At 63.3% G+C, this 54,884-nt stretch carries 55 protein-coding genes (1 of these 55 running past the window's edge); 26 read left to right on the top strand and 29 right to left on the bottom strand.

All coding sequences use genetic code 11. The features are described from left to right. From iolD to BLU15_RS32245, 4 genes are all read right to left on the bottom strand, one after another. Nucleotides 1-386, bottom strand: partial view of a 3D-(3,5/4)-trihydroxycyclohexane-1,2-dione acylhydrolase (decyclizing) gene (gene iolD, locus BLU15_RS32260; RefSeq protein WP_090300987.1) — the 5' portion only. It extends 1,468 nt beyond the left edge of the window; the window shows 386 of its 1,854 coding nt (coding positions 1-386); its start codon is at nucleotides 384-386; the stop codon falls past the left edge of the window. Between the two features lie 73 nt (nucleotides 387-459). Further along, a complete protein-coding gene (gene iolC, locus BLU15_RS32255; RefSeq protein ID WP_090300985.1) occupies nucleotides 460-2,397 on the bottom strand; it encodes a bifunctional 5-dehydro-2-deoxygluconokinase/5-dehydro-2-deoxyphosphogluconate aldolase in 1,938 nt (645 codons plus the stop codon). A gap of 124 nt (nucleotides 2,398-2,521) precedes the next feature. Continuing rightward, on the bottom strand, nucleotides 2,522-3,376 hold the full coding sequence (locus tag BLU15_RS32250; protein WP_060519708.1) for a MurR/RpiR family transcriptional regulator: 855 nt from the start codon (nucleotides 3,374-3,376) through the stop codon (nucleotides 2,522-2,524). A 305-nt stretch (nucleotides 3,377-3,681) separates the two neighbouring features. Then, nucleotides 3,682-4,809, bottom strand: coding sequence for a Gfo/Idh/MocA family protein (locus tag BLU15_RS32245; protein ID WP_090300982.1), 1,128 nt, complete (start codon nucleotides 4,807-4,809; stop codon nucleotides 3,682-3,684). A 271-nt stretch (nucleotides 4,810-5,080) separates the two neighbouring features. Between BLU15_RS32245 and BLU15_RS32240 the strand changes: the two genes are divergently transcribed. Further along, complete coding sequence (locus tag BLU15_RS32240; RefSeq protein WP_034797533.1) at nucleotides 5,081-5,887, top strand: class II glutamine amidotransferase; 807 nt, start codon at nucleotides 5,081-5,083, stop codon at nucleotides 5,885-5,887. 270 nt (nucleotides 5,888-6,157) lie between these two features. Here BLU15_RS32240 and coaBC read toward each other — a convergent pair whose 3' ends face one another. Continuing rightward, nucleotides 6,158-7,366: a bifunctional phosphopantothenoylcysteine decarboxylase/phosphopantothenate--cysteine ligase CoaBC gene (coaBC, locus tag BLU15_RS32235; RefSeq protein WP_090300980.1), complete on the bottom strand. Its 1,209-nt coding sequence runs from the start codon at nucleotides 7,364-7,366 to the stop codon at nucleotides 6,158-6,160. Between the two features lie 268 nt (nucleotides 7,367-7,634). Between coaBC and BLU15_RS32230 the strand changes: the two genes are divergently transcribed. Beyond that, complete coding sequence (locus tag BLU15_RS32230) at nucleotides 7,635-9,446, top strand: diguanylate cyclase (protein ID WP_090300977.1); 1,812 nt, start codon at nucleotides 7,635-7,637, stop codon at nucleotides 9,444-9,446. 161 nt (nucleotides 9,447-9,607) lie between these two features. Continuing rightward, the gene (locus BLU15_RS32225) at nucleotides 9,608-11,188 is read left to right on the top strand and encodes an ABC-F family ATP-binding cassette domain-containing protein (protein ID WP_090300975.1); all 1,581 of its coding nucleotides are present in this window, start codon (nucleotides 9,608-9,610) and stop codon (nucleotides 11,186-11,188) included. Between the two features lie 5 nt (nucleotides 11,189-11,193). Here the strand turns inward: BLU15_RS32225 and BLU15_RS32220 are convergent, their stop codons facing one another. After that, nucleotides 11,194-12,096: a cation diffusion facilitator family transporter gene (locus tag BLU15_RS32220; protein WP_034797525.1), complete on the bottom strand. Its 903-nt coding sequence runs from the start codon at nucleotides 12,094-12,096 to the stop codon at nucleotides 11,194-11,196. A gap of 212 nt (nucleotides 12,097-12,308) precedes the next feature. On the opposite strand from BLU15_RS32220, the gene BLU15_RS32215 reads away from it, so the two are divergent. Beyond that, nucleotides 12,309-13,085: a bestrophin-like domain gene (locus BLU15_RS32215; protein ID WP_060519720.1), complete on the top strand. Its 777-nt coding sequence runs from the start codon at nucleotides 12,309-12,311 to the stop codon at nucleotides 13,083-13,085. Nucleotides 13,086-13,091: 6 nt separating this feature from the next. Here the strand turns inward: BLU15_RS32215 and BLU15_RS32210 are convergent, their stop codons facing one another. The 3 genes from BLU15_RS32210 to BLU15_RS32200 form a co-directional block, all read right to left on the bottom strand. Next, nucleotides 13,092-14,360, bottom strand: coding sequence for an MFS transporter (locus BLU15_RS32210; protein WP_060608338.1), 1,269 nt, complete (start codon nucleotides 14,358-14,360; stop codon nucleotides 13,092-13,094). Nucleotides 14,361-14,571: 211 nt separating this feature from the next. Continuing rightward, a complete protein-coding gene (locus BLU15_RS32205; protein ID WP_090300974.1) occupies nucleotides 14,572-15,042 on the bottom strand; it encodes a nucleoside deaminase in 471 nt (156 codons plus the stop codon). Between the two features lie 11 nt (nucleotides 15,043-15,053). Beyond that, nucleotides 15,054-15,647: an ankyrin repeat domain-containing protein gene (locus BLU15_RS32200; RefSeq protein ID WP_060608558.1), complete on the bottom strand. Its 594-nt coding sequence runs from the start codon at nucleotides 15,645-15,647 to the stop codon at nucleotides 15,054-15,056. Between the two features lie 358 nt (nucleotides 15,648-16,005). Here BLU15_RS32200 and BLU15_RS32195 point away from each other — a divergent pair, with 358 nt between their 5' ends. Further along, on the top strand, nucleotides 16,006-16,878 hold the full coding sequence (locus tag BLU15_RS32195) for a LysR family transcriptional regulator (protein WP_090300973.1): 873 nt from the start codon (nucleotides 16,006-16,008) through the stop codon (nucleotides 16,876-16,878). Between the two features lie 52 nt (nucleotides 16,879-16,930). Here BLU15_RS32195 and BLU15_RS32190 read toward each other — a convergent pair whose 3' ends face one another. From BLU15_RS32190 to ubiE, 5 genes are all read right to left on the bottom strand, one after another. After that, nucleotides 16,931-17,710 carry an SDR family oxidoreductase gene (locus BLU15_RS32190; RefSeq protein ID WP_090300971.1) on the bottom strand — a complete coding sequence of 260 codons (780 nt, stop codon included), beginning with the start codon at nucleotides 17,708-17,710 and terminating at the stop codon, nucleotides 16,931-16,933. Nucleotides 17,711-17,868: 158 nt separating this feature from the next. After that, nucleotides 17,869-18,129 carry a hypothetical protein gene (locus BLU15_RS32185; RefSeq protein WP_034797516.1) on the bottom strand — a complete coding sequence of 87 codons (261 nt, stop codon included), beginning with the start codon at nucleotides 18,127-18,129 and terminating at the stop codon, nucleotides 17,869-17,871. Nucleotides 18,130-18,298: 169 nt separating this feature from the next. Then, nucleotides 18,299-18,829, bottom strand: coding sequence for a GNAT family N-acetyltransferase (locus BLU15_RS32180; RefSeq protein ID WP_090300969.1), 531 nt, complete (start codon nucleotides 18,827-18,829; stop codon nucleotides 18,299-18,301). Between the two features lie 222 nt (nucleotides 18,830-19,051). After that, nucleotides 19,052-20,626 (bottom strand): 2-polyprenylphenol 6-hydroxylase, encoded by a 1,575-nt coding sequence (gene ubiB / locus BLU15_RS32175; RefSeq protein WP_090300967.1) that lies wholly within the window; start codon nucleotides 20,624-20,626, stop codon nucleotides 19,052-19,054. Nucleotides 20,627-20,631: 5 nt separating this feature from the next. Then, nucleotides 20,632-21,408: a bifunctional demethylmenaquinone methyltransferase/2-methoxy-6-polyprenyl-1,4-benzoquinol methylase UbiE gene (gene ubiE, locus BLU15_RS32170; protein ID WP_090300964.1), complete on the bottom strand. Its 777-nt coding sequence runs from the start codon at nucleotides 21,406-21,408 to the stop codon at nucleotides 20,632-20,634. A gap of 172 nt (nucleotides 21,409-21,580) precedes the next feature. On the opposite strand from ubiE, the gene mutM reads away from it, so the two are divergent. The 4 genes from mutM to dnaA all read left to right on the top strand — a co-directional run bounded on the left by mutM (nucleotide 21,581) and on the right by dnaA (nucleotide 26,338). Next, nucleotides 21,581-22,471 (top strand): bifunctional DNA-formamidopyrimidine glycosylase/DNA-(apurinic or apyrimidinic site) lyase, encoded by an 891-nt coding sequence (gene mutM, locus BLU15_RS32165; RefSeq protein WP_034797500.1) that lies wholly within the window; start codon nucleotides 21,581-21,583, stop codon nucleotides 22,469-22,471. Nucleotides 22,472-22,517: 46 nt separating this feature from the next. After that, nucleotides 22,518-23,291 carry an enoyl-CoA hydratase gene (locus BLU15_RS32160; RefSeq protein WP_060519737.1) on the top strand — a complete coding sequence of 258 codons (774 nt, stop codon included), beginning with the start codon at nucleotides 22,518-22,520 and terminating at the stop codon, nucleotides 23,289-23,291. 191 nt (nucleotides 23,292-23,482) lie between these two features. Beyond that, nucleotides 23,483-23,749: a 30S ribosomal protein S20 gene (rpsT, locus tag BLU15_RS32155; RefSeq protein ID WP_034797494.1), complete on the top strand. Its 267-nt coding sequence runs from the start codon at nucleotides 23,483-23,485 to the stop codon at nucleotides 23,747-23,749. Nucleotides 23,750-24,892: 1,143 nt separating this feature from the next. Next, nucleotides 24,893-26,338 (top strand): chromosomal replication initiator protein DnaA, encoded by a 1,446-nt coding sequence (gene dnaA, locus BLU15_RS32150; protein WP_060519887.1) that lies wholly within the window; start codon nucleotides 24,893-24,895, stop codon nucleotides 26,336-26,338. Nucleotides 26,339-26,389: 51 nt separating this feature from the next. On the opposite strand, the gene gcvA is transcribed toward dnaA, so the two are convergent. Beyond that, on the bottom strand, nucleotides 26,390-27,334 hold the full coding sequence (gene gcvA, locus BLU15_RS32145) for a transcriptional regulator GcvA (RefSeq protein WP_090300962.1): 945 nt from the start codon (nucleotides 27,332-27,334) through the stop codon (nucleotides 26,390-26,392). A 134-nt stretch (nucleotides 27,335-27,468) separates the two neighbouring features. Between gcvA and BLU15_RS32140 the strand changes: the two genes are divergently transcribed. From BLU15_RS32140 to BLU15_RS32115, 6 genes are all read left to right on the top strand, one after another. Further along, complete coding sequence (locus BLU15_RS32140; RefSeq protein ID WP_244546881.1) at nucleotides 27,469-28,428, top strand: DMT family transporter; 960 nt, start codon at nucleotides 27,469-27,471, stop codon at nucleotides 28,426-28,428. Between the two features lie 122 nt (nucleotides 28,429-28,550). Further along, the gene (locus tag BLU15_RS32135; protein WP_034797485.1) at nucleotides 28,551-28,925 is read left to right on the top strand and encodes a YciI family protein; all 375 of its coding nucleotides are present in this window, start codon (nucleotides 28,551-28,553) and stop codon (nucleotides 28,923-28,925) included. After that, nucleotides 28,922-30,193: an RNA polymerase sigma factor gene (locus BLU15_RS32130; RefSeq protein ID WP_060608319.1), complete on the top strand. Its 1,272-nt coding sequence runs from the start codon at nucleotides 28,922-28,924 to the stop codon at nucleotides 30,191-30,193. The genes BLU15_RS32135 and BLU15_RS32130 overlap by 4 nt, the downstream gene beginning before the upstream one ends. Nucleotides 30,194-30,280: 87 nt before the next feature. Next, on the top strand, nucleotides 30,281-30,676 hold the full coding sequence (locus BLU15_RS32125) for a DoxX family protein (RefSeq protein ID WP_176960422.1): 396 nt from the start codon (nucleotides 30,281-30,283) through the stop codon (nucleotides 30,674-30,676). Between the two features lie 27 nt (nucleotides 30,677-30,703). After that, complete coding sequence (locus BLU15_RS32120; protein ID WP_090300960.1) at nucleotides 30,704-31,075, top strand: DUF1801 domain-containing protein; 372 nt, start codon at nucleotides 30,704-30,706, stop codon at nucleotides 31,073-31,075. Nucleotides 31,076-31,182: 107 nt separating this feature from the next. Then, nucleotides 31,183-31,797 (top strand): glutathione S-transferase family protein, encoded by a 615-nt coding sequence (locus BLU15_RS32115; protein WP_060580653.1) that lies wholly within the window; start codon nucleotides 31,183-31,185, stop codon nucleotides 31,795-31,797. A gap of 28 nt (nucleotides 31,798-31,825) precedes the next feature. Here BLU15_RS32115 and hemW read toward each other — a convergent pair whose 3' ends face one another. From hemW to rph, 4 genes are all read right to left on the bottom strand, one after another. Continuing rightward, on the bottom strand, nucleotides 31,826-33,010 hold the full coding sequence (gene hemW, locus BLU15_RS32110; RefSeq protein ID WP_060580654.1) for a radical SAM family heme chaperone HemW: 1,185 nt from the start codon (nucleotides 33,008-33,010) through the stop codon (nucleotides 31,826-31,828). Between the two features lie 81 nt (nucleotides 33,011-33,091). After that, nucleotides 33,092-33,736, bottom strand: a complete 645-nt coding sequence (rdgB, locus tag BLU15_RS32105; RefSeq protein ID WP_090300958.1) for an RdgB/HAM1 family non-canonical purine NTP pyrophosphatase — start codon at nucleotides 33,734-33,736, stop codon at nucleotides 33,092-33,094. Between the two features lie 17 nt (nucleotides 33,737-33,753). After that, the gene (locus tag BLU15_RS32100) at nucleotides 33,754-34,149 is read right to left on the bottom strand and encodes a VOC family protein (RefSeq protein WP_090300956.1); all 396 of its coding nucleotides are present in this window, start codon (nucleotides 34,147-34,149) and stop codon (nucleotides 33,754-33,756) included. 15 nt (nucleotides 34,150-34,164) lie between these two features. Next, entirely contained in the window at nucleotides 34,165-34,884 is a 720-nt protein-coding gene (rph, locus tag BLU15_RS32095; protein ID WP_034797469.1) for a ribonuclease PH, read from the bottom strand. Between the two features lie 262 nt (nucleotides 34,885-35,146). Here rph and hrcA point away from each other — a divergent pair, with 262 nt between their 5' ends. Together hrcA and grpE are read left to right on the top strand one after the other, a co-directional pair. Then, on the top strand, nucleotides 35,147-36,226 hold the full coding sequence (hrcA, locus tag BLU15_RS32090; RefSeq protein WP_034797467.1) for a heat-inducible transcriptional repressor HrcA: 1,080 nt from the start codon (nucleotides 35,147-35,149) through the stop codon (nucleotides 36,224-36,226). A gap of 262 nt (nucleotides 36,227-36,488) precedes the next feature. Next, a complete protein-coding gene (grpE, locus tag BLU15_RS32085) occupies nucleotides 36,489-37,097 on the top strand; it encodes a nucleotide exchange factor GrpE (protein ID WP_034797465.1) in 609 nt (202 codons plus the stop codon). Nucleotides 37,098-37,191: 94 nt separating this feature from the next. On the opposite strand, the gene BLU15_RS32080 is transcribed toward grpE, so the two are convergent. Then, complete coding sequence (locus BLU15_RS32080; RefSeq protein WP_090300954.1) at nucleotides 37,192-38,427, bottom strand: D-arabinono-1,4-lactone oxidase; 1,236 nt, start codon at nucleotides 38,425-38,427, stop codon at nucleotides 37,192-37,194. Nucleotides 38,428-38,438: 11 nt separating this feature from the next. Further along, on the bottom strand, nucleotides 38,439-39,206 hold the full coding sequence (locus BLU15_RS32075) for an SDR family NAD(P)-dependent oxidoreductase (RefSeq protein WP_090300952.1): 768 nt from the start codon (nucleotides 39,204-39,206) through the stop codon (nucleotides 38,439-38,441). Nucleotides 39,207-39,356: 150 nt separating this feature from the next. On the opposite strand from BLU15_RS32075, the gene BLU15_RS32070 reads away from it, so the two are divergent. Further along, nucleotides 39,357-40,169, top strand: a complete 813-nt coding sequence (locus tag BLU15_RS32070) for a helix-turn-helix transcriptional regulator (RefSeq protein ID WP_060644091.1) — start codon at nucleotides 39,357-39,359, stop codon at nucleotides 40,167-40,169. Nucleotides 40,170-40,224: 55 nt separating this feature from the next. Here BLU15_RS32070 and ptsN read toward each other — a convergent pair whose 3' ends face one another. The 6 genes from ptsN to lptC form a co-directional block, all read right to left on the bottom strand. Then, a complete protein-coding gene (gene ptsN, locus BLU15_RS32065; RefSeq protein ID WP_034797457.1) occupies nucleotides 40,225-40,689 on the bottom strand; it encodes a PTS IIA-like nitrogen regulatory protein PtsN in 465 nt (154 codons plus the stop codon). Between the two features lie 172 nt (nucleotides 40,690-40,861). Next, nucleotides 40,862-41,434, bottom strand: coding sequence for a ribosome hibernation-promoting factor, HPF/YfiA family (gene hpf / locus BLU15_RS32060; RefSeq protein ID WP_034797455.1), 573 nt, complete (start codon nucleotides 41,432-41,434; stop codon nucleotides 40,862-40,864). Between the two features lie 223 nt (nucleotides 41,435-41,657). Next, nucleotides 41,658-43,193: an RNA polymerase factor sigma-54 gene (rpoN, locus tag BLU15_RS32055; RefSeq protein ID WP_090300950.1), complete on the bottom strand. Its 1,536-nt coding sequence runs from the start codon at nucleotides 43,191-43,193 to the stop codon at nucleotides 41,658-41,660. A gap of 146 nt (nucleotides 43,194-43,339) precedes the next feature. Further along, nucleotides 43,340-44,158 carry an LPS export ABC transporter ATP-binding protein gene (gene lptB, locus BLU15_RS32050; protein ID WP_034797451.1) on the bottom strand — a complete coding sequence of 273 codons (819 nt, stop codon included), beginning with the start codon at nucleotides 44,156-44,158 and terminating at the stop codon, nucleotides 43,340-43,342. Between the two features lie 12 nt (nucleotides 44,159-44,170). After that, nucleotides 44,171-44,731, bottom strand: coding sequence for an LptA/OstA family protein (locus BLU15_RS32045; RefSeq protein WP_034797449.1), 561 nt, complete (start codon nucleotides 44,729-44,731; stop codon nucleotides 44,171-44,173). A gap of 15 nt (nucleotides 44,732-44,746) precedes the next feature. Continuing rightward, complete coding sequence (lptC, locus tag BLU15_RS32040; RefSeq protein WP_090300949.1) at nucleotides 44,747-45,415, bottom strand: LPS export ABC transporter periplasmic protein LptC; 669 nt, start codon at nucleotides 45,413-45,415, stop codon at nucleotides 44,747-44,749. A 263-nt stretch (nucleotides 45,416-45,678) separates the two neighbouring features. On the opposite strand from lptC, the gene sppA reads away from it, so the two are divergent. The 3 genes from sppA to BLU15_RS32025 all read left to right on the top strand — a co-directional run bounded on the left by sppA (nucleotide 45,679) and on the right by BLU15_RS32025 (nucleotide 47,522). Further along, nucleotides 45,679-46,638: a signal peptide peptidase SppA gene (gene sppA / locus BLU15_RS32035; protein ID WP_090300947.1), complete on the top strand. Its 960-nt coding sequence runs from the start codon at nucleotides 45,679-45,681 to the stop codon at nucleotides 46,636-46,638. A gap of 36 nt (nucleotides 46,639-46,674) precedes the next feature. Further along, a complete protein-coding gene (locus BLU15_RS32030; RefSeq protein ID WP_370689537.1) occupies nucleotides 46,675-47,070 on the top strand; it encodes an integration host factor subunit beta in 396 nt (131 codons plus the stop codon). 107 nt (nucleotides 47,071-47,177) lie between these two features. Beyond that, nucleotides 47,178-47,522 (top strand): lipopolysaccharide assembly protein LapA domain-containing protein, encoded by a 345-nt coding sequence (locus BLU15_RS32025; RefSeq protein WP_034797442.1) that lies wholly within the window; start codon nucleotides 47,178-47,180, stop codon nucleotides 47,520-47,522. Nucleotides 47,523-47,583: 61 nt separating this feature from the next. Here the strand turns inward: BLU15_RS32025 and BLU15_RS32020 are convergent, their stop codons facing one another. Next, nucleotides 47,584-48,042, bottom strand: a complete 459-nt coding sequence (locus tag BLU15_RS32020; protein WP_060580658.1) for an SRPBCC family protein — start codon at nucleotides 48,040-48,042, stop codon at nucleotides 47,584-47,586. Between the two features lie 310 nt (nucleotides 48,043-48,352). Between BLU15_RS32020 and BLU15_RS32015 the strand changes: the two genes are divergently transcribed. From BLU15_RS32015 to BLU15_RS31995, 5 genes are all read left to right on the top strand, one after another. After that, nucleotides 48,353-49,507, top strand: a complete 1,155-nt coding sequence (locus BLU15_RS32015) for a class I SAM-dependent rRNA methyltransferase (RefSeq protein WP_034797624.1) — start codon at nucleotides 48,353-48,355, stop codon at nucleotides 49,505-49,507. Then, entirely contained in the window at nucleotides 49,504-50,364 is an 861-nt protein-coding gene (locus BLU15_RS32010; RefSeq protein ID WP_043615629.1) for a TrmH family RNA methyltransferase, read from the top strand. Before BLU15_RS32015 ends, BLU15_RS32010 begins: the two co-directional genes overlap by 4 nt. Continuing rightward, nucleotides 50,361-50,852, top strand: a complete 492-nt coding sequence (gene lspA / locus BLU15_RS32005) for a signal peptidase II (RefSeq protein WP_090300945.1) — start codon at nucleotides 50,361-50,363, stop codon at nucleotides 50,850-50,852. Before BLU15_RS32010 ends, lspA begins: the two co-directional genes overlap by 4 nt. Nucleotides 50,853-50,907: 55 nt before the next feature. After that, nucleotides 50,908-53,184, top strand: coding sequence for a hybrid sensor histidine kinase/response regulator (locus BLU15_RS32000; protein ID WP_090300943.1), 2,277 nt, complete (start codon nucleotides 50,908-50,910; stop codon nucleotides 53,182-53,184). 121 nt (nucleotides 53,185-53,305) lie between these two features. Then, a complete protein-coding gene (locus BLU15_RS31995) occupies nucleotides 53,306-54,196 on the top strand; it encodes a l-ornithine N(alpha)-acyltransferase (protein WP_034797430.1) in 891 nt (296 codons plus the stop codon). Nucleotides 54,197-54,545: 349 nt separating this feature from the next. Here BLU15_RS31995 and BLU15_RS31990 read toward each other — a convergent pair. Continuing rightward, the coding region (locus BLU15_RS31990; protein ID WP_256386715.1) for a phosphate acyltransferase at nucleotides 54,546-54,884 on the bottom strand (339 nt) is incomplete at its 5' end.

Genomic DNA, 54,884 nt, shown 5'->3' with positions numbered 1-54,884 from the left:
GGATCGGGGCGGCGGTTGGCGAACACATCGCCGGGCAGGAAGAGGACCGGCAGGCGGTTGACATGGGCGAGTGCTGCCGAGGTCACCATGTTGAGCGCGCCGGGGCCGATCGAGGTGGTGCAGGCCATGAAGCGGCGGCGGAAGCTCGCCTTGGCAAAGGCGATCGCCGCATTCGCCATGCCCTGTTCGTTCTGGGCGCGATAGGTCGGTAGAGTGTCCTTGATCGCGTGCAGCGCTTCGCCGACGCCGGCGACGTTGCCATGGCCGAAGATGGCGAAGACGCCGCCGAAGATCGGCACCTTCTTGCCTTCGATGACGGTCATCTGGCGGGTCAGGAACCGCGCCACGGCCTGGGCCACGGTCAGGCGCACGGTCTTCTGGCTCATAATCTGTTTCCTCCTCGTGGCGGAATCGTCCCGTTCCGCCCTGTCCGGCATTATCGACTGATATCTGTCGATCCTATGCCGCCTTAGTTTCACCCAGTTGCAGCCAGAGATCGACCAGGGCCTTGAATTTTCCGGCCATGTCGGCGATCGCCTGGTCGTCGCTCATCGTGCCGCCGAGCCAGGCCCGGCCGGCATCGGCGAAAATCGTTCGGCCGACGGCAAAGCCCCGGACCGTCTTCGAAGTGCGGGCGGCTGCAAAGCCGTCCTTGAGCTGCTCATAGGGCGCTTCGAGGCCCAAGAGCACCACGCCGCGGCAGAGCGGGTCGCGTGCCTCGATGACGGCATCGATCGCTGCCCAGGCGCCGCGGCTCGCCTGCGGCTCGAGCTTCCACCAGTCCGGCTTGAGCCCGGCATCGTAGAGTTCGGTCAGTGCCCGCGGAATGGTCTGGTCGTCGAGCTTGCCGTGCTTGCCGGCAATGATCTCGATCAGGATCTCACGGCCAACCTTGCGCGCCGCTTCGAAGGCGGAGCGGAGCTTTGCCACCTGCTGGGCTTTCAACTCCGCCGGATCGTCCGGGTGGTAGAAGGAGAGCACCTTGATGCAGTGGTCGACCGGCCAGTCGATCAGGCGACTGCCGAGATCCTGGCTGAATTCGAATTGCAGCGGCCGCGAGCCCGGAAGCTCGATCGGTTTGCCGATCCAGAAATCGCGATGGGCGCCGGCGGCGTAAAGCGCGTCGCGGCCGTACTTGTCGTCGATCAGCATGCCGAAGCCGGAGCGGCCGGCCGCGACCTGTGCGGCGGCCTTCACCGCCAGCACCTTGAAGGCGGGAATGCGGTCAAGCAGAGCCTGGTCGCCGGCGGCCATGTCTTCGAGCTGGCTGCGATGATCGATCGCCAGCGCCATCAGAAGCGGGATATCGCGTCGGCGTGTGGTTGCCCAATGAACGTGGTTGATCGCCTCGTCCTTGCGCAGGGCCCGTTCTTTGCTGCCCTTTTCCAGGAAGAACTGCAGTTCCGTCCAGGTCGGGATTTCAGGCGCGCAGAGCAGGCGCGAGACGGCGAAGGCGCCGCAGGCATTGGCCCAGGTGGCAGACGTCGCGTGCGGCTCGTTTTTGAGCCAGCCGCGCAGGAAGCCGGACATGAAGGCGTCGCCGGCGCCGAGCACGTTATAGACCTCGATCGGGAAGCCCTTGCCGACGATGCCGTCTTCGAGGTCGTCGGTGATCGGACCGTCATAGACGATGCAGCCCATCGGTCCGCGCTTGAGCACAATCGTCGCCTTGGAGAGCGAGCGGATCGTCTTCAGCGCCTGGAGCAGGTCACTTTCGCCCGAGGCGATCAGCACTTCCTCTTCCGTGCCGACGATCAGGTCGCAATCGGCAAGAACCGTTTTCAGATGCGCCGAAACGCGATCCGACGCGATATAGCGGCTCTCGCCGGCGTCATGGCCGGCAAGGCCCCAGAGGTTCGGGCGGTAGTCGATGTCGAAGACGACCTTCGCGCCGTTTTCCTTGGCGATGCGGATCGCCTTGCGCTGGGCGGCGTCCGTGTTCGGCTTGGAGAAATGCGTTCCCGAGACGAGCACGGCGCGGGCGGAACGGATGAACTCCTCGGAAACGTCATCTTCGCAAAGCGCGTTGTCGGCGCAGTTGTCGCGATAGAAGAGCAGCGGGAAGGTCTTGTCGTTTTCGACGGCGAGGATCGCGAGCGCCGTCAGCCGCTCCGGATCCGTGACGATGCCGCGCGTTTCGACGCCTTCGCGGATGAGCTGCTCGCGGATGAAGCGGCCCATCTGTTCGTCGCCGACGCGGGTGAGAAGCGCTGACTTCAGGCCCAGGCGGGCGGTGCCGACAGAGATGTTGCAGGGGCAGCCGCCCACTGACTTCGCAAAGCTCGAAACATCTTCAAGCCGCGTGCCGATCTGCTGGCCATAGAGATCGACCGAGGCCCGGCCGATGGTGATCAGGTCGAGCGGCTTTGCTCCCTGTGCCGAAACGTTCTGGCTCACTGCTTCCTCCCCGCGGACACCTTGGCGGGCCCGACCATTTCCGTACTGTGGGTGATGGCCGTATGAAACATAAATTCCGACGTTTCGTCAATATGGAATTTTCATTCTATCTGTTCCGTTTTGCCTAGCCGCCCTCGGCGAGGCGCTGGCGCTTCTCGGCGATGGCGACCGTCAGCGCCATGGCAAACGCCATGCTGGCGGAAAGAGAACGGAAGCCGGCATGGTCGGCCTCGACCAGTTCGAACCAGACCTTCGAGGATTCTGCCAAGGGCGAGAAGGCCGAGTCCGTCAGCGACACGACGGGCACCTTGCGTTCGGCGAGAAGCCGCGCCTGGGCCGCACTTTCGGAGGCGTAGGGCGAGAAGCTGACGGCAAAGGCGGCATCGTTTTTCGTTGCCATCGCCAGCATGTCCTCGTCGATGCCGGCGGCCGTGCCGACGAGCTGGTATTTCACCTTCAGCTTGCCGAAGGCATAGGCCATGTAGCTGGAGATCGGATAGGAGCGGCGCTTGGCGATCAGGTAGACGGTGTCGGCCTTGGCGAGGATATCGACGGCGCGTTCGAAGGCTTCAGGATCCACCGAGGAGGCGATGTTGTCGAGCGAGCGGTGGGCGGCAGCGACGAAGCCGTTGAAGATCGAACCGCTTTCGAGCTTGCTGTGGTCGTTGGCGCTGAGCGCCTTCAGCCGGTCCTCATAGCCGGGCGTGCGCTCACGCAGCCGGGCGCGAAAGATCTGCTGCAGGCTGGAAAAGCCCTCGAAGCCGAAATGCTGGGCGAAGCGCACCAGCGTCGACGGCTGCACTTCGGCGGAAGTCGCGATGCTCGCTGCCGTGCCGAAGGCGATTTCGTCGGGATTGTCGAGCGAATAGGCGGCAACCTGGCGCAGCCGTTTCGGCAGCTCCGCCTTGCGTTCCAGAATGGCGGCTTTCAGCGCCTCGAAATCCTGCGGCACCTCTGTCGTCGTTTCCGGCATGGCCATGTCTCGCTCGTCTCCCTCGATGTCAGTCTGGCTTTCGGCCTCACCCTAATCGATTAGTCGGGAACGGGATAGAACAGGCATTCTATTTTTCTCGGAGCATGTCCAGGAAAAGTGCGAAGCGGATTTCCGTCCGGAATGCGCACCAAAACAGAGAGCATGTCCAGGAAAAGTGCGAAGCTGTTTTGCGTCCGGAAATGCGCAGCAAGACGGGCGGCATTTCCAGGAAAAGTGCGTAGCGGTTTAGCGTCCCGACGTGCGAGCAAAAATAGATGGTTTTCCTACGACACGCCGGCCGTCGAAGCCGCCTAGATCCGCACCCATTCGTTTGTCTTGGCCGATTGATAGGTCGCCGAAAGCACCTTCTGCACCTCGTAGCCTTCGCGGAAATCGGTCGAGGGAGACTTGCCGCCGGCGATGGCGTCGAGGAACTCCTTCACCTCGATGGCCTTCAGGTCGTTGAAGCCGATCTGGTGGCCCGGCGCTACGCAGAACGCGCCATAGGGCGGATGTTCCGGTCCGGCCCAGATGGTGCGGAAGCCGCGGGTGCGGATATCATCGCCCGTCTTGTAGAGGCGGATTTCGTTCAGCCGCTCCTGGGTGAAGACGATGCTGCCCTTCGAACCGTAGATCTCGAAATCGTGCTGCATCTTGCGACCGGTCGCGATCCAGCTTGCCTCGAAGCTGCCGGTGGCGCCGTTTTCGAAGCGCACGAAGGCGCGGGTGATGTCGTCGACCTCGACGGCGCGGGTTTCGCTGGAGCCAGCGGAAACCGGGCGTTCCGGGATCTGGATGATGGTTTCGGCAAGCACCTGTTTGATCGGGCCGACGAGGTGGCGCATGGAGGCGATAATGTGGCTGCCGATGTCGGCAAGCGCACCGCCGCCGCTGGCCGGGTTCAGGCGCCAGCCCCACGGAACCTGCGCGTCGGCCATGAAGTCTTCCGCATGGATGCCGCGCATCGAGCGGATCTCGCCGATCTCGCCGCTTTCGATGATGTCCTTGGCAAGGAAGATCAGTGGGTTCTTCAGATAGTTGAAGCCGACCTGGGTCACGACGCCCGCCTTCTCGGCCGCCTCAACCATCTCGCGGCATTCCGCAACGGTCGGCGCCAGCGGCTTTTCACAATAGACGTGCTTGCCATGGGCGATCGCCGCAAGCGCCATCTCCTTGTGCAAAAGGTTCGGCGTGGTGATGTCGATGATGTCGATATCCGGATCGGTCAAGAGCTCGCGCCAGTCGGCGGTCGCCTTGCGGAAGCCCAGTTGACCGCGGGCGCGTTCGGCACTCTCGACGGTCACGTCGGCGACCGAAACCAGATCGAGCTCGAAGGGCAGGTCGAAGACCCGCGCGGCAATGGTGAAGCCGAGCGCATGGGCCTTGCCCATGAAGCCCGTGCCGATCAGGCCGATGCCGAGTTTGCGCTTTCTGCCCATGCTGAATTCCTCCCTGGCGGCGCTGTCGTGTTGGTCTGAAATGAAATGAATTTTGCAAGTTTTGTCAATATGGAATGTTTGTTCGAAATACTACGGCGATACCGACGTTGTGCCGTTTGAAACAGCCAAAACTGTGCGTTCCGGTTAGCTTCACCTTGACGAAGGGGGAATGTGTTAACGCATTTTTACCATGTTCCGTTGGAACATCGCGTTTCGTCATGGTTAACGAATCGCTCCGCAGTGAACGGAGCGGAGCTGGAGTGAAATCAGCATGTGCCGCTGGGCAGCCTATCGCGGGGAGCCGCTGTATCTCGAGGAACTGGTGACCTCTCCGGCGCACTCGCTGATCGAACAGTCCCATTGCGCGACACGGGCCAAGACCGCCACCAACGGCGACGGCTTCGGCATCGCCTGGTACGGCGACCATCCCGAGCCGGGGCGCTACCGCGATATCCTGCCGGCCTGGTCCGACTGCAACTTGAAGAGCATCGCACGGCAGATCCGCTCGCCGCTCTTCCTCGCCCATGTGCGCGCCGCGACCGGCGGCGGAACCAGGCGCGACAACTGTCATCCCTTCGTCTTCGGCCGCTGGTCCTTCATGCACAACGGCCAGATCGGCGACTTCGAGCATCTGCGCCGTCCGATGGAGAGCATGCTCGACAATGACCTCTATTCGGCGCGCACCGGCACGACGGATTCGGAGCTCCTGTTTCTTCTCGCCATGCAGTTCGGGCTCGACCGCGATCCGCTCGGCGCGATCGCCGAGGCGCTCGCCTTTATCGAACAGCTTGCCGAGCATCTGGAGCGCCAGGTGCTGGTGCGCTTCACCGCAGCTTTCTCCGACGGCCAGGATCTCTACGCTGTGCGCTACGCCTCCGACTGGAAGGCGCCGACGCTCTATGCCGCACCGATGGGCCCGAGCGGTGGCTATTGCCTTGTCTCCGAACCGCTCAACGACGACGACAGTGCCTGGGTCGAAATCCCCGACGGCACCGCGGTCATCGTCGGCGAAAACGGAGTCGATGTTCGGCTGTTTTCGACCAAGGGCACGCCGGTCAGATCTCGCCAGATGGCCTGAGCCGGCGGCGCTTTCGACTTCGACGAGGACGCCGCGCCCCTCATCCGGCTGCCGCCACCTCCTCCCCGCAGGCAGGGAGAAGGGACGCGTGGCGCTCGCTCGTCCACGACTGGCTCTTCGAGAAAGCGACCGATTATCATCGTTCTCGAGGTTAGACGGGAGAGGCTAAGCCCGCAGCCAACGGGACGCGATATCGCGTGTGCCGCGTCCCCTCGCCCCGCTTGCGGGGAGAGGGCTCGGGTGAGGGGCATTTGCCATGAGATCGATTGTTTAGCGCGCCAGCTGCTCGGCAATCATCGCCGCCAGCTTTTCCGCCACCGCGTCCTTGTCCATCTCTGGCCAGTCGTCATTGCCGGCATGTGAGATCAGCTTCACCTTATTGCGGTCGCCGCCCATGATGCCGGTTGCCGGCGAGACGTCGTTGGCGAGGATGAAGTCGGCGCCCTTTCGCTCGAGCTTGGCGCGGCCGTTGTCGGCGACGTTTTCGGTCTCGGCGGCAAAGCCGATGACGAGCTTTGGCCGTTTCGCATGGTGGCCGACCGTCTTCAGGATATCGGGGTTTTCAGCAAGCTGCAGCGGCGGCGGCGCCTCGCCCGGCTTCTTCTTGATCTTGTTGCCGGCGGCCGTCGCCACCCGCCAGTCGGCAACGGCGGCGACCATGACGGCGACATCGGCGGGAAGGGCGGCAAGCACCGCATCGCGCATCTCTTCGGCCCGCTCCACATGCACGACTTTCACACCAACCGGATCCGGGATCGTCACGGGGCCGGAGACCAGCGTGACGTCGGCGCCGAGCTTTGCTAGTGCCGCGGCGATCGCATGGCCCTGCTTGCCGGAGGAGCGATTGGCAATGTAGCGCACCGGGTCGATCGGCTCATGCGTCGGCCCTGAGGTGACGACGACGCTGCGCCCGGCAAGCGGTTTTGGCGCGCCTAAGAGCAGGTCTTCAACGGCCGCGACGATTGCCAGCGGCTCACTCATGCGGCCTTCGCCGGCCTCGCCGCTTTCGGCCATTTCGCCCGCTTCCGGGCCGATGAAGCGGAGGCCGTCCCTGGCAAGCGTCGCCCGGTTGCGGCGCGTCGCCGGATGCGCCCACATTTTCGGGTTCATCGCCGGCGCAACCAGGACAGGGCGGTCCGTTGCCAACAGAATGGTCGAGGCGAGATCGTCCGCATGGCCGTTCGCCATCTTCGCCATCAGGTCGGCGGTCGCGGGTGCCACGACGATCAGATCGCATTCGCGCGCCAGCCGAATATGGCCGACGTCCTGCTCGTCCTCGCGCGAAAACAGGTCGAGATAGACATGCGAGGCCGAAAGCGCGCCGACGGCAAGCGGCGTCACGAACTGCTGTGCGCCCGATGTCATGACCGGCCGCACGCTTGCGCCGCGCTCCCTGAGGCGCCGGATGAGATCGAGGCTCTTATAGGCCGCGATGCCGCCGGAGATGATGAGGAGAATACGCTTGCCCGACAGTGTCATTTGCACCCGGCCCTTCGGCCGTCCTCTCGCCCGGCATGGGCTGCCGAGCCTACGCGATACCAGAATAGTCCAGGCGACCGGCCTCACCGACGCCTTTGATGTCGAACCTACTTGAGCGATCTGCCGGGCGCAACGTGTCCGGAGGGGCCGGCATGTCGAGGGGGCGGAACAAAAGCTGCGCCGCTTGCGTCAACCGGGGCAGTGGCTGTTGCCGAAGCCTGATAATGCGGTTAATCCGCTCTCAATCCGCGGGGGCTAAGCTTCTTCCATGCGAATAAATGCGATCACAAACTGGGCCTATGGCGTGACCGTCCTTCTGACGGGGCTTTCCGGTGCCGCCTTCATCCTGTCGACCGACAGCGCGATCAAGGAACGCCAAGCGGTTGAGCAGCATCTGGTGCTTGATACACTCGGCGAAGAGCTTGCGCTCGGGGCTGAAACGCGAAGTGACGAGGCACGTCTTTATGTGATGCGCGGCGACGAGCGCCATCTCGAAGCCTTCCACCGCGCCGAGGAAGAAGAACGCCGCCGCGAGGAGGCGACCAAGACCGCGACCAATCTTGGCGCGACGCCGGCGGAGATCGCCGCCTTGCAGGATATCGTTCGCGAGGCGGAAGCGCTCGACAAGGTCGAGGTTGCCGCCATCGATGCCTATCAGAAGGGTGACCGCGCCGGCGCGCAGGAAAAGCTCTTTGGGCCCGAGCACGAGCGTCTGCAGACCGCCCTTCTTGAGACGGTGGCGCGGTTTAGGGACCTGACCAACGTCCGCACCGGCGCGGCCCTCAACGAGGCGCAGGAGCGCAGCGATTGGTATGCGGCCGCCGCCAAGACGATGCTCGGCATCACCGCCGCCCTGTTCCTGAGCGTGCTCTATTTCATCCTCAAGCGCCGCGTCGCCATGCCGCTTACCCGCATGAGCAGTATAGTCACAAGACTTGCCGAGCAGGATTACGCCGTGGAAGTCCCGCTCGATCGCCGCAGCGACGAGATCGGCGAGATGAACAAGGCGATCCATATCTTCCGCGAAAACGGCCTGGAGCGGGACCGTCTGGACGCGGAGCGGCGGCTGGACCAGCAGACCAAGGATCTCATCCTGCAGATGATGCACCGGCTGCAGGCCTGCCAGAGCCAGGACGAACTGGCCGAGGTCGTCGCCCGTTTCGCGCCGCAGGTCTTTCCCAACCTCGCCGGCCATCTCTATGTGCTCAACGACAGCCGGACGCTCCTGTCGCGCGTCGGTACCTGGCTCGATCCGCAGCACTCGGCGCCGACGTTTCCGTCCAGCGCCTGCTGGGGGCTCCGCCGCGGCCGGCCGCATGTCAGCAACCGTGGCCACAGCGACATCGCCTGCCAGCACCTCGACGATGAAGGCGTGATCGGCCTCTGCGTGCCGCTGACGGCCCAGGGCGACACGATCGGGCTCCTCTACTTCGAGGAACGGTTTGAGGAGCAATTCGCGGTCGAGGCGTCGCGCCTCTATCTCGAACTGATCGCCGAAAACATCGGGCTTGCCGTCGCCAATCTTCAGCTGCGCGAGAAGCTTACCAATCTCGCCGTCCGCGATGCGTTGACGGGCCTGCTCAACCGGCGCTGCCTCGATGAGGCGCTGAACCGGCAGCCGCGCGGGCAGGCCGGCAAGCCGCTCAGCTGCCTCATGATCGACATCGACCACTTCAAGCGCTTCAACGATGAGTTCGGCCACGATGCCGGCGACGTCGTCATGCAGTATGTCGCGCAGATCATCGTCGACACGGTCGGCGATGCCGGCAGTGCCTACCGTTTCGGCGGCGAGGAGTTCACCGTGCTCATGCCCGACGCCGGCGAAGCCGCGGGCTTCGAGCTTGCCGAGCGGTTGAGGACGCGGATCGGCACGACGCCGCTGTCGCATCGCGGCCGGATTCTGGGCACGGTTTCGGTCTCGGTCGGCGTTGCCTCGGCGCCGGACGATGGGCCTGTAGCCACGCTCCTGACCCGGGCCGATGCCGCTCTTCTCGACTCCAAGAACCACGGCCGAAACCGGAGCGTGCGGGCCTCCGGGCTCGTCTTCGGCGACGACGAGGTGCAGCGCAGCCTCGCCTGATCCCCTGGCCCCCGCAGGTCTGTATCGAAGGGCCTGCCTTGAAACGGGCGCATTCGATGCTATCTATGACCGCGATAGAAATTTGAACAGGATACACGCATCGATGGATTTCACCCTGACCGCCAAGCCGAACCGTCTTGCCATCAGGGAAAACCGTATCCATGCCTGCTTCGATTTCACTCTCCCGTATTTCGTGGTCCGCGCCTGAGGGCCGAAGCCTCCTTTCCGATCTCGACCTGAGCTTTGGTCCCGTTCGCACCGGCCTTGTCGGTCGCAATGGCGTGGGAAAATCCACCCTGCTGCGACTGGTCGAGGGAACGCTGGCGCCGCAGGCCGGCAAGGTCAGCGTCGTCGGTAGCCTCGGCGTGCTCAGCCAGACCGTTCAGGTCGCGGCCGACGAGACCGTCGCCAATCTCTTCGGCGTCACCGACGCGCTTGCGGTTCTGCAGAAAGCAGAAGAGGGGGGCGCCACCATGGACGAGCTGGCTTCCGCCGACTGGACGCTGGAGGCCCGCATGGAGGAAGCGCTGGCGCGCGTCGGTCTGGACGCTTCGGCGGAAACGCGCCTTGCCGCCTTGTCCGGCGGGCAGATGACCCGCGTGAAGCTTGCCGCGCTCGTCTTCAAGGAGCCTGACTTCATCCTGCTCGACGAACCCACCAACAATCTCGACCGCGAGGGGCGGGCGGCCGTCGCTGCGCTGATGGCGGGCTGGCGCGGCGGCGCCATCGTCGTCAGCCATGATCGCGAACTCCTGGAAGAGATGGACGCAATCGTCGAACTGACAACGCTCGGCGCCACCACCTACGGCGGCAATTGGAGCCACTATCGTGAACGCAAGGCGATCGAGCTGGCGTCTGCTCGCCACGATCTCGCCGATGCCGAGCGGCGTCTGGCCGAGGTCGAGCGCAAGACCCAGGAGACGGCCGAACGCAAGGCGCGCAAGGATGCCGCCGGCCGCCGCAAGCGCGCCAAGGGCGACGAACCGCTGCTCTTGCTCGACGCCAGGAAGGAGCGTAGCGAAAAGACCGGCGGCGACAATGCCCGCCTTGCGGACCGGCGACGGGACCAGGCGGTCGGCGATCTCGTCGAAGCGCGCGAGCGCATCGAAATCCTGCAGCCGCTGACTGTTCGCCTGCCGCCGACCGGACTGCCTGCCGGTCGCAGTGTCCTGCAGGTCGATAACGTCGGCGTCGGCTATGAACGGGGGAAGCCGGTCGTCGACCGGCTGTCGCTCTCGATCGTCGGGCCGGAGCGCGTTGCGCTTACCGGCCGCAACGGTTCGGGCAAGACGACCCTGCTGTCGCTGCTGACGGGTGATCTACAGCCATGGTCCGGCAGCGTGCGCCTGCTGGTCGATCACGCCATGCTCGACCAAAAGGTAAGCCTGCTCGATCCCGCGCTCTCTATCCGCGACAATTTTCGGGGTCTCAATCCTGATGCCAGCGAGAACGATTGCCGGGCAGCGCTCGCCCGCTTCATGTTCCGGGCCGATGCTGCCCTGCAGGTCGTCTCGAGCCTCAGCGGCGGCCAGATGCTGCGGGCCGGTCTGGCCTGCGTGCTCGGTGGTCGCAATCCGCCGCAGCTCCTGATCCTCGACGAGCCGACCAACCATCTGGATATCGATTCCATCGAGGCGGTCGAGGCGGGGCTCAGGGCCTATGACGGCGCGCTGCTCGTCGTCAGCCACGACTGGGCCTTCCTGGAGGCGATCGGCATCACCAGGCGGATCGAACTTTCCTGACGGGACTATTCCGCCCAGCGCGCGTCGCCGGTAAAGGCGATCGTCAGCCAGCGGTCATGGCCGGGATCACCGATCTCCTCGCCGATCTCGGCGCGGATCCGGTCGAGTTCGGCGAGCGTGCCGACCTTGGTTTCGGGCGTTCCGATCAGATAGACCTCGATCGTCTTGGAGCGCCCGACCTTGGCGACATAGGTGCGGTAATCGGCAAAGCCGTGGCGTGTGACGGCGTTCGCCGCTGCCTGCCGCACGCGCTCGTCAAGCTCGGCGGGTGCGACGAGGAAGATCTCCTTCAGCGCCTGGAAGACCGTGCGGATCGGCAGCGGGATCAGGCAGAGCGTCAGCACGATCAGGATCGCCGGGTCGACATAGGGCGTGACGTACTCGTAGGCCGTTCCCTTCAAGGCGGCGGCGATCGCAAAGGCGACGAGCAGGGCGGAGGTAATCGCGCCGGACATCGCCCAGGCGCGCACGTCGAGCGCCAGGAACTCCGAGCCGATCGGCCGGTTCGCCCGGCGTACATAGAAGAACATGAAGGCGCAGATCACCACGACGACGGCGGCATAGGCGATCGCCCAATCGAAGGCGAGGTGGTTGCCGCCCGACAGAATGGAGCCGACGGCGTTCACCATCGCGTAGAAGGAAAGCAGGGTCAGAAGGCCGGCATTGAAGAGCAGCACCATCGGTTCGATGTGCCAGAAGCCCATCTGGAAGCGTTTGCTCGGCTTCGGGATAAGCTGCGTCACGCCAAGCGCAAGCAGGGTCATGGAGGCGTCGACGGCCGAGAAGACGCCGTCGAACACGATGGAAACCGAGCCCGATAGCAGACCGAAGATAACGCCCGTCACCCCGACGACCACGGTGGCCGCGATCGATTGTTTGAGGACTGTCTGTTCGCTTGGCGCACTCATGATATTGTTTTTACTCCAGTTTTGGCGCGGTGCTTAGGCGTTGGCAGTGTCGAAATGGTGGCAAGACGGGTGGATGGCGCTGCAAGCATAGCGTTTCGGCCCGCCGCAAGACAGCCGCCAGGGCCTGGTCCGGGGCGTGCAGTTGTCTTTCGCCGGTCGTGGGCTCAGAATTGACGAAAGCCCGCGGCAGGAGAATGGGCTATGGAGGGGACATGATCGTCGAGATGCTGCTCGGTGCTCTCTTCGTGTGCGGCACGGTCGCCCTGACGCTTGCTGCGTACTTCCTGATGCGGCTGATCATGGGCGGCGAGGCCGAGGGCCATGAAAAGGAGCTGGCCAGTTCGGTCATCTTCCGGATCTCGGCACTGCATGGCCTGATCCTTGCGCTCGTGTTCGCGCAGGAGATGGTCGAGTACCAGCAGCTCAAATACGAAATGGCGACCGAAGCCGGCGCTATCGCCGACATCTACTATGATGCCGCACGCTACGGCGAAGGCTTCAAGGCACCGATCCAGCAGGCGATCTCCGCCTACGTGTCCCAGGTGATCGACGGCGAGTGGCAGTCATTGGCCGACAAGGGCCGTCTTTCAAATGAGGCCTGGGCGTTCTGGGACAAGGCCTACCAGCATGTGCTGAACCTCGTGCCCGCCGACAAGCGTCAGGAGAGCCTGCGCAGCCAGATGCTGGAGCGGCTGCACGACGTTTCGCAGAGCCGAACCAAGCGGGAAAGCAACGTCGCGGACTCGATCGACAGCATCTTCTGGTTCGCGGCACTCTCCGGCGTGATCTTCATCGCGCTCGCCTACTATGCCTATCCGCCAAGGCGGCGGAACCTGCTGCTGCTCTGCCTATTCGGCGCCTATACCGGCATCATCCTGTTCCTGATCTACGCCTTCTCCAATCCATATCAGCCGCCGGCAGCACTGGCGCCGGGGCCACTCGAACGGGTACAGGAGCAGATCAACGCGTCGCCCGCGACCGGCGGATAACCGGTCTCAAGCGAACTGCCCCAGCCGCAGCAGGTCTCCCGTGGCGGCGCCATCGTCGAGCGCTGTGGTGCGCGCAGCCTCAGGACGCGGCGGCGGCATGGAATGGCCGATCGCAAACAGAAGCGCACCTGCCGCCGCAAATGCCCCGAACAGCAGGAACATGCCGGCGCCGCCGACGGCGCCAAGCGCAAGGCCGCCGGTGAGCGGCCCGAGGAAGTTTCCAAACGTCGAGAGTGAATGGGCACCGAAATAGGTGCCGCGGTTGCCGGCGTTCGAAATTCCGTCGACCAGCACATATTCCGACGGCACGACCAGCACCTCGCCTATGGTGAAAAGGATCATCGAGGCGACGAGCATTTCCATTCCGGACGAGGCGGCAAAGCCGATTTCGCCGATCAGGAACAGCAGGCTGCCAAGCGACAGCGCGTGCAGGGCGCCGATCCGTTCGATGACGAAGCGGGCCGGCGTGCTGGCGACCAGCACCGTTACCGCGTTGGTCGAAACCAGCAGCGCAAAGAGCGTGACGCCGTCCTCAAAGCCGGTATTGAGATACTGCGACAGGGTCACGGACCACTGACCGTGAACGGCGAGAAGCAGCGTGCCGCCGACGACGAAGAAGACCAGGCGCCGGTCACGCAAGGCGGCGACAAGTCCGCGCCAGCCACCGGCACTCCCTGACGTTCGTTCGGTTTCGATAGCCTGCCTGCTGCTCGCCTCCGGTACCGTGAGCAAGAGTACGAGACCGAAGGCTGCGTGGATGACGCCCGCGATGACGAAAAGCGTCACATAGGCAGCGCCGACCCATACGCCGATCAATGGCCCGATCGCCCAGCCGGCATTGATGGCGAGATAACGCCAGGAGAAAACCTTGAGGCGCAGATGTTCAGGCGCCGCATCGCTCATCAAGGCGCGCGCGACCGGTTCAAAAACGGCGGCGGCAACGGCGGAAACGATGTGGGCCAGCGCGAAGGCGGCGATCGATTGTGCCAGTCCGAGCCCGGCCAGCGCCAGTCCGGCCATGAAGAGTGCGACGGTCAACACGCCTTTTCGGCCAATCCGATCGGAGAGCGTGCCGGCGAAGGGGCTGACGATCGCGCCGAGCAGCGGCCCCACGCCGATCAACGCGCCGATGCTGGCAGGGTTGAGGCCGAAGTCACGCTGGAGGCGGATTGCAAGGAAGGTCAGGCTCATGCCCTTGGCGATCGTCACCACACCGGAGCCCGCGATGAGAAGCAGCGCGACGAAGCGGCCGGCTTTTTCGGAATAGGCAGTCATCACGGGCACCTGCTGGCTGGAATCCGCCCGGTCTCCTTAAGAGATGGGGCGGCACAAAAGGAAGAAACGCCTATGCGATTACAGCCGGCACGTGTGTTCGGCAAGGGGCGTCGATTCCCAATGGGGCCCGGAATGAACAGAAAAGCCCGAGGCGGCCGTCGGCCGCCTCGGGTCTATTCGCAACGTGATGGCCGGGCGTTGGCCCGACGACTCAAGTCTTGGCCTGGCGCTCTTGCCAGGCGGCGTAAAGCGGTGTCGTTTGGGCATCGTCGATCGGCACATGGCGGAAGCGCATGGCCTGCTCGGCGAGCGGTTTTGCCAGTTCCGCATAGATCGCTGCGGTCGAGAGGCCAAAGGGTTCGGCGTCGGCATTCGAGTTCGCATAGGCGATCTCGGTGATCCCGGCCATGCGCATGGCCGCCAGGCACATCAGGCAGGGCTGGCCGCTGGCATAGACGGCGGCGCCTTCGAGCCGCGGGGAACGAAGGTTTTGGGCGGCGGAACGCAACGCGTTCAGTTCCGCATGCGAGGTAGGGTCGCCGGATGACAACATCTCGTTGACGCCGCGACCGACGATCTCGCCATCCTTGACGACGACGGCGCCGAAGGGGCGTCCGCCTTTCTCGATGTTGCGGCGGGCAAGCGTTACTGCCTCGGCCAGATAGGTCTGTTCCTGGGTCATGAGAGTTCTTTCTAGCGTGCGCCGGCGTCGGCCAGCAGCCTCTCGATCTTGCCATAGCCGCGCTGGCGGGCATGGGTCAGCGGGCTGACACCCTCGCCATCGGCAAGGTTCACGTCTGCGCCGGCCTTGATCAGCAGGCGTACGATCTCGGTGTGCTTTTCACCGCCACTGCCGAGGATGATGGCTTCGAGCAGCGCGGTCCAGCCGAGGCGGTTGACGTGATCGACGTCGATGCCGGCTTCGATCAAGGTCTTGACGGTCTCGACATGGCCGCGCTCGGCGGCCGGGATCAGCGCCGTTCCGCCATAGCGGTTGGTGCTCTTAAGGTCGGCGCCATTGGCAAGCGTCAACTTCAGGATGTCGAGATGCCCCCGCGCGCCGGCATAGAGATAGGGGCTGTCCTGGATCTTGTCCTTGGCGTTGACGTCGGCGCCGGCCTCGATCAGGGCACGCGCCGCATCGACGCGATTTTCATGGGTGGCGGCGAGCAGCGCCGTCGCACCGCTGGCGTCGCGCGCTTCGATGCTCGCGCCTTCCTTGAGCAGCGCCTTGACCTTGTCTGGATCGCCGGTCTCGGCGGCGGAGATCAGCTGGTTTTCAAGCATCGAGGCCCCCACGGTTTGAGGTGCAAGGCTGAAGGCGGCAAGGGATGCGCCGATCAGCGAGCCGAAAAGTCTTGGTCGCATTTGTTCTTTCCGATCATGCGGGCCGGCCGAATGGGCCGGTCGATCGCAATGGTTCCGGTTAAGGGCGGACGAGGAAACCTTGAAAGGGCTCCATCCGTGCCGCTCTTGCTCATCGCAATCTCGTGCTTACTTGAGCCGATCCGTGACCTTTTCAAGGGCGCAAGACACGCGTCGCCGCCGAACCTCTCCCGCGCCCGGCGTGGCCCTCCCGTGTGCGACCATAGGCAGTGCCGCATTCATTTGGAAATTAAATGTATGAATGCTATCAAGTGGAAATATGAATGCTCAACCTTTCGATCTGGATCTGCTGAAAGCCTTCGCGGCGGTGGCCGATTGCGGCGGTTTCACCGCTGCGGCCGGCCGGCTCAATTCCACCCAGTCGACCGTCAGCCAGAAAGTCCTGCGGCTGGAAGAGCAGGCCGGCCATCCGCTGCTCGAACGCAGCCATCGCCAGGTCCGCCTGACGGAAGCGGGCGAGCAGTTGATCGGCTATGCGCGGCGCATGCTGGCGCTGGACGCGGAAGTGCGGCAGCTTCTCTCGGGCGCATCGGTTGCCGCGACGCTGCGCCTCGGCCTGCCCGAAGACTTTGCCGCCGGCCGCACGACCAGCACACTCGCGGCCTTTGCCCGCCGCCACGAGAATGTCAGGCTCGAAGTGACGAGCGGGCTCAGCCGCGAGCTGCGGTCGCTCTATGATCGCGGCGAGCTCGATATCGTCGTCGTCAAGCAGCGCCGCGGCACGGGCGATGCCGTGAAACAGTGGCAGGAAAGCCTGTGCTGGATCGACAGCGCCGCCCATCCTGTTCTGGCGCTCGATCCTCTGCCGCTCGTCGTCTTTCCGCCGCGCGGCCTCTATCGCGACGACATGGTGGCGGCACTGGATGCCTCAGGGCGACGCTGGCGCGTGAGTTATACCAGTTCCAGCCTCGCTAGCATTCAGTCGGCGGTCGCCGATGGGCTGGGCATCAGCCTGCTGCCGGCCCGCGTCGTCCACGACCGGCACCGGACGGTGGGGCCGCAGCAAGGACTGCCGATGATCGAGACGATGGAGATCGCCCTCTATTACCGGCCCGAGGCCGGCGCGCTGGTCACGCGGTTGGCCGAAGACCTCTCGGCGCTCATCGGCGATGACAGTCGGGACGAGGTATGACGTCGCCTTCGTAGCTCACCCCAATCCGTCGGCGGAAATGTCCAGAACGGTATCAGAGCATCGAGCGGCTGAGGCCGCCATCGATGGGCAGCGCCACGCCGGTGATGTAGCTCGCCTGACGGCCGGCGAGGAAGGCTGCGGCCGCCCCGAATTCCGCCGGCGTGCCGTAGCGGCCGATCGGGATGTCGCGTTGGCTGCGGGCTGCGACCGTCTCGATATCGAGCCCTTCGCTTTCGGCGTCCATCCGGTCGAAGCTGAGCGTGCGGTCTGTGGCAAGCCTTCCGGGCAGAAGCAGGTTCACGGTCACGCCGTCGGCAGCGACCTCGCCGGCGAGCGTCTTCAGCCAGCCGGCAACCGCACTTCTGAGCGCATTCGACGCGGTGAGCCCGACGATCGGTTCGCGGATACTGGTGGAGGCGACGGCGATGATGCGCCCGAACTGGCGTTCCCGCATGCCGGGCAGCAGCCGGCCGGCGATGCGCATGCCGGCCAGCACCATGGTCTCGAATTGCGCCCGCCAGAAGTCCGGTTCGATGACCGAGGCAGGTGAGGGCGGCGGCCCGCCGCCATTCAGCACCAGAATGTCGATCGCGCCGAAATCGGCTTCGAGCTGGTCCAGCAGGCCATCGAGGCTTTCGGGCTTCGAGAGGTCGAGGGCGTAGCCGCGCGCCGAAGGGCTGATGTCGCCTGCCACCTTGGCCGCCGATGTCGCGTCGCGGCCGGTCAGCGCCACGATGACGCCTTCGCCGGCGAGAGTCTCGGCAATACCGCGCCCCAGCCCCTTGCTGCCGCCAAGCACCAGCGCACGTTTTCCAGCGATACCAAGATCCATGACCGACCCTCCTCGATTGCGGAATTCAGAATGGCTTGGCATCCGAGCTACACCAGATTTTCTCGCAGCGGAATCGTTTTGACGTCAGTGGATGTCGGAATGCAAAAGCCCGGCCGCACCGCGGCCGGGCTCTCAAGCGCCCTCCCTCATTCTGTCACTTAGCGGCAGATGCGGATTTTCTTGTAGTAGCGGTTGCCGTAGCTGTCGTAGCGCTTCACCGTCTTCAGGAAGCAATAGGGTTCGTCCTCGTAGTAGTAGGGTCCGCCATAATAGCTGCCGACGTAGCCGACACGGCCGCTCCAGCCATGACCGTAGTAGCCGTTGCCGAAGCCGATCGAAATACCACCGGCCTGCGAAGGTGCTGCAAAGGAGATGGCAGCGGTGATGGCGACAGCGGCTGCGACGATGAACTTGCGCATGATGATCTCTCCTCCGGATGGGTTGGGATGAGCCTTCGTCATCCATGAGACGAAAGTCGCATGAAGCCGAGATATTCGCAGTTCCGGATGGAACAGGATGCTGCCGGCGGTTGCGCTGGATCGCAATCGGCCGGCCACAGTCCGTGCCGGTTGCCGGCCGTTGCGGCCTTCAAGCGGCCTTCGGCGCCGCAGGCTCACGAATGCGGGCCATCGCGAACACGTCGGCCAGCACACCGTTCCTCAGCGCATAGGCCCGGTGCGTACCCTCCATCTCGAAGCCGGCCTTGCGGTAGAGCGCGATCGCGGGCTCGTTGTCGGTAAAGACCGTAAGCTCGATGCGGCTGATGCCGAGCCAGTTATCGGCGGCGTCGATCAGAGCGGTCAGCAGCGACTTACCGATGCCCTCGCCGCGATGGGTGTCGTCGACGCTGATCCCAAGGGCCGCGGAATGATGCCGGCGCCCCTTGCTGCGATGCAGTCCGGCCATGCCGAGGATCCGGTCGGCGCGCTCGGCGACGATGACGACGCTGTCGTCCGAGAGGCTCTCCAACCACTTGCGTGTCTGTTCCGGGGTGGCGAACGGCTGGCGCAGCGTGCCCGAGCGGATGCCCGGCTGGCTCATCAGCGCCGCGATCGCTTCGAAATCGACGACGCGGGCCGCGCGGATGTTGATATCTGAAGGGTCGGTTGCGTCGGTCATTGTTTCCTCTCTTTGGTTCCGAGGAAACAGGTCCCAACCCTGCTCGCCTCGGCAGGGTTGGTGGGGGACATTTCGCTTAAGTCAGCGCAACAGGTCTCCCGCACACCCCTGGGGTATGCGTGCAAAGCACCATGGTGAGAATAGAGCGATTATCCATGCGGGAAGGATAGCAAGCGTGGGTAGAAAGACAAGCCCGCCGCGCCGGTTCGGGCGCGGGCGGGATCAGGTCACCTGCCAGGCGATATAGGCGAGCGTGGCGGCGATGAGCCACAGCGCGATGCGGCCGGAGCGCGTGTGTTTCGCTTCCGCCTTGCCGATCGCATGCGCGGTCTCGGCGTCGAAGCGCAGACCGTTTTCGCTCATCGCCATGATCTCGCTCGAAAACTTCTCCGTGCGGGCGGCGATTTCGGGCGCGGCTTCAGCCAGCCTGAGTGCGGCATGCAGGCCGTCGCGCAAATCGGTGACGATGCGCTTCGGTCCGAGATTGTCGCGGATCCACTTGCCGACGACCGGCTCGGAGGCCTTCCACATGTTGAAGCGCGGATTGAGCGTGCGAGCCACCCCTTCAACGACCACCATGGTCTTCTGCAGCATGACGAGCTCGGGGCGGGTCTGCATGTCGAAGAGCTCAGTGACCTCGAAGAGCAACGTCAGCAGCTTCGCCATCGAAATGGTTTCGGCCGGCTGGCCGTGGATCGGCTCGCCGATCGCGCGGATCGCCTGGGCGAAACTCGCAGCGTCGTGGTGCGAAGGCACATAGCCCGCCTCGAAATGCACGTCGGCCACGCGCTGGTAGTCGCGGGTGATGAAGCCGAAGAGGATCTCGGCCAGGAACCGGCGTTCCTTCTTGCCGAGGCGGCCGACGATGCCCATGTCGACGGCGACGATATGGCCGGCATCGTCGACGAAGAGATTGCCCTGATGCATGTCGGCATGAAAGAAGCCGTCGCGCAGGGTGTGGCGCAGGAAGGACTGGATCAGCACTTCGGCTAGAAGGTTGAGGTCGTGGCCTGCGGCCTTCAAGCCCTCGATGTCCGACATCTTGACGCCGTCGATCCACTCCATGGTGACGACGTCGCGCCCGGTCCGCTCCCAGTCGACCTTCGGCACGCGGAAGCCGGAATCGTCCTTGGTGTTCTCGCCAAGCTCGGAAAGGGCGGCCGCCTCCAGACGAAGATCCATCTCGATCTTCGTCGTCTGTTCCAGCGTCTTGGTCACCTCGACCGGCTTCAGCCGGCGGGTGTAGGGCAGGAAACGCTCCTGCATATGGCTGACGAGATACATCGCCTCGATGTCGGAGGCGAAGCGCTGCCGCACGCCGGGACGGATGACCTTGACCGCGACCTTCTCAGGGCCGCTGTCGCGCATCACGATCGCCGGGTGCACCTGAGCGATCGAGGCCGCGGCCATCGGCTCGGAAAACTCGGCATAGAGATCGTCGACCGTCCGGCCGAGTGATCCCTCGATCGCGGCCTTCGCCTCGTTCTGCGGGAAGGTCGCCATGCGGTCCTGCAACAGCGACAGGTCTGCGGCAAACTCCGCGCCAACGACGTCGGGGCGGGTTGCGAGGAACTGGCCGATCTTCACATAGGAGGGGCCGAGCCGGGCGACGGCGCGCGACAGCCGGTCGCTACGCTCCTCTCCCGGCACTCTGCGCCGCGCCAAAAGTCCGGCCGCCTTCTGGGCGAAACGGGCAAAGGGTGGCAGGTGCTCCGTCGGGACGGCCGAGACGACGCCTTCGCGCACGAGAACCCAGCCGATCCGCGCGAGGCGGATATATGCTCCAGGCGTGCTCATCGGGATCAGATTTTCCAGCCGGAATGCAGCGCTGCGATGCCGCCGGTGTAATTGGTGAAGGAGACGCGCGAGAAGCCCGCTTCCTTGATCATCGTCGCGAAGTCCTTCTGGTTCGGAAACTTGCGGATCGATTCCACCAGATACTGGTAGGGCGCTTCATCGCCGGTGATCAGCTTGCCGAACTTCGGGATCGCGTTGAACGACCAGGCATCATAGAAGCGGTCGAGCAGCGGCATCTCCACTTCGGAGAACTCCAGCACCAGCAACCGGCCGCCGCGCTTCAGCACCCGGTATGCCTCCTTCAGCGCCACGTCGATGCGCGGCACGTTGCGGATGCCGAAGGCAATCGTATAGGCGTCGAAGGTATTGGCCTCGAAAGGCAGGTCCTCGGCATTGGCCTCGACGAAATCGAGGTTGGCGGAGAGCTTCTTCTTCTCGGCCCGCTCGGCGCCGACGGCCAGCATCGAGCCGTTGATGTCGAGCACCGTCGAATGTGCCTTGCGGTCGGAGGCTTCGATGATGCGGAAGGCGATATCGCAGGTGCCGCCGGCAACGTCGAGCGTCCTGTAGCCCTCGCGGCGTGGCGGGTTGAGGGCCGCGATCATCGCATCCTTCCAGGCGCGGTGCAGGCCGGCCGACATCACGTCGTTCATGATGTCGTAACGCTTGGCCACCTTGTGGAAGACGTCGTTGACGAGCGGCTGCTTCTCGCCCGTGCCGACGTTGCGGAAACCGAAAGATGTTTCCATGCCGCCATCGGCCGATACGCGCTGATCCGTCATACGAAGAACTCCACCTGAACCAATTTTTCCGGCACCATAGCGAAAAGGCCCGTCACACGCTATCTCGTGGGCGGGACTGCGGCTGCGGCATAGCGCACCCCTATAGGATAAGAAGGCCGCCAAGGAAATGCCAACCACCGCATCCGGTGGCTGAGATCGAAGGAGTGCGTTCATGCCGGAGTTGCCCGAGGTCGAAACCGTCAAGCGCGGCCTCGCGCCGACCATGGAAGGGGCGCTGCTCGTCAATGCGGAATTGCGCCGTCCGGATCTCAGGTTTCCCTTCCCGGAGAATTTCTCCTCGACCGTTGCCGGCCAGCGCATCGTCTCGCTGTCGCGCCGCGCCAAGTATCTGATGATCGATCTGGAAGCCGGCGACGTGATCATCGCCCATCTGGGCATGTCCGGTTCCTTCCGCATCGAGGTGGGGCCGGCGGCAACAACGCCCGGCGAATTCCACCATCCACGCGGCAAGGATGAAAAGCACGATCACGTCATCTTCCATCTCGACGGTGCGCAAGGCCCGGTGCGGGTGATCTACAACGACCCGCGCCGCTTCGGCTTCATGGACCTTGCTCGCCGCGACACGGTGGCGAGCCACGCCTATTTCCGCGCGCTCGGCGAGGAGCCGACCGGAAACGTGCTCGATGCCGCCTATCTCGCCGCACGCTTTTCCGGCAAGGCGCAACCGCTGAAGGCGGCGTTGCTTGACCAGAAGAACATCGCCGGTCTCGGCAATATCTATGTCTGCGAGGCGCTCTGGCGCTCGCACCTGTCGCCGCTGAAACCGGCCGGCGCGCTCGTCGACAAGCGCGGCAAGCCGAAGGAAGGGCTCGTGCGCCTGACGGATGCGATCCGCGAGGTCATCGCCGATGCCATTGCCGCCGGCGGATCGTCGCTGAAGGACCATATCCAGGCTGACGGCTCGCTCGGCTACTTCCAGCACTCCTTCTCCGTCTATGACCGCGAAGGACAGGCTTGCCGCACGCCCGGCTGCGACGGTACGGTCGCCCGCATCGTGCAGGCGGGACGCTCAACCTTCTATTGCCCGCACTGCCAGAAATGAACGCCAGTCCGTGAGCGGTCTGGTGCATGAACCGGAGGAAACAGAAATGACCTACGAAACGCTGCTGGTCGAAACACGCGGCCGCGTCGGCCTGGTGACGCTCAATCGTCCGCAGGCGCTGAATGCGCTGAACTCGACCGTGATGCGCGAGCTTGCCGCGGCGCTGAAGGCCTTCGACGCCGACAAGGAGATCGGCGCCGTGGTCCTCGCCGGCTCGGAGAAGGCGTTTGCCGCCGGTGCCGACATCAAGGAGATGCAGACGCTCGATTTCGTCGACAGCTATCTCGGCGACTTCATCGGCGGCTGGGACCAGGTGGCGGCAGCTCGCAAGCCTTTGATCGCTGCCGTTTCCGGCTACGCGCTTGGCGGCGGCTGCGAGCTGGCGATGATGTGCGACTTCATCATTGCGTCCGAGACCGCGAAGTTCGGCCAGCCGGAAATCACCCTCGGCGTCATTCCCGGCATGGGCGGTTCCCAGCGCCTGACGCGCGCCGTCGGCAAGGCGAAGGCCATGGACCTGGTGCTGACCGGCCGGATGATGGATGCGGCCGAGGCCGAACGCGCGGGACTCGTTTCGCGTGTGGTGGCGCCGGAGAAATTGATGGAGGAAGTGCTCACCGCTGCCGAGAAGATCGCCTCCTTCTCGCTGCCCGCGGTGATGATGGCCAAGGAGGCCGTAAGCCGCTCGCTGGAGCTGACGCTTGCCGAAGGCCTGCGTTTCGAGCGTCGGCTCTTCCACTCGCTGTTTGCGACCGAAGACCAGAAGGAAGGCATGGCCGCCTTCGTCGCCAAGCGCAAACCGGAGTTCAAACATCGCTAGCCCAGAGCACGGCGCGCAGATTCTGGAAATTGCGCGTTGACGGGGCGGCGGTTTCCCGCTATACGCCGCCCTCAGTTTGGAACGCCATTCTGGGCTTTCCGGAAATACTCCCGAATTGCTTTGATGACAGGTCGCAGTGACCCGGCACGGCGAGGGGCGGAGTTCATGTCAGTTTTCGAAGAGAGGCACAAATGGCCAATACAACTTCGGCGAAAAAGGCGACCCGCAAGATCGCACGCCGCACCGCAGTGAACAAGGCCCGTCGTTCGCGCGTTCGCAACTTCATCCGCAAGGTCGAAGAAGCGATTGCAACCGGCGACCAGGCAGTTGCAGCCGCAGCGCTCAAGGCAGCTCAGCCCGAGCTGATGCGCGCAGCCACCAAGGGCGTCCTGCACGCCAACACTGCATCGCGCAAGGTTTCGCGTCTTGCACAGCGCGTAAAGTCGCTTTCGGCCTAATCCGGCTAAGAAAAATCTGTTAATCGAGAGCCCGGCCCTTGCGCCGGGCTTTTCGGATTCATACTTCTGTCATCGCGATGGTTAATCTGGCGGCTTGGGCTTATGTCAGTGCGATGACAAGATTTATATAATTATTTCAATGACTTGTGAGAGGTCCTTATCAAAAGGATGTCTCTGACTGGGGGTCCGTTCGGCCCATTCTGAGTCAAGCGAATTTTTATTTTTTTTCTTTTTCGCCAGCTAAGCAAAGAGCGAAAAATCAAAACCCTTGATTCAACAGGGATTCTTCTCGGACTCGGAATGCGGCAAGCAAATGGCGGCCGGAGAGTCAACGGCCAGCGCTTAAGGTTGCGTAAAAATCGCGATTGATCTTGCCCATCGATCCTGCCTAAATGCCCTCCACAGGGGACACGGACCACATCTGTAAAAAGAAGCAAAAGAGGCCATTTCGAAGAAATGGTTTCGATGTTTCTGTCCTTTGTATCAGGGCGGCTCCGCGTCGTTCAATCAGACAAGTCGAAGGTGAAAAAACCGGATGGTTCATACCGCTCCGGACGGGAAACTTTCGTCCTGTGATTGTGAGGCGGCCATCTGCAGCACCTGCGTCCGGTCGGACGCCTAGAGGTCGCTGCGGCGCTTTGACGGCTGCCTGTCTTGCCCTTTGATCGGCTACGACAAAGGAAAGATGCAGGAGGCCTCGATGGAGGGTGCAAGCGGCGCCCGACGCGAGGCCAAGGTCCAACGCGCGGCTCATCGCTTCGTACGAGGGTGCGACGAGCTGTTGACGAGGAGGAGGATCCGGTACGGCGCGGGAGCGCGTCGAAGGGATTGTTGACGAGAGGCGCGAGGGGACATCCTCCGGCCCAGCAGGGCAGGTGGGTGCGCGTAGCGCGCAGCGAGGCGGGAGATGAGGAGCCCGGCGTCGTCTGCGACTGTGACGTTCGGCGAAAGCGGCATGGCCCATACGGGCGCCGCGGGCGACGGACATAAGAGATGAGGCCGGCAGCGATGACGGCATCTGAACATGAATTGGAAGGCGGCAAAATGCAGATGAATTTGGTGACGGCGGGCGCACTTCAGAAAGAAGGAGACGCATTTCAAGCCGGAAGCAATCTATCTCAGGCGGCGGGGGAAAAAACCGACATGAGGCACGACGCACTGTTCGAGCGGGTAAGTGCGCGTCTCAAAGCTCAAGTCGGTCCGGATGTCTTTGCAAGCTGGTTTGGGCGTCTGAAGCTCCATTCCGTATCCAAGAGCGTTGTGCGCCTTTCGGTGCCGACCACGTTCCTGAAGTCCTGGATCAACAACCGTTATCTTGACCTCATCACCTCGATCTTCCAGCAGGAAGACGGCGAGATCATGAAGATCGAGATCCTGGTGCGCACGGCAACCCGTGGCGCCCGTCCGACCACCCAGGAAGAAGCGCTGCCGCAGGCGGCAGAAGCAGCTCCGGCTCAGCCCGCGCGCCGTCCGGCCGCAGCCCAGCCGGTGGCAACCGTTGCCGCGGCGACTGTCGCAAGCATGCAGAGGCCGACCCAGGCGCCGCTCTTCGGCTCGCCGCTCGACCAGCGCTACAATTTCGAAAACTTCGTCGAGGGTTCCTCGAACCGCGTGGCGCTTGCCGCCGCCCGGACGATTGCGGAAGCCGGCGCCGGTGCGGTGCGGTTCAACCCGCTCTTCATCCATTCGAGCGTCGGTCTCGGCAAGACGCACCTTCTGCAGGCGATCGCCATCCAGGCGCTGCAGAGCGCGCGTGCGCCGCGCGTCGTCTACCTGACGGCCGAATACTTCATGTGGCGTTTCGCCACCGCGATCCGCGACAACGACGCGCTGTCCTTGAAGGAGTCGCTGCGCAACATCGATCTCCTGATCATCGACGACATGCAGTTCCTGCAGGGCAAGTCGATCCAGCATGAGTTTTGCCACCTGCTGAACATGCTGCTCGATTCCGCCAAGCAGGTCGTCGTCGCAGCCGACCGCGCACCGTGGGAACTGGAATCGCTCGACAGCCGCGTTCGTTCGCGTCTCCAGGGCGGCGTCGCCATCGAGATGGACGGCCCGGACTACGACATGCGCCTGGAAATGCTGAAGCGCCGCCTGGACACGGCCCGTCAGGACGACGGTTCGCTCGACATTCCCGGCGAAATCCTGAGCCATGTGGCACGCAACGTGACCGCCAGCGGCCGCGAACTGGAAGGTGCCTTCAACCAGCTCCTGTTCCGCCGCTCCTTCGAGCCGCAGCTCTCGCTCGAGCGCGTCGATGAATTGCTCGGCCACCTCGTCAACGCCGGCGAACCCCGCCGCGTGCGCATCGAGGACATCCAGCGGGTCGTCGCCAAGCACTACAACGTCTCGCGCCAGGAGCTCGTCTCCAACCGCCGCACCCGTGTCATCGTCAAGCCGCGCCAGATCGCGATGTATCTGTCGAAGACGCTGACGCCGCGCTCCTTCCCGGAGATCGGCCGTCGCTTCGGCGGACGCGACCACACGACCGTGCTGCACGCCGTGCGCAAGATCGAGGAGCTGATTTCGGGCGACACCAAGCTCAGCCATGAGATCGAGCTGCTGAAGCGCCTGATCAACGAATAGTCGAGGCGCATTGCCGCAAAAAAAGCCCGGGTTCGCCCGGGCTCTTTTGTTTTACCGGACCGCTTTCAGTGCCGGCTGCGGCGGACGCTTGGTCGCCGCATTCCCCACACCCTGCTCGGCTCGTGCCTGTTCGATGATCCAGGCGCGAAAGGCCGTGACCGGCGGGCGGTCGAGTGCGGCCGGCGGGTAGACGAGATGGTAGGCAAGCCCGGTCATCACGCCCTCAGGGAAGGGGGCTTCCAGCACACCCTCCGCAAGCTCGCGCGTGACCAGCGACAGGCGCACCAATGCAACGCCGTCGCCGGCCTTGGCCGCCTCGATCGCGCCGTTGCTGTTGACGAAGACCGGCCCTCGCCCGGCGTCCACCCCGTCGGCGCGCGCCGCATCCAGCCACAGCCTCCAATCCTGACGATGGACGTCGTGCAAGAGCACATGCGCGGCAAGGTCACCCGGCATGTCGAGTGGGTTCCTGGCGCGTAGTGCCGGGTGAAGGACCGGCACCGGGTCGTCATCGATCAATCGTTCGCTCACTAGACCGTCATAGCGGCCAAGCCCATGACGGATGGCGATGTCGACCCCATCGCTGTTGAAGTCGGTCAGCCGATTGGTGGTGCTGATGCGCACGTCGATGCCGGGCACCTGTAACTCGAAGGCGCCGATGCGCGGCACCAGCCATTGCGCGGCAAAGGTGGGCGTGCAGCTGACCGTCAGCACCGGCGCACGCTTGCGCGCCGTCAGTTCCTCGGTCGCCTCGCGCATCATTCGGAACGCGCGCCTGAGCGTTGCGAAATAGGTGCTGCCGTCCTCCGTCAGCGCCAACTGTCTCGGCCGGCGCTCAAACAGCGTCACTGCTAACGCCTGCTCCAGTTCGCGCACCTGCAGGCTGACGGCGCCAGGCGTCACGTTCAGTTCTTGCGCGGCCTTGGTAACGCTTAGATGTCGCGCGGTGGCCTCGAAGGCGCGAAGCGAGGCAAGCGAAGGAAGGTATGTCGACATGGTTTAGCCAAACTCAATCATGCGGCGAGAAATGATCGTTTGTTCGAAGCTCAATATCCTGAGAATAATGGCACAAAGTCAAGATGGTCGATGCCATCACGGTTTAGCCTGACAAACAAACGAGGGTTAAGGCAATGACACAAGCAACGCAGGCCAAGGTCATGGGCGCCCGGGAATGGGGCATGTTGATCCTGCTCTCCATTCTGTGGGGCGGCTCCTTCTTCTTCATCGGCGTCGCCGTCAAGGCGTTGCCTCCAGTCACGATCGTGGCGCTCCGCGTCAGTCTCGCGGCGCTCGCGCTGCTCGCCTTCGTTCGACTGATGGGACTGTCGATGCCGCGCGACCCGCGCGTTTGGCTGGCCTTCTTCGGGATGGGGCTGCTCAACAATCTCATCCCTTTCTCGCTGATCGTCTGGGGGCAGACGCATATCGCAAGCGGCCTTGCCTCGATCCTCAACGCCACCACGCCGCTGTTCGGCGTGATCGTCGCGCATCTCCTGACCGATGACGAGAAGCTGACAGCCAACCGGTTTGCAGGCGTCGTCGTCGGCTTCCTCGGGGTCGCGATGATGATTGGTCCGGCGGCGCTCGGTGGCCTTGGTTCGAACCTGCTTGCCCAGGTCGCAGTGCTTGGCGCAGCGCTCTCCTATGCGCTCGCCGGTGTCTTTGCCCGCCGCTTCAAGCGCATGGGCGTGGTGCCGATCGTGACGGCGACCGGTCAGGTCTCGACCGCAAGCATCATGCTGGTCCCGCTGTCGCTGCTGATCGATCATCCCTGGACGCTTCCCATGCCCGGCTTCGACGTCTGGGCGGCGATCGTCGGCATCGCGCTGATTTCCACGGCGCTCGCTTACGTCCTGTTCTTCCGCATCCTGGAAACGGCCGGTGTCACAAACCTGATGCTGGTGACCTTCCTGATCCCGGTCAGCGCCATCCTGCTTGGCGCTTTGTTCCTCGGCGAAACGCTGGAACCCAAGCACTTCCTGGGCATGACCTTGATCGCGGCCGGTCTGGCGGCGATCGACGGGCGGCTTCTGCGCCTCTTTTCTCGACCGGCCATCGACACCAAGTTAGAGTGCCGCGACAACGCTTGAGCATTTCTGATTTGCACGCATTGCGGGCCGGTGGGCGAAAGCACCACCGGCCCTGTTTTTTTCATCCGGGTTGTCGGCTATTGCTTGCCGCCACCGTCTTTGTTTCAGGAGCTGGAGTTCCGATGCTTTACGCCGTGTTTTGCTACAATCAAGAAGATGTCACGAACGCCTGGACCAAGGAGCAGGACGAAAAAGTCATGCATGATCTGTTGGCCGTACAGAGCAAATATGCGGAGGCAGGCCGGCTTGGGCCGGTGGCGCGCTTGATGCCGACGACGGCGGCGACGACGCTCCGGCACAGTCACAGCGAGACGATCGTAATCGATGGCCCGTTTGCCGAAACGAAAGAGCAACTGCTCGGTTTCTATGTCATCGACTGTGCGTCTCTCGATGATGCGCTCGAGTTCGCCCGTGATCTGAGTTCTGCCAATCCGGCCGCCGGCTCCTATGAAATCCGTCCTCTTGCCATCTACAAACCCAGTGAGCTTGCTTCATGACAGACACAGCCTGGATAGACCTCGCTCTCGTTTCGGCCCGGCCGCAGGCCGTGGGCGCGCTGTTGCGCTATTTCCGCAACCTCGACACTGCCGAAGAAGCGTTTCAGGAGGCCTGTATCCGGGCTTTGAAGACCTGGCCGAAGAGCGGCCCGCCGCGCGACCCCGCCGCCTGGCTGATCTTCGTCGGCCGCAACAGCGGCATCGACAAGGTGCGCCGCCAGTCCCGCGAAACGGCGCTGCCGCCGGAGGAAATTCTTTCCGACCTCGAGGATCAGGAGGGCGCGCTCGCCGACCAGCTCGACGGCTCCCACTATCGCGACGACATTCTTCGCCTGCTGTTCGTCTGCAGCAATCCGGCGCTGCCGGCAACGCAGCAGATCGCGCTGGCGCTGCGCATCGTCTCGGGCCTTTCTGTCAAGCAGATCGCCCGCGCCTTCCTCGTCAGCGAGGCGGCGATGGAACAGCGGATCACGCGGGCCAAGTCGCGTGTCGCGGCCGCCGGCCTTGCCTTCGAGACCCCGGATGCGGCCGACCGGTCAGATCGGCTCGCCGCCGTCGCCACGATGATCTACCTCGTCTTCAACGAGGGCTATTCGGCGATGAACGGCCCGGAAAGCGTCTCGGCCGACCTGTGCCAGGAGGCGATCCGGCTCGGACGCCTGCTGCTTCAGCTTTTCCCAGCCGAGCCGGAGATCAAGGGGCTGACGGCGCTCATGATGATCCAGCATTCGCGGGCGCGCGCCCGCTTCGACGCCGATGGCGCCGTCATCCTGCTTGATGACCAGGACCGCAGCCTGTGGGACCGCTCGCTGATCGACGAGGCCTTGGCGCTGATCGACAGGGCGATGCAGTACCGCCAACCGGGCGCCTACCAGATCCAGGCGGCGATCGCGGCGCTGCATGCCCGCGCCGAGCGTGCGGATGAGACCGACTGGGCGCAGATCGACCTGCTCTACCAGGCGCTCGAGCGGCTGCAGCCCTCTCCGGTGATCACGCTCAATCGCGCAGTGGCGGTTTCGAAGCGTCAGGGGCCGGAAGCCGCGCTGGCGATGATCGCGCCCTTGGCGGAAAAGCTCTCCGGCTATTTCTATTTCCATGGCTTGAGCGGCCATCTCCTGAAGCAGCTCGGCAAGGTCCGCGAGGCGCGTGTGGCCTTCGACCATGCGATTGCGCTTGCGACCAACGCGGCCGAATGCGCTTACATCCGCATGCAGCTCGACAAGCTCGATGAAACGCCTGGTATCGAGATCTCCGAAAGAAAAATCTGACGGTGCCTGTCGGGATCCCTCATGCGCTTTCGTCCTTGGACCGAGAACGAAATCCAAGGAGAGAAATCAGTGACCACCAGCCTCGTTATGCCCGCCCCAAGGGCAAAGTCGATCATCCTCGGCCGCTTCCTCAGCGGCGTGCTAGTCGCCTTCCTGATTTTCGATGCCGTCATCAAGCTTGTGCCGCTAGCTGTCGTCACCGAAACCATGGTCGCGCTCGGCTATTCCGCCGACCAGGGTCTGGCGCGGCTGCTCGGCATTCTCACATTGTTGTGCACGGTGCTCTATGTGATCCCGCGCACCTCGATCCTCGGCGCCATTCTGCTCACCGGCTATCTCGGCGGGGCGATGGCGACGCATCTGCGGGCCGGCAGCCCGCTCTTCACCCATCTGCTTTTCGGCTTCTATCTCGGCGTGATCGCCTGGGGCGGCCTCTGGCTTCGGGATCCGCGGCTGCGCGCCCTCATTCCCTTCAGCAACTGACAGAAACGGAGCGCTCGAAAGACGACCATGACCAAAACAGTCAACGACTACATTGCCGGCCTCTCCGGTGTCCCGGCCGACGTGGCGAAGCGCCTGCATGGTGCCCTCCTGGCCACAGGCACGCTCAATGACGCCGTCAAATGGGGCCATCCCATCTATGAGGCCGGCGGCGCGGTCTGTCTGCTCAAGGGGGCAAAGGATTACGTGACCTTCGGTTTCTGGCGCGGCGCCGAGATGCTCGATCTCGACGCACGCCTGGAGAAGGGCGGCGGCAAGGGCGACATGGCCTATATTCGCCTGCGCACCACCGATGACGTGGACGACGCTCAGGTCGCCCGGCTGGTGGCTAGGGGCATCGAGCTCAACCGGCTGAGGGGCGATCCGATGAAAGCCGCCTAGACGAAACAAACTTGCATCGTGGCCGAAGAAACAGAGCGCCTTTATCGGCCGCGATGCAATATCTCTTCACGGGAACAGGAATTCACGCCAGATCCCGCGAGGCAGCCATGATCCTCTACTATCAAACCCACTCTCCCTTCGCCCGCAAGGCGCTTGTCTTTGCTCACGAGATCGGCCTTGCCGACCGGCTGAAAGTCATCCACCACGAGACGAGCCCAACGCGGCGCAACGACGAGGTCTATGCCGAAAACCCGCTCGGCAAGGTTCCGGTGCTGTTGCGTGAGGGCGAAGAGCCGATCTTCGACAGCGATGTCATCTGCGCCTATCTCGATACGCTGCATGAGGGACGCAAGCGGATTCCCGAGGTCGGCGAACCTCGATGGCGGGCGCTGCGCATGCAGTCGGTGGCGCAGGTTCTTGCCCAGACCGGGATCGGCCTGCGCTGGGAGTGGGAGAGGCGCCCCGAACATCTGCGCTATCCGGAACTCGCCAAGGGCTACGAAGAAAAGATCGAGGCGACCTACGATTGGCTGGAGCAGACGTTATCGCCCGAGGAAGACGTGGATATCGGGCAGATCGCGCTGGCGACGGCACTGTCCTGGATGGCGTTTCGCAACCTGCCGTCGTTTCGCAACCGTCCGAGGCTGACCCGCTGGTTCGATGCATTCGAAGGCCGGCCGTCGATGCAGGCCACGCCGCTGTCAGGTGAAACGTTCGATTGAGTCTGTAGCCGGCGAAGACCGCCTGCCCTCAGGGGCAGGCGAGATCAGCGACCACGGCGTCGAGGATCAGCATGCCGGCCGGCGTGCAGCGCAGGCGCGAATTGCCCAGCCGCTCGATGAAGCCGTGATCGATCAGGAACTGCTCGCGCTCCGGGTCCGGGTCGCGGCCGGAAAGCGTCTGCCATCGCGCCAAGTCGACGCCTTCCTTGAGGCGCAGACCCATCAGCAACAACTCGTCGGACTGTGCTTCGAGATCGAGGGATTCCCGCTCGATCATGCCGTGACCATGGGTCTCGACGAGCCGCAGCCATTCCTCCGGCTTGCGCTCCGTAGAGGTAGCGATCTTGCCATTGCCGATGCCCAGGCGCCCGTGGGCGCCCGGGCCGATGCCGGCATAGTCGCCGTAGCGCCAATAGGTGAGGTTGTGCCGGCTCTCGGCACCCGGGCGGGCGTGGTTTGAAACCTCGTAGGCCGGCATGCCGATGGCGGCGGTAATGTCCTGCGTCGCCTCGTAAAGCACTGCCGACTGCTCGCCATCAGGCACGATCAGCTTGCCGGCCTTGTGCAGGCCGTAAAAGGGCGTGCCTTCCTCGATCGTCAGCTGGTAGAGCGACAGATGGTCGACCGCGTAGGAGACGGCTTCCTTCAGCTCACGCTCCCATTCTTCGACCGTCTGGTTCGGACGGGCATAGATCAGGTCGAAGGACATGCGCGGGAAGATCTCGCGCGCCAGCCGGATCGCCTTCAGCGCGTCCTCGACATTGTGCAGCCGTCCGAGGAACTTCAGATCGCGGTCGTTCAGCGCCTGGACGCCGAGCGAGACGCGATTGACACCGGCAGCGCGGTAGCCGTGGAAACGCGTCGCTTCGACGCTCGACGGGTTCGCCTCCATGGTGATTTCGATGCCGTCGGGCACATGCCAATGGCGAGCGATGCCTTGGAGGATGGCATCGACCGTCGACGGCTCCATCAAGGACGGCGTGCCGCCGCCCATGAACACGCTGGTGACCGTGCGCGGGCCGGAGAGCTCGCGCACCTCTTCCATTTCCTTAAGGAAAGCTGCAACGAAACGCGGCTGGTCCACCGGCTGGTGGCGCACATGGCTGTTGAAGTCGCAATAGGGGCACTTGGCCGCGCAGAACGGCCAATGCACGTAGACCCCGAAACCGGGGTCCATGCCGTCACCGATCGCCGATAGCGTGGCAGTTTGCATTATTGCGTCTCTCATGGTCACTTTCAGTAGAGAGCGGGATGCGGGCGGAAACCGCACGCACTTTTCCTCATCCCGCTCAGATCAGGCTCCGAGGCAGGTCTCGGCAAAGATCTTGAAGGCGCGGGCGCGGTGCGACAGAGCCTCTTCGTCACCCGGCTTCCAGCCGTGTTTCTCGTCGGCGCTCATCTCGCCGAAGGTGGTCTCGTAGCCCTTGGGCTGGAACACCGGATCATAGCCGAAGCCCTGGCCGCCGCGCGGCGGCCAGACGACGAAGCCTTCGACCTCGCCGCGGAAAAGCTCGACATGACCGTCCGGCCAGGCAAGGCAAAGAACCGAGACGAAACGGGCGGTGCGCTCGGAAGGCGTTTTGGCGCCTTTCTCCTGCAGCGCATCTTCGACCTTCTGCATGGCCATGGCGAAGTCGCGGCTGCCATCTTCGCGCTCGGCCCAGTTGGCCGTATAGACGCCGGGCGCTCCATCGAGCGCGTCGATCGCGAGACCAGAATCGTCCGAAAGTGCCGGCAGGCCGGAGGCCTTGGCCGAGGCGAGCGCCTTGATCGTGGCGTTCTCCTCAAACGTCGTGCCGGTCTCGTCGGGCTCGATGAAGTTGAGGTCGGCCGCCGACTTCGCCTCGAAACCGAGCGGGCCGATCAGGTCGCGGATTTCGCGGATCTTGCCGGCGTTGTGGCTGGCGACGATCAGCGTCTTGTTGTCGAGTTTGCGCATGGTGTTCCGTTTCGTGTTCAGTCGATGGACCAGAGGCCCGGTTCCGCACATTCAAGGCTGTTGCCGGCCGGGTCGCGGAAATAGAAGGACCGCGCCCCGTTCGGCCAGCGGGTGTCCGCTTCGATCGCGATGCCCGCCGCTTCCAGTTTCGCCTTCCAGGCGTCCAGCGCTGCGGCGGAAACCCGGAAGCACATGTGGCCCTGGCCGCTCGTGCCGTGCGGGATCGGCGGCTTCAGCGTTTCGGCCGGATTGAAAATCAAAAGCACGCCCGGTCCGCAGCGATAGAAGACGTGGCGGTTGCCGGCACGCGTGATCTTTGCGAGCCCGAGAATGCCACCGTAGAAGGCCTCGGCGGCATCGAGATCACCCATGTAAAGGGCGGTCTCGAGAATGCCTTCCAGCGCCGGGGCCATCTTGACGTTCCTTCCTCAGCCGGCGATCGCCTGCTTCTGCAGCGCGACCAGTTCGGCAATGCCCGTCTTGGCAAGGCCCATCAGGCTCGCGAATTCCTCTTCCGAGAACGGCTTGCCTTCGGCCGTGCCCTGGATCTCGACGATGCCGCCGGAGCCGGTCATAACGAAGTTGGCGTCGGTCTCGGCAGCGGAATCTTCGAGGTAATCGAGATCGATCACCGATTGGTTGGCGAAGATGCCGCAGGAAATGGCCGCGACATGATCCTTCAGGACCTTCTCGACCTTGACCATGTTGCGGGCTTCCATCCACTTCAGGCAGTCGTGGAGCGCGATCCAGGCGCCGGTGATCGAGGCAGTGCGCGTGCCGCCATCGGCCTGGATGACGTCGCAGTCGATCGAGATCTGGCGTTCGCCGAGCGCCGGCAGATCGACCACGGCGCGCAGCGACCGGCCGATCAGCCGCTGGATTTCCTGGGTGCGACCGCTCTGCTTGCCGCTGGCTGCCTCGCGCCGCATGCGCTCGCCGGTGGCGCGCGGCAGCATGCCGTATTCCGCCGTCACCCAGCCCTTGCCGCCATTGCGCAGCCAGGCCGGAACCTTTTCCTCAAGGCTTGCGGTGCACAGCACATGCGTGTCGCCGAACCGCACCAGACAGGAGCCTTCCGCATGCTTGGAAAAATTGCGCTCGAAAGAAACCTTGCGCATTTGATCGGTTTTTCTGCCGGATGGCCGCATCGTCAACTCCTATCGTATCTCGTGAGCCTTCTACTGCATAATTCCCTAAATCGAAATCGATTTAGGGACAAAATTATGCAGCAGTTTAAGGTGCTGCAGCGACCTTTGGCGCGTCCAAGGATGCGCGGCGCTGCAGAGCATGGCAGAGGTAAAGGGATCCGGTGGAAAGCCGGACATTCGACCGTTTTTTCCCTTTTGCCAACGGACCGCAGGGACACTATATTCCGGCCACGGCAGGATGTGCCTGCATATGTGGAGTGACATGGTACTGCGCAATCCCGGAGCAAAGGAAATCGCCGCGGCGCTCGACGAGCGCTCGGGCGAAATCTTCCGTCGCATCGTGGAGACCTATCTGACGAGCGGCGAGCCGCTCGGCTCGCGCAACCTGTCGCGGCTTTTGCCAATGGCGCTGTCGCCTGCCTCCGTGCGCAACGTTATGAGCGATCTCGAAGATCTCGGTCTCATCTATTCGCCGCATGTCAGTGCCGGTCGCCTGCCGACCCAGACGGGCCTGCGCTTCTTCGTCGACGCCTTCATGCAGGTCGGCAACCTCTCTCCCGAAGATCGCGCCTCGATCGATCGCCATGTGCGGCGCGACGACCATACCCAGCCGGTCGATACGCTTTTGACCGAAGCGAGCCAGATGCTGTCGGGCATGTCGCGGGGCGCGGGTCTCGTCATCACCGCCAAGGCCGATCCGGTGCTGAAGCATGTCGAGTTCATCCGCCTGGCGCCGACCAAGGCGCTGGCCGTGCTCGTCGGCGAACATGACCAGGTGGAAAATCGCATCATCGAGCTCCCGGCCGGCGTCACCAGTTCGCAGCTCACGGAAGCGGCGAACTTCCTCAACGCCCATCTCGCCGGACAGACGATCGCCGAGGTGCGGGCGCAGCTCGAAAAGGTGAAATTGACGGTGCGCGGCGAGCTCGACGCGCTGTCGCAGGATCTTGTCGAGCGCGGTCTTGCCATCTGGTCGGGCAACGAGGGCGACGAGAAGCCGGCGCGCCTGATCGTGCGCGGCCGCGCCAACCTGCTCGAAGGCCTCGAGGGTGCCGAGGACATCGACCGGCTCAGAATGCTGTTCGACGATCTCGAAAAGAAGGACAGCATGATCGAGCTGCTCGATCTCGCCGAAAGCGGCCCTGGGGTGCGGATATTCATAGGCTCGGAAAACAAGCTGTTTTCGCTTTCCGGCTCGTCGTTGATCGTCGCGCCCTATCGCGATGGCGAGGACCGCATCGTCGGCGCCGTCGGCGTCATCGGGCCGACGCGGCTCAACTACTCGCGCATCGTTCCGATGGTCGATTATACCGCGCAGCTGATGTCGCGGCTTTCGCGCTAAGGGCGCTTTTAGTCGCTGCATGTCTCATTGATCGATCTCGATGAAGGACAAAGACATGCAGCAAATCAAAGTGCTACAGCGACCTTCGCGCGTCTGATAGGACGCGCGGCGCTGTAGGAGCGCGATTGAACCCTTGATTTTTCGGCCCCAAACCTCGATATCGGCTTCAAATCCAGTCCCCAAGCATTTTTGCTGAAACGCAGGCTCGCGCTTGCGGCGTGGAAATGCGAAGGACAATACAGACGACACTGCGGAGAACGTCATGACCGACGATACGAACAAGCACGGACCCGAGGCCACCGACGAGGTATTCGACGCCGCACCGGACGCTGCCGAGGCAGCAGCCGTTGCCGAGCCCGATCCGTTGGAACTCGCACGGGCAGAAAGCGCCGAGCTGCGCGACAAGTACCTTCGGCTTGCCGCCGAAATGGACAACCTGCGCCGTCGCACCGAACGCGACGTCAAGGATGCCAAGTCCTACTCCGTCGCTGGCTTTGCCCGCGACATGCTGGCGGTATCCGACAACCTGCGCCGCGCGCTCGATGCCATTCCGGCGGAAGCCAAGGAAGCCGGTGAGGCCGGTCTCAACACGCTGATCGAAGGCGTGGAGATGACCGAGCGCTCGATGCTCTCGGCGCTTGAGCGCCACGGCGTCAAGAAGCTGGAGCCGGAAGGCCAGAAGTTCGACCCGAACTTCCACCAGGCGATGTTCGAAATCCCGAATGCGGATGTGCCGAACAACACGGTGCTGCAGGTCGTCCAGGCCGGCTACACCATCGGCGACCGCGTCCTGCGCCCGGCCATGGTCGGCGTTTCCAAGGGCGGCCCCAAGGTCGTCGCTGGCGAAAACGGCGACGCGCCGACCGCCTGATCCTGCCGATCAGAATTCAACAAGAACGCCGCGCGAACTTCGCGCGGCGTTCTTGTTTGGGCTAAGCGTAGCGGTGTGCGTTCGTTCGCCGGCGCTATCCGAACAGTTGCTGCAGGTGATCGTTGAGGAAACGTCCCTCGGGATCGACCTTGGCCCTCAGTGCCCGGAAATCGCCCGCTCGGGGGTAGAGTGCCGTCACATCCTCGGCGCCGAGGAAATGCAGCTTGCCCCAGTGCGGCCGCGAACCGTACTGCCTGAGGATCGTGTCCACGTCCTTCAGATATTCCCAATAGTCGGTGCCCGGTTCGCCCGAGACCGAAAGCGTGATCGAATCCTGCTCGAAGAAGGGGCTGATCCAGCCGGTATCGCCGGCGGTGAAGCGATACTCGATCGGGTAGATGCAGGTCGGGTGCTTTTCCAGCATCAGCTTACGCACCGCCTTTACCGCTTCCTTGCCGTGGGCGACGGGCACTGCATATTCGAGCTCGTGGAAGTTCGGCACGTATTCGATCGGGTAGATCTCCGAGGAATAGGCGATCTTCTCGAACCCGCGCTCCATCGGCGCTTCCTCGGTGATGTCGATCACCTTCATCTCGCAGACGTCGGAGGTCTTGTCCGTGGTCGACACCGAGGCCGTGTCCGGCAGGCAGTAGCAGTGGCGGCTCTCCGGAACCGGGCACCAGAAGAAACCGAAATGGCGGTGCTTGGCGGCAAGCTCGTCGTGCTGTTCGATCATTTCGTCGAAGGTGCAGCGCCAGAGCTTTTCATGGAGATTGTAGCTTTCCATCGCCTGTAATGTGATCTCCGAGATCACGCCGAGCATGCCGACCGAGACGCGTGCCGCCTCAAGCAGATCCGGCGTGGTCTCGTCGACCACGAGGATGCTGCCGTCGGGCTGCACCAGCCGCATGCCGACGATCTGCGAGGCCATGTTGCCGAGCCTGGCGCCGGTGCCATGTGTGCCGGTCGTCAGCGCGCCGGCTAGCGCCTGGCTGTCGATATCGCCCTGGTTGATCAGCGACAGGCCGTTCTCCTTCAGCACCTTGCCGAGCTGGTTGATAGTGGTGCCGGCCTTGACCGCCACGCGCTTGCGGGTGCTGTCGATGTTGACGACGCCCTGCATGCTCGAGAGTGTCAGCTGTAGCCCGCTGGTAAGCGCCACTGGCGTGAAGGAATGTCCGGAACCGGCGCAGCGAACGTTCAGCCCTTGCGCGGTTGCCTCGCGCACCATTTCGGCAAGTGCCGCCTCACTCTCCGGCGCGCCGCGATGGCGCACGATGCATGATTGGTTACCGACCCAGTTGCGCCAGTGGCCACCTGCCTGAAGCATTTTCCCCTCCCTCAAACCGCGGTGAAGCAATTGTCGACGAACAGATGCGTGCCGTTGATGAAGCTCGCCTCGTCACTCGCCAGAAACAATGCCGCGTTCGCCACTTCCTTCGGATCGCACATGCGGCCTTGCTGCGCGGCGATCGCCGCTTCCGAAACGTCAACGCCGTATTTGCTGAGCCCGACGAGCTCGCGCTTGCCGTGGTCGGTGGCGATGAAGCCCGGGCAGACTGCGTTGCAGCGGATTCCGCGGTCGCGGAATTCCACGGCGATGGCGCGGGCGAACATGTGGCAGGCGCCCTTGGTGGTGTCATAGAGCACCTCCATCGGCGTTGCGGCCACGGCCGAAATCGACGAGGTGCAGACAATGCTGCCGCCGCCGGCCGCAAGCATGCCTGGCAGTACCGCCTTGGTCATCAGGAACATGCTGCGCACATTGACCGCCATCAGCCGGTCCCACTCGTCCTCCTCCGTTTCGAGGAAGGGACCGACGGCGAGGATGCCGGCGTGGTTGAAGAGCACGATGATGGCGCCGAAGGCCGCTTCAACCGCCTTGACGGCGGACGTCACCTCGGCCGACACCGAGACGTCGGCCGGGGCAAAAATCGCCTCGCCGCCGTTGGCGCGGATCGAGGCGGCCACCTCTTCGCCTTTGCTGCGCGGCAGATCGACGATGCCGACCTTGGCGCCTTCGCGCGCGAACAGCTCGGATGCGGCAAGACCGCAGCCTCCCGCGCCACCGCTGATCAGCGCCACTTTGCCTGAAAGCCTGCCTGCCATCTTAATCCTCCCCTTGGCGCATCCTTCGCAGCGGTCGCCGATGACGACCCGCGACGGATCCGGTTTCTCACTCTCCTGGAATTATTGTTGACGAGTGAGGGGCTGTCGATATCCCATGGGGGATACGTAGGGTTGGGGGATGACAAGGGAATGCTCGCAAGCGAGTCCGTCGATATCTCGGCGATGATCGGCCTGATCGGCACGGAAGATTTCGGCCGAGCGCTCGATCGGATGCTCCGATCGGTCACCGGCTTCGATCTCTCGGTCGCGTTTGCCTATCCTTACGATGCAAGGCCGATCGTCCTGCATGACGGCTATACGGCCAAGGTGTCGGCAAGTGCGCTTTCCGCCTATCTCGGCGGCGCCTACCTGCTCGATCCCTTTTACGTCGCCTGTTGTGCCGGCCAGCCGGCAGGGCTCTGGCGAATGCGCGAGCTTGCGCCGGACCAGTTCTTCCTGTCCGACTTCTCGTCGTCGGCGGAAGTGCATCCCTGCGTGTCGATGGAATCCGGCGTTCTCGTCGAGGAGGTGGGCTTCGTCATCCCGCTCGATGGTGGCCTGCAGGCGACCTACTCGTTGATGCGCGGCCGCGGCGGCGAGCCTTTCAGCGAGACGGAGCTGGCCAGGCTGCGCGTCTACGAGCCGATCGTGCGCGAGGCCATCAGGTCGAACTGGCGCCAGCAGGGCCAGACGATTGCGCCGTCGCCCTCCGAGGAGGGCGACGATGCGATGGAGGCGGCGTTCGAAAGCCTGTGTTCAGATCGGCTGACCAAGCAGCAGCGCAACATCGTGCGCCTCATCCTTAGGGGCCACAGCAACCTGTCGATCGGCAAGGTGATGAACATTGCCGAGGGCACGGTTCGCATCCACCGCAAGAACATCTATCGCCGGCTCGGCATTTCGAGCCAGGGTGCCCTGTTCCGGATTTTCATTGATCATTTGAACGGGCGTCAGCTCTACTGAAGCAGGCTTCGGGCGGACTGTGCGCATCCTGCCGGATGCGCCCCGTTGTTCAAGCTCAGGCCGCGTGCGAGGTCGCGTCGTCGTCGAGCAGCGTGTAGATCGCGCTGGCGGAATCGCTCGAGCGGATCTTGGCGACCATGTCCTGGTCGCGAAGCACGCGGGCGATACGCGACAGGGCTTTGAGGTGGTCCGCGCCGGCGCCTTCCGGAGCGAGCAGCAGGAATACGAGATCGACCGGCTGGTCGTCGAGCGCCTCGAAATCGACGGGCGTGTCGAGACGCGCGAAAATGCCGATGATCGAGGGGAGATTGTTGAGCTTGCCGTGCGGAATGGCGATGCCGTTGCCGACGCCGGTGGAACCAAGGCGCTCGCGCTGCAGGATCACGTCGAAGATTTCACGCTCGGGAACCCCGGTGATCTTAGAAGCTTTTGCCGCCAATTCCTGAAGGAGCTGTTTTTTCGAGTTGGCCCTCATGGCCGGGATGATCGCATTTTGATGCAGTAGACCTGCCAATGCCATTCTTTTGTCCTCGTTCGCCGGTTAGAGCCGGACAACATCATCACAAATGCGTCGCAATGGCTCTAACCATCTTTGTCATGGCGGATCCCATGCACAGAAAAGTCACATTTCCGGCCTGGCCGCTGAGTTGCGGGAGAGGGACGCCGGCACGCCGGCATCCCTCTTTTTTCGCTCATGCTTTGATATTGGCAGCATCGATCCAGCCAATATTTCCATCGTTGCGCCTGTAGACGATATTCAGTTCGGCCTTGCCGGGAGTGCGGAACATCAGGACGGGTTCGTCCGTCATGTCGAGCGCCATCACGGCGCTTGCGACAGACATCGTCCTTAATTGTTTCGAGCTCTCAGCCACGATGGTCGGCGCATAATCCTCGGGAACTTCGTCGTCCTCGAACGGCACCGAATCCATCACTGTGTAAGCCACCTCGGCAGCGTTCTGTCCGTTGCCGTTGTGGTGATCCTTCAGCTTGCGCTTGTAGCGACGCAGACGCTTTTCGATGCGATCCGACGCCGCGTCAAACGCAGCCTGTGGATCGTTCGCCTGGCCGTTCGCCTGCATTACCACGCCCGTATCGAGATGAAGCTTGCAGTCGGCGCTGAAGCGCGGCCCGGATTTTTCCACAGTGACCTGGCTTGAATATCCTCCGTCGAAATATTTGGTAACGGCCTGCTCGATCTGCTCGCCAATGCGGGCGCGGAACGAATCGCCGATTTCCATCTGTTTACCGGATACACGCACACTCATGGAGTTTCCTCTCTCGTTCGTGATTTGCGCAGCCAGTCTATTCCAAGCGGTCCCGTCATCCAAGCCTTTCAGACTTGCGAGCGCGCCTCTGTCGCAGCCACCGGTCGCACCGGAGGCTTCCGGGGTGAGCAGTCCCCGGCAATTGCGGCGGGCTCATATCGTCTGTGTCGGAGAGAGTCAATCGAAGGTCGCAAAAAAGTTAATGCGCCTTAACTTCCGGTGCTCAGAAACCGGCGGCCTTGGCGAGCGCGCGCTTCTCCCGCCGGCGCTGCACGGAGGAGGGGATATTCATCGCTTCCCGGTATTTGGCGACCGTGCGCCGCGCGATATCGATGCCGGCCTTCTTGAGGACGTCGACGATGTCGTCGTCAGAAAGCACCGCCTCGGTGCTCTCCTCGTGGATCAGCGTGCGGATCTTGTGGCGCACGGATTCCGCCGAATGGCTGTCGCCACCCTCGGCCGAGCCGATCGAGACGGTGAAGAAATACTTGAGCTCAAACAGCCCGCGCGGCGTCAGCATGTACTTGTTCGAGGTTACGCGGCTGACGGTCGATTCATGCATCTTGATGGCGTCGGCGACGGTCTTGAGGTTCAGCGGCCTGAGGTGCCCGATGCCGTTGACGAGGAATGCGTCCTGCTGGCGCACGATCTCGGTGGCGACCTTCATGATCGTGCGGGCGCGCTGGTCGAGGCTGCGCGTCAGCCAGTTGGCATTTTGCAGGCATTCGTTGAGGAAGGCCTGGTCGGCGCTGTTTTTCTGCGTGCCGCGTGACACCGAAGCGAAGTAGTCCTGATTGACTAGAACGCGCGGCAGCGCATCCGGATTGAGTTCGACCATCCATGAGCCGTCGGGCGCTGCCCGCACGACGATATCGGGCACGATCGCCTCGCTGACGCTGGTCTCGAAGCTGGTGCCGGGCTTCGGGTCGAGCTTGCGGATTTCCGCCAGCATGTCGATCAGGTCTTCCTCGTCGACGCCGCAGATCTTCTTCAGCGTCGCGAAATCACGCCGCGCCAGGAGTTCGAGATTGGCAAGCAGCGCCTCCATTGCCGGATCGAGCCGGTCGCGGGCGCGCAGCTGGATGGCGAGACACTCGCCGAGCGAGCGGGCAAATACACCGGGCGGATCGAACTGCTGCAGCGTCAGCAGCACCCTGAGGACATCGGCATGGGCGGCACCCAGCCGTTCGCCAACCTCGCCGAGGTCCGCCTGCAGGTAGCCGGCGTCGTCGAGTTGGTCGATGAGATGCTGCGCGATCAGTCGATCGGAAGGAACCGGCAGCGCGAAGGGCAATTGCTCCAGGAGCGTTTCGCGCAGGCTCTTGCGGCCGGCGACGAAATCGTCGAGGTCGTAATCTTCGCCCTCGCCGCTGCCGGGCATCGATTTCCACTGGCCAAGCAGTTCCGGCGCATCGGCGCGTTGCGGCGTGGTGTCGTCCTGGAAGACATTGGCGAAATCGGCATCGAGCTGGTCGTCGAGCCGCTCGCCGCTTTGCGACGTGGCGCTGTCATAGAGATCCGCCTGGCCGCCGTCGTCGCTTCCGCCACTCTCGTCTCCGCCGGCCATCTCGCCCTGCTCCGGGGCGACCTGATCGTCATTTGCCTGAAATTCGAGCAGCGGGTTCTTTTCGACTTCCTGGGCGATGAACTGGTTGAGCTCAAGATGCGTCATCTGCAGCAGCTGGATCGACTGCATGAGCTGTGGCGTCATCACCAGGGACTGGGACTGGCGCAGATGAAGGCTGGCGGACAGGGCCATGCTGACGCGAAACTCCCGAGAAATCTCCAGGGGCCGCGGTGCTTCTCCGGTCGCCGGTCGGGCCCTTTTCTTAATTGGCCCAAAAATTGCTTATCGGAAAGGTTTGGTCAAGCGCGTTCGCGGGCGGAATCGCCCGCGAGGCGGTCTCAGAGGCTGAAATTGTCGCCGAGATAGAGCCGGCGCACGTCAGGATTGGTGACAATGTCGTTGGCGCGACCATGCGTCAGCACCTCGCCGGCATGGATAATGTAGGCGCGATCGATGAGGCCGAGCGTCTCGCGGACATTGTGGTCGGTGATCAGCACACCGATGCCGCGCGAGGTCAGGTGCCGGACAAGCGCCTGGATGTCGGCGACCGAGATCGGGTCGACGCCGGCAAAGGGCTCGTCGAGCAGCATGAAGGTGGGGTCGGTCGCAAGCGCACGGGCGATTTCGAGACGGCGGCGTTCGCCGCCAGAAAGCGCGATCGCCGGCGACTTGCGCAGATGCGTGATGTTGAACTCGCCGAGCAGGTCGTTGAGCTTGCTTTCGCGCCGCTCCAGGTTCTTGTCGTGAACCTCGAGCACGGCGCGGATGTTCTCCTCGACCGTCAGCCCGCGGAAGATCGACGCTTCCTGTGGCAGGTAGCCGACGCCGAGGCGTGCACGCCGGTACATCGGCATGGTCGTCACGTCATTGCCGTTGATCTCTATCGAACCCTCGTCGACGGGGACGAGGCCGGTGATCATGTAGAAGCAGGTGGTCTTGCCGGCGCCGTTCGGCCCGAGCAGGCCCACGGCCTCGCCGCGCCGCACCACCAGCGACACGCCGTTGACGACCCGACGCTCGCGATAGGCCTTGGTCAGTCCGCGGGCAATCAGGGTGCCGTCATAGCGCGCCTTGTCGACCGCATGGCCGGAAGCGACCGCAGTGGTCGCCGACGGCTTGCGGACCCGTTTGCGCTTGTGGAGGAAGGGAAGTTGCACGAGCGGTCTACGTCAGTTCGTCTTGCGGGACTTCGGGTCGAGCTGGATCTGCACGCGGCCGCCGCAGGCTTCGAGCTGGGCCTCACCGGTTTCCATCTGGACGTTAAGCTGGCAGCCGACGAAGACGTTCTTGCCTTCGGAGAGAACGACCTTGTCGCCCTTGAGAACGAAGACCTGCTTGGTCATGTCGAACGAGCCGGTATCGGCCGTCGCCTGCTGCGTGCCGGAGCTCAGGAACACCTTTTCGCTGACCTCGATACGGTCGATGTCGGCGTCGCCGCTCGAAACCGAGCCGCCGCCGGACTTGTAGAAGACGACCATATTGCCGGCCTGCAGCGTCGTCGTGCCCTGCACGACCTTGACGTTGCCGGTAAAAATCGCCTTGCTTTCCGGGTCCTTGATTTCGAGCTTGTCGCTCTCGATCTGGATCGGCTTGTCGTTGGACAGCTCAAGGCCTTTCATCTTGCTCGACGTGGCCTGCGCAAAAGCGCCGGAGGCAATAATCAAAGCGCCGGCTCCGGCAATGGCCAGGCTGGCGGAAATCTTGAAAAATGATGCGGTTGTGACCGACATGGAGTGCACCGGGTCCTATTTCGCGTTTTTGCGGATGGCTGCGGGCTCGACGTTCACCCTCACCATACCCTCGAAAATTACAATACGTCCCTTATCCGTCATTCGCAGCGTCTGCGCAATGATCGAACCACCCTTCATGCTGATCGCAACGGGCTGCTTCGTTTCCATCTCGCCGGCATTGATGTCCAGATAGGCCGACTGGAAGTCGGCGTTGATGCCATTATTGACGGAAATGGTGAACGGGGCGTTCATGTCGAGTGTATTGGCGCCGCGATCATAGATGCCGTTGGTGGCGTCGACGGTCGCTATCATCGAATCCTTCATCGGCATTTCTGCGTGGATCGTCTGCAGCGTGATGATGTCGGGGTTGGCGATATCCTGAAGCGCCCGCTGGGCCTTCATCGAGTAGCTGATGCCCTGCTTGTTGCGACCGGAGATCGCCGGATTCTTCATGACGATCTGGCCGTCCTCGATCGTCGCGGTCTCGATCTGCAGGTCGACGGGCATGAACGCGCGCACGAAGGACACGGCGGCAAAAATGACGGCAATGACGCCGGCGATGATCGGCAGGATGATCTTCAGGCGGCGCACGCGCGCGGAATGCCGTGCGGCGAGCGCATAGGCGTCGGCGGAGCTCGCACCCGTATCGGCAAAGATGCCCGGGGCTGGCGCGTGGTTCAACATGGAAGGGCCTGTCGGTTCTACTGCTTTTGTCGCTGACCCAACGTGGGGGTCATTTACATACATTGGTGTAAGTCGTCGCAAATATGGATATTTTTTGCTGACGCACAATGGCGCCGCAAAAAAACTCGGGTGAAGCGCAAAAACGCCAGCCGCGGCTTTCAACCGTGGTCAAGCGCGTCTATGGAATATGCCTCTTCGCGCGCAGATAGCACGTTCCCGCGGAAACTGACAGAAGCAGCGCCAACAAATCGGGAGAAACCCACATGGACGAACTCGCCATCGCCGATCGCCGCAGCCTGCGCCGGAAGTTGAGCTTCTGGCGCTTTGTGGTCGCGGGGCTGCTTCTCCTCGTCGCGCTCGCGATCTTTGCCTGGTCCGGGGCTGCCGACGATGTCGGCCACAACAGGCAGCATGTGGCGCGCGTTGCGATCACCGGCCTGATCCAGGATGACCGCGAACTGCTCGAGCGCCTGCAGAAGATTGCCGACAACGATAGCGTCAAGGCGCTGGTGGTGACCATTTCGTCGCCGGGCGGCACCACCTATGGCGGCGAGGTCATCTACAAGGCGATCCGCAAGGTGGCGGCCAAGAAGCCGGTCGTTTCCGACGTGCGCACACTTGCCGCCTCGGCAGGCTACATGATCGCACTCGGCGGCGATACGATCGTTGCCGGTGAGAGCTCGATCACCGGCTCCATCGGCGTCATCTTCCAGTATCCGCAGGTCAAGGAGTTGATGGACAAGCTCGGCGTCTCCCTGGAATCGATCAAGTCGCGGCCGCTGAAGGCGGAACCTTCGCCCTTCCATCCGGCGAGCGACGAGGCGAAGGCCATGATCCAGTCGATGATTGACGACAGCTACGCCTGGTTCGTCGACCTGGTTGCCGACCGCCGCAAGTTGCCGCGTCCCGATGCGTTGCTGCTCGCCGACGGACGCATTTTCACCGGTCGCCAGGCGCTGAACGCCAAGCTCGTCGACAAGCTCGGCGGCGAGGACGAAATTCGCGCCTTCCTCACGGAGAAAAAGGTGTCGAAGGACCTGCCGATCGTCGATTGGGAAGCCCCCCGCAAGACCCTGCCTTTTGGCCTCGGCGCGCTGGTCGGCAACTGGATCAAGATGTTGGGATATGACGCTTTTCCGGCAATGAGCGGGCTCGAAAAAATTGCAGGCGACAAGTTGTTTCTTGACGGTCTTGTTTCGGTTTGGCAGGTTGATGGCCAATGAGCAAGGCGACATATACCCAGCCTGAGCCGTCGAGCGATGTCGGTGATTTTGCAAATGCCGCGCACCGCCTTGCGGAAATCACAATGCAGACCGAAAAAGCAAAACAAACAAGAATTTGAGGGGGCGACAGTGATCAAGTCAGAACTGGTGCAGATTGTTGCGGCTCGCAATCCGCATCTCTACCACCGCGACGTCGAAAATATCGTCAACGCGGTCCTCGATGAGATCACCGACGCGCTCGCTGCAGGCAACCGGGTCGAACTGCGTGGCTTCGGCGCCTTCTCGGTCAAGAACCGGCCGTCGCGGTCGGGGCGCAACCCGCGCACCGGCGATTCCGTTTTTGTCGAGGAAAAATGGGTACCGTTTTTCAAGACCGGCAAGGAACTGCGCGAGCGGCTCAACCCGGGCATGAACGGGGAAGACGAGGATTGATCATCCTTGGCGGTCGCCAGAGACCCCTAACGACCCCTTTTATACGAGGCCCGTTGCCGGCAAGCGTCTGGCAAAGAGCACGGGCGTCGGCGAGATGGAGCGATTGAATGTTCAAGAAACTGATCAACATCGTTGTTCTCGTGCCGGTCGCTATCATCCTGATTGTGCTGAGCGTGGCCAACCGCCAGAGCGTAACGCTGGCGCTGAACCCCTTCCGGCCGGAAGACAGCGTGCTTTCCGTGAGCGCGCCGTTCTTCGTCTTCCTGTTCCTTGCGGTCATCGTCGGCGTCATCCTCGGTGCCGCCGCGACCTGGTTCAGCCAGGGCAAGTACCGGCGGCGCGCGCGCAACGAGGCCAACGAAGCAGTGAAGTGGCACCGCGAGGCGGAGAAACACCGCAGCCAGGCGGAAAAGCTCGCAACCCAGGCGACGCTCGCAGCGCCGCAGAACTGATCAGAAGTTCACAAGCCTGCGAAGACCGAGACGGGGCGCCCGTTCGGTCCGCGTCGCCTCTTTAACTCGCAGCTTCCGCCGTACCGCCGACGGCGGCGCTAAAATCGGCGAAGAATTGCTGCGCCAGCTTCTTGGCGGTTGAGTCGATCAGGCGCGAGCCGAGCTGCGCGAGCTTGCCACCGATCTCCGCCTTGACGTCGTAACGCAGCACCGTTTCGTCCCCGTCCGCTGTTAAGGCGACGTCGGCGCCGCCCTTGGCAAAGCCGGCGATGCCGCCCTTTCCTTCGCCCGAGATCGTATAGCTCTGCGGCGGATTGAGATTGGAGAGCACGACATTGCCGGTGAAGGAGGCCGAGACCGGGCCGATCTTGATCTTCACCACGGCCGCAAGCTCGGTTGGCGACGTCATCTCCAGCGACTGGCACCCGGGAATGCATCGCTTGAGAATTTCCGGGTCGTTGAGGCCGCGCCACACCGCGTCGCGCCCAGCCGCAATCCGCTCTTCGCCGGTCATGTCCATGCGTTTTCCTCCCCCCCATGCGACGCCGCGCGCCCGATATCGACGCGCAAATGTCGCTTCGACACACTAGACCTGCCGCGGAATTTTGTTGCGAAGCCGGTTCCAGCCCAAGAAAATTCGCAGCGGGTTCTTGCGCGTTATCTTCGCAAAACGGAAACGGCTTTGCCAAGAGCATCAGCGATGCTATTTGCAGCTTCAAGAGATGCCGCGGCTTCAGGCTGCGGCGACAAACCTCATGGCGTCCGCCGGCCCGTCCCGGATACTGCGCAGGCAGGCGGCCCATGCACTAACAAAGCCCAGGGATTTCAGCGTGAAGGAAAAGGACCGGCGGTCGAAGAATGCCTCCGTGACGACGGCCAAGGGCCGTGGTGCCGAAGCGCGTGGCGGCGGCCGCCACGATCAGAAACGTTCGGCACCGCCGAAGGGCGGCGGCTTCAAGGAACGGCCGGCGCGACCGGCGGCAGCGCAGACGGCGGAGACGCGCGAGAAGCCAGCAAAGCATACGCCTGCACAGGAAACGCCGGCGCGGGTGATCGCGCGGCGAACGGGGGAAAAGCCGGCCGAGCGCATACCGCTCATTCTCGAAACGTCGGACGCATCCGGCTATCACCTGATCGACAGCGGCGCCGGCGAAAAACTTGAGCAATACGGTCCCTACCGCATCGTGCGCCCCGAGGCGCAGGCGCTCTGGCCGCGCAGCCTGCCCGATAGCGTCTGGGAAAAAGCCGACGCGATCTTCACCGGCGACACCGACGAAGACGGCATGGGGCGCTGGCGCTTTCCTGGCGCCGTGCTCGGCGAGACCTGGCCGATGCAGCTTCTCGGCACCGATTTCCACGGTCGCTTCACCTCGTTCCGCCATGTCGGTGTGTTCCCGGAACAGCTCGCGCACTGGAGCTGGGTGAAGGATCAGGTGGAAAGGGCGGGGCGGCCGCTGAAGGTGCTGAACCTCTTCGGCTACACCGGCGTCGCCTCGCTGATCGCCGCCAGGGCCGGCGCCGAGGTGACCCATGTCGACGCCTCCAAGAAGGCAATCGGCTGGGCGCGCGAAAACCAGCAGCTGGCGCGGGCCGAAAACCTGCCGATCCGCTGGATCTGCGACGATGCGATGAAGTTCATCCAGCGCGAAGAGCGCCGCGGCAGCCGCTACGACATCATCCTGACCGACCCGCCGAAGTTCGGCCGCGGGCCGAACGGCGAGGTCTGGCAGCTTTTCGACCATCTGGCGGCGATGCTCGACATCTGCCGCGAGATCCTGTCGCCGGAGGCGCGCGGCCTGGTGTTGACGGCCTATTCGATCCGGGCGAGCTTCTACTCGATCCATGAACTGATGCGCGAGACGATGCGCGGCCACGGCGGCCGGGTGGAGTCGGGCGAGCTCATCATCCGCGAGGGCGGGCTTGACGGTCGCGAGCCGGGCAGGGCGCTTTCGACCTCACTCTTCAGCCGCTGGGTACCGCAATGACGAACGACAGAAGCGAACACGGCACCGGTCGTGTCGGTCAGGTGAAGGAGGTCACGAGCCTCACCAACCCGATCATCAAGGACATCCGCGCGCTGACGCAGAAGAAGCACCGCGACGAGACGCGCTCCTTCATGGCCGAGGGCCTGAAGCTGGTGATCGACGCGCTCGACCTTGGCTGGAAGATCAAGACGCTGATCTATGCCAAGGCGGCCAAGGGCAAGCCGCACGTGGAGCAGGTGGCGGCAAAGACCTTCGCCAAGGGCGGCCTGGTATTGGAAGTCAGCGAGAAAGTGCTGTCGACGATCACCCGGCGCGACAATCCGCAGATGGTCGTCGGCATCTTCGAGCAGCGTTACCAGTCGCTGAAGGACCTGAAGCCGCAATTGGGCGAAACCTATGTGGCGCTCGACCGCGTCCGCGATCCCGGCAACCTCGGCACCGTCATCCGCACCGCCGATGCCGCCGGCGCTTCCGGCGTCATTCTCGTCGGCGAGACCACCGATCCGTTTTCGCTCGAAACCGTGCGTGCGACCATGGGCTCGGTCTTTGCCATGCCGGTGGCGCGCGCCAGCGTCGAGGACTTCATCCGCTGGCAGAAATCCGCCGGCGTGAAGGTCGTCGCGACCCATCTCGCCGGCGCTGTCGACTATCGCACCATTGACTACAAGACCAAGCCAGTCGTGCTTCTGATGGGCAACGAGCAGTCGGGTCTGCCGGAGGAACTCGCTCGAGAAGCCGGTGCGCTTGCCCGCATCCCGCAGGCCGGCCGCGCCGACTCGCTCAATCTGGCGATTGCCACCGGCATCATGCTGTTCGAGGCGCGTCGCCACCTTCTGACCCTGGATGCCCGCGCATGAGCGAGAAGCAGGTGCTGTTTTCGCGGCCGCTGCCGATCGCGGTCTTCATCGTCTTCGCGCTCATCGCCGACCAAGTGATCAAGTATCTGATCGAGCTTTACCTGCCCTTCAATCAGGCGGTCCATGTCGTGCCGATGCTGGCGCTCTACCGCACCTACAACTACGGCGTCGCCTTCTCGATGCTGTCAGGCATGGAGGGCTGGTTCATCGTCGGCATGCGGCTCACCGTCTGCGCCTTTGTGCTCTGGCTGTGGAAGCGCACGCCGAAGGATCGGTTCTTCGCCCATTTCGGCTATGCGCTGATCATCGCCGGCGCGCTCGGAAACCTCGTCGACCGGCTGCTCTTCGGCTACGTCATCGACTACATCCTGTTCTATACGGAGACGTGGTCTTTCGCCGTCTTCAATCTGGCCGATACCTTCATCACCATCGGCGCCGGCGCGATCATTCTTGACGAACTACTGCACGCGAAAAAAGCGGATCGCTAAGATTTTATCGAAGCCTTGAAGCCATTCAGAACGCCTGTCGTGTTAGCCGGAACGCATGAGCGAACCGTCACGACTGCTAGAGCGGATCGAAACCGGCTTCGGGAGAGACGCCCGGGCGGGTAAGGCTGCGTCGGTTTCGGCGCTTCCGCTCGATGGGCCGGCGTCCCGTCAGGTGTCGGCGCAGCCGGCTTCCGGCGCGCGCTCTGCGCTTAGTTACGTATCCCTGGCGCTGCTCGGCCTGGTCGCTTCCGGCCTTGTCCTCGTCGTCGGCATGACTGCCGGCTTCCACCTGTTCGCCGCGGCGATTGCCGCGGCCGGCGTGGTCGGTGCGCTTCTGCTCGCCGTCGAAGCCATCCGCGCGTTTGATAGCGTGCCGGTTTCCGATGAGGTGGAGCGGGACCAGGATTGGCACCGCTCCGAAACCTCGGCGTTGCTTTCGACCATTCACGATGCGCTGGGTGACCTTGCGATCATGCGTGGCATGGACGGAAAGATCGTCCACGCCAATGCTGTCTTCCATCAGGTCTGCGGCCGATCGGATGTCCGGGGCATGGCCTGCGGCGCCCTTGGGCTGAGGTTCGAGCCGAAGGCTGCGCCCAATCATTACCTCGTGCGCATCGCCGCGGCCGAAGGCGTCCGCCTTTTCGATTGGCATGACGTGATCGCCCGCGATCCGGCGAGCGGCAAGCTCATGCGTCACAGCATTGCGCGTGATGTCACCGAGGAAGCGCGCGCCGCGCGCGAGCGTGAGGCGGCGCGCCGGCGGGCCGAGGAGGCGAGCCAGGCAAAGTCGCGGCTGCTCGCCACCGTCAGCCACGAGATCCGCACGCCGCTTTCGGGCATTCTCGGCATGAGCCATCTGCTCGGCCAGACCCGCCTGTCGAGCGAGCAGCAGAACTATCTCGCCGGCATGCAGCAATCCGGCCACGCTCTGGTCCAGCTCGTCGAAGACCTGATCGACTTCTCGTCGCTTTCAGCCGGCCGCTTCCAGTTTCGCCCCAGCCGCCAGGATCCGCGCGGCGTGATCGAGAGCGTCGTGGAAATGCTCTCCAATCGCGCCCACGAGAAGGGCATCGAGATCGGCGCCACCGTTTCCGTCGACGTGCCCGCGCTGATGGCTTTCGACGCGGCGCGCCTGCGCCAGGTGCTCTTCAACGTCATCGGCAACGCGGTCAAATTCACGGAAGTCGGTGGCGTCTTCGTCAGCGCCGACACGATCGAGGACTGCGTGCGGATCCGTATCGACGATACGGGGCCGGGCATGTCGCCCGACGACCTGAAGCGCATCTTCGAGGAATTCGAGCAGGCCGGCAACGACGAGCAACGCGCCAAGGGCACAGGGCTCGGCCTCGCGATCTCCAGGCGCATCATGCAGGCCTGCGGCGGCAGTCTCACGGCCGCAAGCGCGCCCGGCCGCGGCAGCCGCTTTGAAATCCGCCTGCCGCTTGCCGAAGTCGAGGCGATTGCGTCGGAGCGCCGCTCCACCCTCGCCGGGTCGCATGTGCTGGTCATGGCTCCCGATGGACCGGCCTCGGCGGCGCTGGCGGCAACCATCGCGACGCTTGGCGGGCGCTGTCATCGCGCAACGACGCTTGCCGCAGCCCAGCATGTTCTTGCCGATGTGCAGGCAGGTGGCGCGCCACTCACCGACGTGATCGTCGACCACCGGCATGCGCAGCAGTACGAGCAGCTCCTCGCACTCCAGCCGGCCATCGGCCGGCTGGAGGTTCGCCGCACCTATCTGATCAATCCGGAGGAGCGCAACAGCCACCCCGTCAACCAGATGGATGGCTACGAGGCCTGGCTGATCCGGCCCTTGCGCGAAAAGTCGCTGATTGAAGTGCTGCTCGGACGCCTGAAGGGCATCGAAAAACGCGACGCGATCAACGACAACAGGCCGGTCCTGCGCGAGGAGCCCGTCGTTGAACCCGTCCGCCGGCCGGGACACGGCATCCTGCTGGCCGAGGACGATCCGATCAATGCGTTGATCATCCGCACGCTGTTGCAGCGTTCGGGACACGCGGTGCAGCTCGTCAGCGACTTCGCGGGGGTCGCCGAGACGCTGCGAGCCCCTGCCGGAAACGCCTTGCCGGCACTTCTGGTCACCGACCTCAATATGCCGGGTGGCGACGGGCTTTCCATGATGCGGCACATCCGTAATGACGAGGCAATACGCTCCTTGCCAAGGTTGCCGGTCATCGTGCTGACTTCCGATATCCGCGAGGATATGCGCGACCACCTGCTTGCCGCCGGCGCCGATGTGGTGTTGGCGAAGCCGGCCGACCCGCAGGTGCTGACTTCGGAGATCGCGCGTCTGCTGCGCAAACGGTAACTCTTGCGATGGTTACGGTATTGATCGGGCGGCGGGGGTTGTACGCAACTTTCATGTCACTATGTTGTTGCAGAAACGTGGTCTAAGCCCCCGCAGACAGATTTGATTCGGGATAACGCGGATGGCCATCGAGCTACTGGATTCAGCGAACGTGGTTGACACTTCTCAGGCTTGCATCGGCACGAAAGCTGCCGTCCCGACGACCGACGTGCTTGGCCGGATCGCCAATCTTGAGACGCGCCTTGCCCGCACGGCATCGGAAATCGATGCTGCCCAGGCCGTGCGCTACAAGGTTTTCGTCGAGGAGATGAAGGCGCAGGTCGGCCCCGAGGCCGATCGGCGCAAGCGCGACGTCGACAGCTGGGACGCGATCTGCGACCACCTGCTGGTTCTCGACACCTCGATCGAAGGCGACGCCGAAGATCAGATCGTCGGGACATACCGGTTGCTGCGCCAGGATGTGGCTGAGCGCTCCGGCGGCTTTTACTCGTCTTCCGAATTCGCGATCGACGCGCTTCTCGCCCGTCATCCGACCAAGCGCTTCATGGAGCTCGGCCGCTCCTGCGTCCTGCCGGACTACCGGACCAAGCGCACGGTCGAACTCCTGTGGCAGGGCAATTGGGCCTATGCGCTCAAATACGGCATGGACGCGATGTTCGGCTGCGGTTCGTTCCCGGGTGTCGTTCCGGCCGAGCATGCGCTGGCGCTGTCCTTCCTGCACCACAACATCCGCGCCCGCGACGACTGGGCCGTCAGCGCACGGCCCGAGCTGCACCGGACGATGGATTTGATGCCGGCCGAGGCGATCAATGCCAAGAAGGCGCTCGCCGCTCTGCCGCCGTTGATCAAGGGCTATATGCGCCTCGGCGCGATGGTCGGCGATGGCGCCGTGGTCGATCATGCGTTCCGCACCACCGACGTTCTGATCGTTTTGCCGATCAGCAATATCTCGGGCCGCTACCTCAACTACTACGGCGCAGATGCCGGACGTTTCGGTGGCGCCGCCTCCTGACCGGGTCCCGGTGAGGTTAACCAATTATTAATGATGGATTTGACTTTCAAGGTCGAAAGAGAGACATGTATTGTCATGTTCTTCTCTAATTTTATGACGAACGAATAGAGAAAATAAATGGAGAAACTGCCGATCTTCCGGGGGTCGACAGGTATAGGGTTCCCAAGACTCCGTCTTTCATTACCTTAAACATAAATGCATTGCCAGTTATTAAGCCCGCCTCCTTTTCGGAGAGCGGGCTTTTCTTCTTTATAGTTGTATCGAATTGCTACCAATCGGGGTCGCGCGTTGACCCGAATGAAGGCGGCTGCACCAAAATGAAGCAGCCGCCGGACCGGCAATGCCGGTCCTACATGCCGGCGTTGTAGGCCGCGATCGCCGCCATGTTGACGATGTCGGAATCCTTGGCCGACATCGAGACGATCTGGATCGACTTGTCGAAGCCGACGAGCAGCGGGCCGATCACCGTCGAGCCGCCGAGTTCCTGCAGCATCTTGGTCGAAATCGATGCCGAGTGGAACGCCGGCATCACGAGCACGTTCGCCGTGCCCGAGAGGCGGCAGAACGGGTATTGCTCCATGACGCGAGCATTGAGCGCCACGTCGGCGGCCATCTCGCCGTCATATTCGAAATCGACGCGGCGCTTGTCGAGGATATTGACCGCTTCGCGCACCCGCTCAGAGCGTTC

This window comes from Ensifer sp. YR511 (assembly GCF_900103045.1).
In the GTDB taxonomy this organism is placed as follows: Bacteria; Pseudomonadota; Alphaproteobacteria; order Rhizobiales; family Rhizobiaceae; genus Ensifer; species Ensifer adhaerens.
Note: the sequence above shows the minus strand (reverse complement) of the source record. Positions and strands in the feature narration are given on the sequence as shown.

What these genes read in the sequence shown, in the direction of transcription:
- BLU15_RS32230 (WP_090300977.1), top strand. Translation starts at nt 7,635, where the DNA reads ATGCGAATAAATGCGATCACAAACTGGGCCTATGGCGTGACCGTCCTT.
- BLU15_RS32000 (WP_090300943.1), top strand. Translation starts at nt 50,908, where the DNA reads ATGAGCGAACCGTCACGACTGCTAGAGCGGATCGAAACCGGCTTCGGG.
- hemW (WP_060580654.1), bottom strand. Translation starts at nt 33,010, where the DNA reads ATGCAAACTGCCACGCTATCGGCGATCGGTGACGGCATGGACCCCGGT.
- sppA (WP_090300947.1), top strand. Translation starts at nt 45,679, where the DNA reads ATGGACGAACTCGCCATCGCCGATCGCCGCAGCCTGCGCCGGAAGTTG.
- hrcA (WP_034797467.1), top strand. Translation starts at nt 35,147, where the DNA reads ATGGTACTGCGCAATCCCGGAGCAAAGGAAATCGCCGCGGCGCTCGAC.
- BLU15_RS32080 (WP_090300954.1), bottom strand. Translation starts at nt 38,427, where the DNA reads ATGCTTCAGGCAGGTGGCCACTGGCGCAACTGGGTCGGTAACCAATCA.
- BLU15_RS32130 (WP_060608319.1), top strand. Translation starts at nt 28,922, where the DNA reads ATGACAGACACAGCCTGGATAGACCTCGCTCTCGTTTCGGCCCGGCCG.
- BLU15_RS32030 (WP_370689537.1), top strand. Translation starts at nt 46,675, where the DNA reads ATGTCGGTGATTTTGCAAATGCCGCGCACCGCCTTGCGGAAATCACAA.
- rph (WP_034797469.1), bottom strand. Translation starts at nt 34,884, where the DNA reads ATGCGGCCATCCGGCAGAAAAACCGATCAAATGCGCAAGGTTTCTTTC.
- rdgB (WP_090300958.1), bottom strand. Translation starts at nt 33,736, where the DNA reads ATGCGCAAACTCGACAACAAGACGCTGATCGTCGCCAGCCACAACGCC.
- rpsT (WP_034797494.1), top strand. Translation starts at nt 23,483, where the DNA reads ATGGCCAATACAACTTCGGCGAAAAAGGCGACCCGCAAGATCGCACGC.
- BLU15_RS32115 (WP_060580653.1), top strand. Translation starts at nt 31,183, where the DNA reads ATGATCCTCTACTATCAAACCCACTCTCCCTTCGCCCGCAAGGCGCTT.
- gcvA (WP_090300962.1), bottom strand. Translation starts at nt 27,334, where the DNA reads ATGTCGACATACCTTCCTTCGCTTGCCTCGCTTCGCGCCTTCGAGGCC.
- BLU15_RS32140 (WP_244546881.1), top strand. Translation starts at nt 27,469, where the DNA reads ATGACACAAGCAACGCAGGCCAAGGTCATGGGCGCCCGGGAATGGGGC.
- BLU15_RS32100 (WP_090300956.1), bottom strand. Translation starts at nt 34,149, where the DNA reads ATGGCCCCGGCGCTGGAAGGCATTCTCGAGACCGCCCTTTACATGGGT.
- mutM (WP_034797500.1), top strand. Translation starts at nt 21,581, where the DNA reads ATGCCGGAGTTGCCCGAGGTCGAAACCGTCAAGCGCGGCCTCGCGCCG.
- BLU15_RS32225 (WP_090300975.1), top strand. Translation starts at nt 9,608, where the DNA reads ATGCCTGCTTCGATTTCACTCTCCCGTATTTCGTGGTCCGCGCCTGAG.
- dnaA (WP_060519887.1), top strand. Translation starts at nt 24,893, where the DNA reads ATGAGGCACGACGCACTGTTCGAGCGGGTAAGTGCGCGTCTCAAAGCT.
- BLU15_RS32190 (WP_090300971.1), bottom strand. Translation starts at nt 17,710, where the DNA reads ATGGATCTTGGTATCGCTGGAAAACGTGCGCTGGTGCTTGGCGGCAGC.
- ubiB (WP_090300967.1), bottom strand. Translation starts at nt 20,626, where the DNA reads ATGAGCACGCCTGGAGCATATATCCGCCTCGCGCGGATCGGCTGGGTT.
- lptC (WP_090300949.1), bottom strand. Translation starts at nt 45,415, where the DNA reads ATGTTGAACCACGCGCCAGCCCCGGGCATCTTTGCCGATACGGGTGCG.
- BLU15_RS32240 (WP_034797533.1), top strand. Translation starts at nt 5,081, where the DNA reads ATGTGCCGCTGGGCAGCCTATCGCGGGGAGCCGCTGTATCTCGAGGAA.
- BLU15_RS32245 (WP_090300982.1), bottom strand. Translation starts at nt 4,809, where the DNA reads ATGGGCAGAAAGCGCAAACTCGGCATCGGCCTGATCGGCACGGGCTTC.
- BLU15_RS32070 (WP_060644091.1), top strand. Translation starts at nt 39,357, where the DNA reads ATGCTCGCAAGCGAGTCCGTCGATATCTCGGCGATGATCGGCCTGATC.
- BLU15_RS32205 (WP_090300974.1), bottom strand. Translation starts at nt 15,042, where the DNA reads ATGACCCAGGAACAGACCTATCTGGCCGAGGCAGTAACGCTTGCCCGC.
- hpf (WP_034797455.1), bottom strand. Translation starts at nt 41,434, where the DNA reads ATGAGTGTGCGTGTATCCGGTAAACAGATGGAAATCGGCGATTCGTTC.
- BLU15_RS32210 (WP_060608338.1), bottom strand. Translation starts at nt 14,360, where the DNA reads ATGACTGCCTATTCCGAAAAAGCCGGCCGCTTCGTCGCGCTGCTTCTC.
- BLU15_RS32200 (WP_060608558.1), bottom strand. Translation starts at nt 15,647, where the DNA reads ATGCTTGAAAACCAGCTGATCTCCGCCGCCGAGACCGGCGATCCAGAC.
- BLU15_RS32185 (WP_034797516.1), bottom strand. Translation starts at nt 18,129, where the DNA reads ATGCGCAAGTTCATCGTCGCAGCCGCTGTCGCCATCACCGCTGCCATC.
- ptsN (WP_034797457.1), bottom strand. Translation starts at nt 40,689, where the DNA reads ATGGCATTGGCAGGTCTACTGCATCAAAATGCGATCATCCCGGCCATG.
- BLU15_RS32025 (WP_034797442.1), top strand. Translation starts at nt 47,178, where the DNA reads ATGTTCAAGAAACTGATCAACATCGTTGTTCTCGTGCCGGTCGCTATC.
- rpoN (WP_090300950.1), bottom strand. Translation starts at nt 43,193, where the DNA reads ATGGCCCTGTCCGCCAGCCTTCATCTGCGCCAGTCCCAGTCCCTGGTG.
- ubiE (WP_090300964.1), bottom strand. Translation starts at nt 21,408, where the DNA reads ATGACGGATCAGCGCGTATCGGCCGATGGCGGCATGGAAACATCTTTC.
- BLU15_RS32220 (WP_034797525.1), bottom strand. Translation starts at nt 12,096, where the DNA reads ATGAGTGCGCCAAGCGAACAGACAGTCCTCAAACAATCGATCGCGGCC.
- BLU15_RS32075 (WP_090300952.1), bottom strand. Translation starts at nt 39,206, where the DNA reads ATGGCAGGCAGGCTTTCAGGCAAAGTGGCGCTGATCAGCGGTGGCGCG.
- BLU15_RS32160 (WP_060519737.1), top strand. Translation starts at nt 22,518, where the DNA reads ATGACCTACGAAACGCTGCTGGTCGAAACACGCGGCCGCGTCGGCCTG.
- BLU15_RS32125 (WP_176960422.1), top strand. Translation starts at nt 30,281, where the DNA reads ATGCCCGCCCCAAGGGCAAAGTCGATCATCCTCGGCCGCTTCCTCAGC.
- BLU15_RS32020 (WP_060580658.1), bottom strand. Translation starts at nt 48,042, where the DNA reads ATGGACATGACCGGCGAAGAGCGGATTGCGGCTGGGCGCGACGCGGTG.
- BLU15_RS32120 (WP_090300960.1), top strand. Translation starts at nt 30,704, where the DNA reads ATGACCAAAACAGTCAACGACTACATTGCCGGCCTCTCCGGTGTCCCG.
- lspA (WP_090300945.1), top strand. Translation starts at nt 50,361, where the DNA reads ATGAGCGAGAAGCAGGTGCTGTTTTCGCGGCCGCTGCCGATCGCGGTC.
- BLU15_RS32010 (WP_043615629.1), top strand. Translation starts at nt 49,504, where the DNA reads ATGACGAACGACAGAAGCGAACACGGCACCGGTCGTGTCGGTCAGGTG.
- BLU15_RS31995 (WP_034797430.1), top strand. Translation starts at nt 53,306, where the DNA reads ATGGCCATCGAGCTACTGGATTCAGCGAACGTGGTTGACACTTCTCAG.
- BLU15_RS32195 (WP_090300973.1), top strand. Translation starts at nt 16,006, where the DNA reads ATGAATGCTCAACCTTTCGATCTGGATCTGCTGAAAGCCTTCGCGGCG.
- grpE (WP_034797465.1), top strand. Translation starts at nt 36,489, where the DNA reads ATGACCGACGATACGAACAAGCACGGACCCGAGGCCACCGACGAGGTA.
- BLU15_RS32250 (WP_060519708.1), bottom strand. Translation starts at nt 3,376, where the DNA reads ATGGCCATGCCGGAAACGACGACAGAGGTGCCGCAGGATTTCGAGGCG.
- BLU15_RS32215 (WP_060519720.1), top strand. Translation starts at nt 12,309, where the DNA reads ATGATCGTCGAGATGCTGCTCGGTGCTCTCTTCGTGTGCGGCACGGTC.
- BLU15_RS32135 (WP_034797485.1), top strand. Translation starts at nt 28,551, where the DNA reads ATGCTTTACGCCGTGTTTTGCTACAATCAAGAAGATGTCACGAACGCC.
- BLU15_RS32045 (WP_034797449.1), bottom strand. Translation starts at nt 44,731, where the DNA reads ATGTCGGTCACAACCGCATCATTTTTCAAGATTTCCGCCAGCCTGGCC.
- BLU15_RS32180 (WP_090300969.1), bottom strand. Translation starts at nt 18,829, where the DNA reads ATGACCGACGCAACCGACCCTTCAGATATCAACATCCGCGCGGCCCGC.
- coaBC (WP_090300980.1), bottom strand. Translation starts at nt 7,366, where the DNA reads ATGACACTGTCGGGCAAGCGTATTCTCCTCATCATCTCCGGCGGCATC.